The following is a 57,671-nucleotide window of genomic DNA, read 5'->3' on the forward strand; positions in this document are numbered from 1 at the left end:
ATTAGTTGAACCAATCGGGCTTTTATGGGCAGTTGATCCCCACCTAACTTCTTTGCTTTCGCTGAATTTTGAGGTGGGGGTCTTACTGCCTGGCAAATAGCGGGATAAAAGAGTAGAGGAGTGGTATTTTGTTTCAAACGATAAAAAATGACTGGTTCTTCAACGTGAAAGGAGATGTGCTATCAGGAATTGTCGTTGCTTTAGCGTTAATTCCTGAAGCGATCGCTTTCTCAGTTATTGCAGGTGTGGATCCGACTGTTGGACTATATGCAGCCTTTTGTATTGCAGTTACCATTTCATTTGTTGGCGGAAGAACTGGGATGATTTCAGCTGCAACAGGTGCGATGGCATTGTTAATGGTGACGCTCGTGAAGGATCATGGTTTGCAATATTTATTTGCTACAACAATATTAACCGGTATTGTCCAAATCATTTTTGGCGTGTTCAAACTGAGCTCATTTATGAAGTTTATACCTAAATCTGTTATGAGTGGTTTTTTAAATTCACTTGGAATTTTAGTTTTTACAGCGCAACTGCCGCATTTTAAAAATGCAACTTGGCAAATGTATGCACTTGTCGCATTAGGACTTGTAATTATATATGTATTTCCACGTATTACGACTGCTGTACCGTCTACACTGATTTCCATTATTATTGTGACAGGCATTGCAACTATGAGCGGATTACAGTTAAAAACAGTAGGGGATATGGGAAGCTTGCCGAAAGAATTACCGTTCTTTAGCATGCCTGACGTGCCTTTTACACTTGAGACATTAGGGATTATTTTACCGTACGCAGTTATGCTTGCAATTATCGGTTTACTAGAGTCTTTATTAACAGCTTCAGTTTTAGATGATATGACGCATACGGAAAGTAATAAACATAAAGAAGCACGTGGGCAAGGTATTGCAAACATTGTTGCTGGTTTCTTCGGAGGAATGGCAGGATGTGCAATGATTGGACAATCTGTTATTAATATTAAATCAGGTGGACGCGGTCGTTTATCAACATTTGTAGCGGGCGGATTTTTAATCGTATTACTATTCGTTTTAGGTGACTATGTCGTGCATATTCCGATGGCAGCTTTAGTTGCAGTTATGATTATGGTTTCAATCGGAACATTTGATTGGAAATCTGTAACAACGATTCATAAAGTACCAAAAGGGAATGCATTTGTTATGGTCGTAACAGTTGTGATTGTCTTAATTACACATAATTTAGCATTAGGTGTAATTATCGGAACAGTAATTAGTGCGGTTTTATTTGCATTCAATATGGCAAAGATTCACGTGAAACATTTATATATTGAAAATAAGAAAATATACGAAATTCATGGTCAACTTTTCTTTGCATCTACAGCGGACTTTATAAATCACTTTTCATTTGAGGAAGATGTAAAAGAAATTGAGTTGAATTTTACTCACGCACACGTATGGGATGATTCAGCGGTAGCAGCAATTGATAAAGTTATCATGAAGTATGAACAAAGTGGCGTGAAAGTAAGTATAACGGGATTAAATGAACGAAGCTCGAAGATTATTTCAAATTTAGCTACTTATAATAAAAGAATTGCTAGTTAGAAGCCTCCTTTTTAGGGGGCTTTATTATATAATACGAGTAGGATAACGAAAAGGGGATTCAGCATATGTACAAACAAATTATATTAGCATGTGACGGCTCTGAACATGCACTTCGAGCAGCGGAACATGCAACATATATTGCGAAATGTAGTGAAGAAACAAATGTTGAAGTTGTGTACGTAGTAGATAATAGAACAGCAAAATCAGATATTATACAAGGCCAAACAGATTTAGAAACAATATCGGCTAGCCGAAAAGATAAATTAAAAGAGATTGAAGGTTTATTAAAGAAAGAGAACATTCCTTATACAATTACGATATTACATGGTGATCCTGGAGATACAATCGTTCAATATGTAAATACAGGGGATATAGATCTTGTTATAGCTGGAAGTAGAGGTTTAAATACACTGCAAGAGATGGTGCTTGGTAGTGTCAGTCATAAAATAGCAAAACGAGTAAAATGCCCGGTGATGATTATTAAATAAATTGAGTGAGATATTCTGTAGTATAAGCAAGACCTTGATATAATGCGAGGTCTTTTTTGACGTATAAAGGAGGAGGGGATGGACATACTAGATATATAAGTTTAAAGAGAAATTGTTAACTTACAAATTTGTAAGTTTGTTGTTAGTGAAATCGATGTTATGAAAATTATTCCATTGGTAAAATAAACATATCGAAGGGGAGAGAGGGAGGATGAAAAGGATGAAAGTATTTCAAAATTTATCATATAGCCAAGGTGTCGGTCTTATTTGTTTAGGGGGATTTGCTGCATCCGTTACGTTAGCTGTTGTAATAAAGATGATTCATCAAATCTTTTAATATTAGAGTCGGGAAGGAATTGGTTGTTATAATTAGTAAGAGAAGGATTGTAAATAAAAAATAGCTCTTAGCAGTAGTAAGTAAATGCTAAGAGCTATTTTTATGATTATTTTTCTACTTCTGGCTTCTCACTTGTTACAGTAACGTCTTTCCAATGTGAAGTAATTTGGTTCACTTCAGTGTTGACATTGAAACCTTTTACGCGCTTATTAACACCTGTTAAATCGAATGTGTAATGAATTGGAATCATCGGTGCCTCGTCATGAATTAATTTTTGCCATTTATCGTATACTTCTTTACGATATTTTTCATCAGTAGCTTTTTCTGATAAGCCAGCGTCTAATAATTTAGTATTTTCATCATTTACCCAGCGTTGATAGTTGAATCCAGCATTTTTACCCCATAGACCAGAAAGGTCCGGATCAGAACCAGTGTTCCAAGCACCAGAGAAAATATCAACCTTTGGCTCATCTTTTTTAATCATGTCACGCATAGCATTAAATTCATGTAATCGTCCGTCAACAAGTTCTACTTTTAAGCCGATATCTTTCCAAGATTGAATATAGAATTTAGCCAGTGGTTCACTTGTTTCGCTACCGTTACTAGCTAGGAAGTTAATTTTAAATTCATTACCTTTTGGATCTTCACGGAATCCGTCACCATTTTTATCTTTATAGCCAGCTTCATCTAATAGTTTTTTCGCTTTATCTACATCTAAGTTATATGCCCCAACATCGTTATTATGATACTTTGGCATAGATGGTGGAATTGGAGAGTTAGCTGGAACGCGAAGTCCGTGATATACTTTCTCTGCTAATTTTTCTCTATCAATTGCATGTGCCATCGCTTGACGTAAACGAACGTCTTTGAATTTATCTTTATCCATTACAGCTTCGTTCTTTGCTTTGTCCATATGTCCGAACTTAAAGCCGATATAAGTGTAAGCAAGGTCAGTTTTACCAATTAGTTGTGTGTTTTTTAATTTATTTACGTTCGGATATTGATCAGCAGTAATTGCTGCAATATCAATATCACCTTTTTTCAGAGATGCACTAACAATAGATGGATTTACAACTTTTAATGTTACATTTTTTAACTTTGGTTTACCAGCCCAATAGTCATCGAAGCGCTCATACTCAACTGATTCACCAGGAACGATTTTCTTCACTTTAAATGGTCCGAATCCAATTGGATTTTGACGAATCTTATCAGATTCAGCTAGTTTTTCAATTGGTACGTCGCCTAAATATTTTTTAGGTGTAGGATATGTCCAAATACCAGTTTTCAGTGAAGGGTTTACTTCTTTATAAGTAATAGAAATTGTTTTTGGATCGACTACTTTAATACCAGAAATTTTGTCAGCTTTTCCAGTATGATATTCTTCCATCCCTTCAATCATTTGCATTTGTGTATCGTAACGGATACCTGTATATTTACTATTACCAATAATTAAGTAAGAGTATTCCAAATCCTCAGCTGTTACAGGATTACCGTCGTGCCATTTTACATTATCTTTAATCTTAATTGTAATTGTTTTTTTATCTTCAGAAATTGTATACGTTGCAGCACCGTCATTTGTAATTTCCCAGTTTTTATCTGTAGCTAATAATTGTTCATCAAAGAAATCCATAATTTCTGAATCTGGAGCAACTTCATATAGTACTCTACTTAAAACACCAGCAAAAGGTGAATTTGAAACGAGTCCATATGTTAATGATCCGTCTTTAATCTCTTTGCCATCATTTTTTACAGCAGCACTAAATTTATTTGTTTCTACTTTTTTCGTGTTTGCCTTTTTGCTACCGCTATCAGCACCCCCACATGCAGATAGTAATAATGTTGAAGCAGCAAGTGTACTTAATACTTTGTACAGTTTTGGTTTGTTCATAACTTCTCCACCCCTTATCCTTTTCTTTGTCTCGCATCAGCCGCACGCTTTAACGCTTGACCAATAAAATTTATACACAGCATCAACACTAAAATCATGATTGATGCGGGTAACCAAATCCACCATTTTTCTTGCAATACATCTGGGTTTGTTGCATAACTTACAAGTGTACCAAGACTCGGTGTACTTTCTGGTAGACCGAATCCTAAGTAAGTCAAACTAGATTCAATCCCGATGTTACCAGCAAGATTTAATGTAATATTTACGATAATAATAGAACTTAAATTAGGTAATATTTGCTGAAAGATAATCTTCCAATTTGGTGTTCCTAACGTTTTGGATGCAGATACGTAATCAAGTTCTTTCTCAGTTAATACTTTAGAGCGTATAAGCCTTGCTTTTCCGACCCATAAGAAAGCGGTCATTATGAGAATAAATGTAGTAATATTGAAAGTTGGAACGAGTGAGATAAATACGATAACAATCATTAAGAATGGTAAAATCATCATAAAGTCGATAAAACGCATGATGATGTTATCAACAACTCCTCCAAAATAGCCAGCAATTAGTCCCATCGTAAGACCGATAAGAGTTGATAAAAGAGTGATGGCTAAACCAACTGTAAAGGAATTACGTGTACCAATAATTAATTGTCCGAAAATATCACGGCCACCATAATCAGTTCCTAGCCAATGTTCAGCTGAAGGAGGATCATAAATGGCGAACAAATCGACTCGAACGATATCTTCTTGTTTCATAATAAATGAAGTTGTATAAACGGCTATTAATATTAAAGCTAAAAAGAATAGGGAAAACATTGCTAGTTTATCTTTACGAAATTCTCGCCACATAATGGAGAAACCAGAAGGGCTCTTTTCGTAATGAATGACTTCAGTTTGTTTTTCAGGATTTGCTAACATAACGTTTCTTCACCTCCATTAATCAATACGAATACGTGGATCAACGATGCTTAGAATAATATCGGAAAGAAGAGTCCCGAGTAGCGTTGCGAATCCAGTAAATAATACAAGAGCAGTTACGACACTGAAATCACGTTGAGTGATAGATTGGAAAAATAGTTGTCCAATTCCTGGGTAGCCGAAAATATTTTCTAGAATAATAGAGCCACCAACTAAACCTGTAATTTCATATCCTAAAAATGCTGCAATTGGTAAAAATGAATTTCGTAAAATATGTCTGGAATATACTTTAGATTCTGGTACACCTTTTGCTTTTACTGTGCGTACAAAATCTTTATGTTTCGTATCAATAATTTCACTTCGTAAATATTGTACAGTTCCTACTGTGCCAATTAATGCTCCAGATAAAGCTGGTAAAATCATATGATTTAATTTACTTAAATAGTAATCAAATGATCCAGCTGCCACTTGTGGATCAACGCTACCACTTGTAGGGAAGATTGGGTATAAAAAGCCGAATAAGAATAACATTACTAATCCAAAAATAAATAGGGGTGTACCAAATCCTAAAAAGTTATAGAGTGTAATGAATCGATCAGCCCACGTATCATTCCAACGTCCACTTATAACGCCAAGTGGAATGGCGATTAAATAAGTAAGAATAAGAATTAAAAGAGCTAACAACACTGTATTACCAAGGCGTTCCCCAATAATATCTGTTACTTGTATTTTATGTGCGTAAGAAATACCGAAATCCCCTTGTATGGCATTTGAAATCCACCTTACATATTGTGTGGGAATAGGATCATTTAACCCAAGTTTCTCACGTTGTTCTTCAATTACTTTTGGATCGGCTTTTGGGTTTGCTAGTTCAGCGCCACTTAATGCATCACCTGGCATTGCTTTAGCAAGTGTAAAGACGAGTACGCTTAATATGAATAATTGTGGTATCATAACTAAAATCCGGCGTAATATAAATTTCCACATGTTTTATCACTCCCTTATGGTAATGCCACCCGGTGAGTTGGCGAGATTGGTTTTAAATCGTAAGCACGTCCATTTTCATTGAAATAATTTTCATATGATTTTTCGTACTCAGCGCTTACTTCACGACGCAATTTACGTTGTTGTTCACGGTGTTCTGGACGAATATCAGGAATAGCTGATATTAGGCGCTTCGTATAGATGTGCTGTGGATTGTTATAAATTTCAGCACTAGTTGCTTCTTCCACAATGCGTCCGCGATACATAACACCAATACGGTCACACATATGGCGAATTACACCTAAATCATGACTGATAAATAAGTATGTTAGTCCGAGTTCAGATTGTAAATCTTGTAAGAAGTTTAAAACTTGGGCTTGTACAGAAACATCCAGTGCTGATACAGGTTCATCAGCGATAATAAGTTTTGGCTTTAATGTAAGAGCGCGTGCAATACCAATCCGCTGTCTTTGCCCACCGGAAAATTCATGTGGATATTTATAAATAGACTCCGGATTTAAGCCGACTTTATCAAGATAATCTTGAACAGCTCTACGTTCTTCGTCGGGTGAGAGTTTCTCAAAATTCCGAAGTGGTTCCGCGATAATATCCATAACACGTTTCTTTGGGTTTAAGGATGAATAAGGATCTTGGAAAATCATTTGAATATCTTTTCGTTGTTCTCTTAGTTCTGAGCGACTTAACTTTGTTAAATCTCTATTATTAAAATGAATACTACCGCCCGTCGCTTTCGTTAAGTGCATAATTGCTTTTCCAGTTGTTGATTTGCCGCTTCCAGATTCTCCAACGATGCCATATGTTTCGCCAGCTTGTAATTCGAAGCTTACGCCATCAACAGCACGAACGTAGTCTAATGTACGACCGAAAATACCGCCTTTAATTGGAAAATGTACTTTTAAATCTTCTACTTTAAGCAGTGCCATGAGTTACGTCATCTCCTTTCTTATCTTGGAAGTTGAAATGCTTGTAGCAAGTACAACGCACCCAATGGTTTGGTTTTACTTCATGTAAAACTGGATTTTCCTCGTGTTGATCAGGTCTAATCCATGGAATTCGTGCTTGGAAACGGCAACCTGTGCGAGGAAGTTTAGCTAATGTTGGTACAACCCCTTGAATTACATGCAATTTTTCTTTTTCAGCATATGCAGATGGGATTGAGTTTAATAGGGAACGAGTATATGGATGAAGAGGATTATTAAATATCTCTTCAACAGTTCCTGTTTCCACAATTTGTCCTGCATACATAACGATGATGCGATCAGCTGTTTCAGCAACAACACTTAAATCATGAGTAATTAAGATGATGCCCATTTTCGTTTGTTCTTGAATGGAACGTAATAAATCTAAAATTTGCGCTTGAATTGTTACATCTAGAGCGGTTGTCGGCTCATCTGCAATGATGAGTCCAGGCTTGCAAGCAATTGCAATTGCGATAACAATTCTTTGTCTCATTCCGCCAGATAATTCGTGTGGGTATTGTTTATATGTAAGTTCTGGTTTTGGAATACCAACTTGATGAAGTAGTTCTAAGGTGCGTTCTTTCTTTTCTAATTTCGAAAGATTTGTGTGGTAGTCTAAGTTTTCTTCTATTTGTTTTCCAACTGTCATAAGAGGATCTAAAGCTGTAAGAGGCTCTTGGAAAATCATTCCGATATTTGAACCGCGTACTTTGTTTATTTCAGCGGTTGACATGCTGAGCAAGTCCTTATCTCTATAGTAAAGCTGCCCTTGTAATTTTGTATTTGCTTCATTGTGCAGTCGCATAATGGAAAGGGCAAGTGCACTTTTTCCGCAACCTGATTCACCGACTATCGCGACAATTTCATTTTCATGGACAGTTAACGAAACATCATCAACTGCGGCATGATATTGATCTTGTATACGAAAGGAAGTCTGTAAGTTTTCAATGCGAAGAAGTGGATTCTTCATGGCTATCCCTCCATCTTTTCTGAAAAGACTAAATATTTTGTATGTTGTTGTTATTTTAATATAAATTGACAATGTTTGACAAGAAAAAGTTGAGAAAATATTCAAAAATCTTTTTATATAAAAATTAAATACAGTTGTAGTAGTAGTTGAAGTGTTTTGGGAACGCTAACATATATGTGAGAGGGAAATAAATCTTTTGTAAGAAAAGAGTATTATATGTAGAAAAAAGAGAGGTGTTCTGGAAAGAACAGTCTCTCTTTTTTTGATAAGAATAATATTAGTACTTAAGCTTGTTTTTGTTTTACAGATCCTGTCTTTAAAGTAAGAGCAAGGAAAAACATTGCAAGTACACAAGATGCAAGTAATAAGATGAATCCGCCATCCCATCCAAATGCATCGACGATAAAGCCCATAGCGGCACTAGCGAAAGCAGCTCCGCCTAAGTAACCGAAGAAGCCAGTTAAGCCCGCTGCAGTTCCAGCAGCTTTCTTTGGCGCTAGGTCAAGGGCATGTAGACCAATTAACATAACAGGTCCGTAAATTAAAAATCCAATCGCGACAAGTGCGATACTATCAACCATTGGATTCCCAGGAGGGTTTAGCCAATAAACAAGAACGGCGATAAATACACCAACCATAAATAAAATACCGGCAGGTGCGCGGCGTCCTTTAAATAGTTTATCACTCATCCAGCCACAAAGAAGTGTACCTGGAATACCAGCCCATTCATATAGAGCGTAAGCTGTACGTGAGCTACTATGAGTAAAGCTTTTTTCTTCTACTAAATAAGTAGGAGCCCAGTCTACAACACCGTAACGTACGAAATAAACAAAAACGTTCGCAATAGCGATGTACCATAAAAATTTATTGTTTAATACGTATTTAAATAAAATTTCTTTTACCGAAAGTTCGCGTTCGCGATCTTGTACTTTCTCATCTGGTGGATATTCTCCAGTATGTTCTTCAATAGAAGGTAATCCGCAAGATTGAGGTGTATCTCTCATTGTAATTAATACATAAATACCAACTAAAATTGAAAGAATACCTGGGAAGTAAAAAATACTCTTCCAGTCATTTGCAAAGAAATATAGGCCTAATGTTACAAGAGAAGGCATAAGTGCGCCGCCGACATTATGAGCGACGTTCCAAATAGACATTTTTGTACCACGTTCACTAATAGAGAACCAGTGAACCATTGTACGCCCACAAGGAGGCCATCCCATACCTTGTACCCATCCGTTTAAAAACTGAAGTACAAACATAAGTATAATGCTCGTTGTAATGAAAGAAAATGAGCCGAAAATAATATTAATGATACCTGATAAAAATAGCCCAGCTGCTAAAAAGTAGCGAGGATTACAACGATCGGATACGATACCCATAAGAAATTTACTTAATCCGTAAGCGATAGAAACTGCTGAAAGGATAACCCCAAGTTCCCCTTTACTAAATCCTTGTTCGATCAAGTATGGCATTGCAAGTGAAAAGTTTTTTCGAACAAAGTAATAACCCGCATAACCGATGAAGATACCTAAGAATACTTGTAAACGTAATTTACGGTATTCGCTATCGACGCGATCAGCTGGTAAGCGTTCCGCGTGGGGCGCAGGTTTAAAGAATTGTGTGAAAAACATAAAATGAAAATCCTCCCCTAATTAATTCGAAGTGTTGTAAGGCAAAGAGAATATAAAAAGGCCATGAAATATAAAAAAGTTTCCTTTTTTATGATTCATAGCCGTGTACTCCGATTCTCCGTGACTGTCAATATTAACTTCGTCGAAAATTATACAACTTTGTGACAAAATTGTAAACGTTTTTATAAATAAAAAGTGTTGACGGATTTTGTTCGTGGGATTAATATTTAAATACGTTAAATATTTTATTGTTTAAATAAGAGGTGGATAACATGCCAAATGATATGACGCATATCGATAAAATTCAAGCTCTTGCCTTTTCGATTGGAAAGAAAATGCAGACGGAGTTATTAGAACAAATGCAAGCAACAGGACTTACACCACCACAGTTTTATATTTTAAAGATTTTAGATCATTATGGAGCTTCAAGAGCGACAAAATTAGCAAAAAAGATGTATGTAAAGCCTAGTGCAATTACAGTGATGATTGATCGCTTAATTGATCAAGAGCTTGTCGAGCGCTATCACGACAAAGATGACCGTCGTGTTGTCGTCATTGAGTTAACAAAAAAGGGTAAAGCTAGGGTAGAAGAGGCAATGACTGCCCGTAATGAGCACATTGCAAAATATTTCTCACATTTAGAGTTACAAGAAAGAGAAGATTTGTTACGCCTCTTTGAGAAACTAGAAACAATTATTTGCGGGACACAAGAGAAAAAAGAGAATAACTAAGAGGAATTGAGGAGATTACATGGAGCAACAAGAAAATATAAATAGAAAGTTGTTGTTAATCGGTTTAATAATTGCGATGCTATTTGCTGCATTAGATGGAACAATCGTTGGTACAGCAATGCCGCGTATCGTCGGTGAACTAGGCGGATTAAGCTTGATGACGTGGTTAACAACAGCTTATATGTTAACATCAACAACAGTTGTACCAATTGCAGGTAAATTAGCGGATTTACTTGGTCGTCGTAACGTATATATAACAGGGCTAGTTATCTTTATGGTTGGTTCGGCGTTATGCGGTATGGCAAATGGTATGACAGAATTAATTATTTTCCGTGGTATTCAAGGTCTTGGTGGCGGTATTATGATGCCAATGGCTATGATTATTATCGGAGATATGTTCACGGGAAAAGAACGTGCAAAATGGCAAGGTATTTTTGGTGCGTTATACGGTCTTGCTTCTGTAATTGGTCCACAAGTTGGTGGTTGGATTGTAGATGCAGTGAACTGGAGATGGGTATTCTACATTAACTTACCAGTTGGTATTTTAGCAACAATCTTTATTGCAATGGGATTAAAATCACATAAACAAACAGGACCAATTAAAATTGATATCGCTGGAATTTTCACGATGATTCTCGGTGTTGTAAGTTTATTACTTGCCTTAACATTTGGCGGAAAAGATTACCCATGGGATTCATGGCAAATTATCGGGTTATTTGCATTAGCTTTAATTGGTATCGTTAGCTTTGTTATCGTTGAAACGAAAGCAGAAGAACCGATTTTACCGATGCATTTCTTTAAAAATCGTACATTTACATTATTAAATGCGATTGGATTCTTTATGAGTATTGGAATGTTCGGTGCGATTATGTTCGTACCATTCTTTATGCAAGGAATTGTAGGAGTAAGTGCTGCTGAGTCAGGAACAATTATGACGCCGATGATGATTACAATGATTGTGATGAGTATTATCGGTGGGCAACTTGTATTAAAAGTTGGTGTAAAACCACAAATTATTACAGGAATGCTTATAATGGCTGGAGGCTTCTGGTTATTAACAACGATGGATATGCATACAACTAAATTAACTGCAACGTCTTATATGATGGTTATCGGTTTAGGCATGGGTCTTGTAATGCCAACATTAACATTAGCGTTACAAGAAAGCTTCCCGAAAAAAGACCTTGGTGTCGTAACATCATCAAGTCAGTTCTTCCGTCAAATTGGTGGAACATTTGGTATTACAATTTTAGGATCAATTATGAATAACACTTCAGGTACAACATTAACAAAGAATTTAGTACCTGTATTAGATACGTTCCCGAAAGAAGCGGGACAAATGGTAACGAAATTTAAAGATATGATTCATACAGATCCACAAGGTTTATATTCGATGCTATTTAGTCCAGAGGCATTAAAACAAATGCCAGAAGCGTTTGCTAACAGCATTGTACCAATTTTGAAAAACTCTTTAGTAGACTCACTTCATACTGTATTCTTAACAGGATTAGTATTTATCGTAGTAGGCGCTATCTTTACGATTTTCTTACAGAAGATTAAACTGTCAGATCGTAAAAAAGACGCTGAAGAGCCAGCTACAGAGGAAAAAGAACAAACTGTATCCTATTCGTAATGAAAAAGCATCGCCTTATGGCGGTGCTTTTTTTGAGTATAACCTTAAAAGCTTTTTCGTGAGAAATGATTGACGTATTTCTAGAAATACGTTATATTATTTTCTGTAAACGGTTACATGAAATGGAGAGGGAAAAGAATGAGTACGATTAAAGACGTTGCAAAATTAGCGGGAGTATCTGTTGCGACCGTTTCCAGAGTGTTAAATAAAAATGGATATGTTCATAAAGATACATTAAAGAAAGTAGAACGAGCGATTGAGATGTTAGATTATAAACCTAGTACAGTAGCACGTTCACTATATAATAAGAAATCTCGTTTAATTGGCTTGGTTGTTCCAAATATCGTGAATCCATTCTTTCCAGAAGTTGCACGTGCCGTAGAAGATGTAGCTCATAAGCAGGGATATACAGTTGTACTTTGTAACTCTGATGAAAATTTAGAGAAAGAAAAGCAATATATTGATGTACTTAGGCAAAATAATGTGGACGGATTTATTGTAGCAACAAATCCACAAAATAGTGTTAATTACATGAATTTGTCAGTACCAGTCGTTGCAATTGACCGTATGTTTAATGAGCGTATACCTGCTGTGTATGCAGATAACTATGCGGGAAGTCAGGCAGCGACAAAGTTATTAATAGATAAAGGCTGTAAACATATTGCGCATATCCGCGGACCGCGTGACGTAAGCACCGCTAATGAACGTTTTGAAGGCTTTGTAGACGTTATTACGCAAAATAATCTTTCTTATATGATTGCAGAGAGTACATTTGATCCAGCTAATAGTGAGCGTGTAGCGGTGGAATTATTAGAAGAGTATCCACATATAGATGGAATTGTTGCTGGAAATGATTTAATTGCAATAGGTATTGTAAAGGCTGCACTTCAAAAGGGAATTTCTATTCCGAATGATTTACAAATTATTGGATTCGATGGAATTTCTTTAACAGAGATGATGTATCCATCTATTACAACTGTTGCACAGCCAATTTATGAGATGGGGAAAATTGCAACAGAACTGCTGTTAGAGCAGATGGAGGGAAACATATTAGAAGAGAAACACTATCGTTTACCGATTGAAATTATAGAACGAAATACAACGAAGTAAGGAGATAAAACAGATGCCAAATATTGCAGTAGTAGGTAGTATTTCAATGGACTTAGTAGCCGTTTCAAAAAAACGTCCGAAAGCAGGAGAAACAGTAATTGGTGAAGCATTTCATACAATTCCAGGAGGAAAAGGAGCTAACCAAGCGGTTGCTGCAGCGAGATTAGGTGCAAATGTAGCGATGGTGGGAGCGGTAGGAAATGATAATTATGGAACTGTAGTGAGAAAAAATTTAGAGAACGAACGCGTTTTTATCGACTATGTGGTACCGGTTACAGATGCGGCGACAGGAATTGCTCATATCGTTTTAGCAGAAGAGGATAACAGTATTGTTGTCGTGCAAGGGGCAAATGCACTTGTAAACGAGCCGGTTGTAGATCAATCAAAAGATCTTCTTATAAAAGCAGATATGGTTGTTCTTCAACTAGAGATTCCGCTTGAAACAGTAAAATATGTATTGGCTATTTGTGAGGAGCATAATATTCCAGTTATGTTAAATCCAGCGCCAGCACAAGTGTTATCAGAAGATATTTTAGAAAAGGCAACTTATATTACACCAAATGAACATGAGTGCCGCATCGTATTAGATGATTTCACATCACCAATTGAAGAGCTACTGGCTAAATATCCAAACAAACTATTGATGACAGAAGGTTCTAGCGGTGTACGTTTCCATAATGGTACGGAGATTGTACATGTTCCTAGCATCGCTGTTGATGTAGTAGATACGACTGGAGCTGGTGATACATTTAATGGTGCATTAGCAGTTGCTCTTTCTGAAGGAGAAACACTTCAAAAAGCAATTCGGTTTGCAAATATTGCTGGTGGTCTTTCTGTAACGAAGCTTGGGGCGCAAGGCGGTATGCCAACGAGAGATAAAGTGCGTGAAGTGCAGGTGATTGTTGGATGAAAAAGCACGGTGTATTAAATAGTGAGATCGCATCAGTCCTTGCTTCACTTGGGCATACAGATACGATTGTAATCGCAGACTGCGGGTTACCGATTCCTGACGGAGTAAAACGAATTGATTTAGCTGTTGAGATTGGAAAACCTAGCTTTTTAGATGTATTGCAAGTGGTAGCTGATGATATGGCAATTGAAAAAGTGACGTTAGCAGAAGAGGTCATTAATAATAATGCGGAAGTAAATAAAGAGATTGAGTTGAAATTAATAGAGCCAGTGTTTGAATATGTATCTCATGAACAATTTAAAGAGCATACGAAGAAAGCGAAGGCGATTATTCGTACAGGAGAGGCTACTCCTTATGCCAATGTAATTTTACATGCAGGCGTAATTTTTTAATAAAAGGGAAGTGATGGGAATGCGTATTGAAATGAAAAATATTTCAAAGGCGTTCAATGGCAATCCTGTTTTGAAGAATGCACAGTTTATGATTGAAACAGGAGAAGTTCATGCATTGATGGGGGAAAATGGAGCGGGTAAATCAACGCTCATGAAAATTTTAACAGGTGTATATAAGAGAGATGGTGGAACAATCACGATTGATGGTCAAGAACGAACTTTTAAAAATGCGAAAGAAGCAGAAGAGTACGGTATTGCATTTATACATCAAGAATTGAACATATTATCGAACTTAACAGTGGCTGAAAATATGTTTCTCGGTAAAGAGTTAATGTATGGGAAGACAGGTATTTTGCGTACGCGTCAAATGAACGCGATTGCGCAGCAGCAACTAGCGGAGTTAGGCTTACATGTAAAAGGCGCTATGCTGGCAGGAGAGTTATCGGTTGGACAACAGCAAATTATCGAAATTGCGAAAGCGTTAATGACAAACGCGAGCGTTATTATTATGGATGAACCTACAGCTGCATTAACAGATCGTGAAATTGAAACGTTGTTTACTGTTATTAATAAATTACGTAAAGAAGGCGTTTCGTTCGTTTATATCTCACATCGAATGGAAGAGATTTTTTCAATATGTGATACCATTACGATTTTACGTGATGGGGAATACGTTGGAAAGAGATCCATTCCGGAAACATCGTTTGATGAAGTAGTGAGTATGATGGTGGGGCGCAGTATTGGTGAACGTTACCCAGAACGAGATAGTCAAATTGGGGATGTTATTTTTGAGATGCGTAATGGAACGAAAAAAGGGAAGTTTGAAAATGTATCGTTTCAGGTGAGAAAAGGTGAAATCCTTGGTGTTGCTGGTTTGATGGGAGCTGGACGTACAGATATTATGAAAGCGATATTTGGATACGAACCTTTAGATTCTGGCCAAATTTTCATAAATGGACAAGAAGTAAAGATTGATAGTCCGATAGATGCGATTAGACAAAGAATAGCTTTCATTACAGAGGATAGAAAATCTGAAGGATTAGTGTTAGATTTCTCAATTCGAGAAAATTTAGCTTTACCGAATTTAGAAAGTCTATCAAAGGGAAGTGTCGTTAGTAACGAACTAGAACAACAGTTTACAGCGGATATGATGAAGCTACTTAATGTGAAAGCATCTAGTGGAGAGCAAGCAGTGAAATCTCTTTCTGGTGGGAATCAGCAAAAGGTTGTTATTGCAAAATGGTTAGGTATCCACCCGCAGCTACTCATTTTAGATGAGCCAACAAGGGGTGTAGATGTTGGAGCGAAAAAAGAAATTTACTCTATTATGAATAAGCTTACCGAGCAAGGAGATGCCGTTATTATGGTATCATCTGAGCTTCCAGAAGTTTTAGGAATGAGTGATCGCGTTCTTGTCATTCATGAAGGAAAAGTCGGCGGCATTTTAGAGAAAGATGCGGCATCACAAGAATCTATTATGGCACTAGCTACAGGGGGAGAGTAAGGATGGCTAAGAAGGGGAATGTATTACAACAACTCGGTTCTTTAATCGGTTTAGCACTAATTATCGTCGTAATTACAGCTTTAAATCCAGCATTTATTGAAATTCCAAATTTATTTAATATACTGCGCCAAGTATCGATTAATGCGCTTATTGCATTCGGAATGACCTTTGTAATTTTAACAGGGGGTATTGACTTATCGGTAGGTTCTATTTTAGCATTAGCAAGTGCACTTGTTGCTGGAATGATGGCAAGTGGCATGGACCCGTTCCTTGCGATGGCAGTTGGATTATTAGCTGGTCTTGTAATGGGAATTGTAAACGGTATCATCATAGCGAAGGGAAAAGTAGCTCCATTTATTGCGACGTTAGCAACAATGACTATTTTTCGTGGGTTGACGCTTGTTTATATGGACGGACGTCCGATCACTGGTCTTGGTGATCATTTAACGTTCCAAATGTTTGGCCGCGGTTATTTTCTCGGTATTCCGGTACCAGCTGTTACAATGATGATCGCTTTCGCAGTACTGTACTTTATTTTGAAGAAAACGACATTTGGCCGCCGTACATTTGCAATTGGTGGAAATGAAGAAGCAGCAGCACTATCAGGTATTAATGTTACGAGAATTAAAGTTATGATTTACGGTCTTTCCGGAATTTTGGCAGCGCTTGCAGGTATTGTCTTAACATCAAGACTAGATTCTGCACAGCCAACTGCAGGTACTTCTTACGAATTAGATGCAATTGCAGCAGTTGTATTAGGGGGAACAAGTCTTTCAGGGGGAAGAGGATGGATTGTTGGTACATTCATTGGTGTATTAATTATCGGTGTACTAAATAACGGTTTAAATTTATTAGGCGTATCTTCTTTCTTCCAACAAGTTATAAAAGGACTTGTAATCTTACTAGCTGTATTAATTGATCGCCGAAAAGAAGCGTAATGGAGGGACAGTTCATGAAGAAATGGTTACTTATACTCGTTGCATGTATTATGGTCATTGCTGCTGGTTGTTCAATGGAACCACCGGAATGGGCAAAGGATTCTAGCGATAAAGGTCGAAATAAAACTATTAAAGTTGGATTCTCTGTTTCAACTTTAAACAATCCATTTTTTGTGACTTTGAAAAAAGGGGCAGAAAAGAAAGCGAAAGAGAGCGGCATTGAATTGATTGCTGTTGATGCTCAAAATGATGCAGCAAAGCAAACAAATGATGTTGAAGATTTAATTCAAAAAGGTGTCGATGTAGTTGTTATTAATCCAACCGATTCAGATGCTGTTGCTTCAGCAGTAAGTGCGGCAAATGCAGCGAATGTTCCTGTTATTACAGTAGACCGCGTTGCCAATTCAGGTAAAGTTGTTTCTCACATTGCCTCTAATAACATTGAAGGTGGTCAAATGGCTAGTGATTACATTCGTGAATTAGTTGGCGAGGGAGCAAATGTTGCTGAATTAGAAGGAATTCCTGGATCTTCTGCTGCCCGTGAGCGTGGGAAAGGATTCCATAACGTAGCGGATAAGTCTTTAAAAGTAGTTGCTAAACAAGCGGCTGATTTTGATAGAGCAAAAGGATTGTCTGTTATGGAAAACATTTTGCAAGCAAATGGTGATATTAAAGCCGTGTTTGCGCATAACGACGAAATGGCATTAGGGGCACTTGAAGCATTGAAATCTGCTGGAAAAACGGATGTAGTCGTTGTTGGATTTGATGCAACAGAAGATGCTGTAAAAGCGGTTAAAGATGGGCGTATGGCTGCAACAGTTGCTCAAAAACCGGAATTAATCGGGGAGAAGGCGATGCAAACAGCAAAAGAGATCACACAAGGTAAAAAAGTGGACAAATCTATTCCGATTGAATTAGAGCTTATTAAGAAAAACAAATAAATATAAAATGAAAATTAGGAAGGAAGAATAACAAATGAAATTCTTTATTGATACAGCAAACATTAACGAAATTAAAGAGGCAAATGCATTAGGCGTATTAGCTGGAGTAACGACAAATCCATCACTTGTAGCAAAAGAAGGAGTAGATTTCCACGAGCGTATTCGTGAAATTTGCAGCGTTGTAGAAGGCCCTGTAAGTGCAGAAGTAATTAGCTTAGAAGCTGATAAAATGATCGAAGAAGGAAAAGAATTAGCGAAAATTGCTCCAAACGTTGTTGTAAAGGTTCCGATGACAACAGAAGGTTTAAAAGCAGTAAAAGCATTCTCTGACTTAGGAATTCGCACAAACGTTACATTAGTATTCTCAGCAGTTCAAGCGTTACTTGCAGCTCGTGCTGGTGCAACATACGTTTCACCATTCTTAGGTCGTTTAGACGATATCGGTCATAACGGTATGGACTTAATTCGCCAAATCGCAGAAATCTTTGCCATTCACGGTATCGAAACAGAAATCATCGCAGCATCTGTACGTCACAGTGTTCACGTAACTGACGCAGCATTAAACGGTGCACATATTGCAACAATCCCAGCAAACGTAATTGCTTCATTAGTGAAGCATCCATTAACAGATCAAGGAATTGAGAAATTCTTAGCTGATTGGGAAAAAACACAAGAGAAATAATAGAAATCAAGAATCCTAGTTTAATTGACTAGGATTCTTTTTTATTTAAAAGAATTTTCATGCAATTTTGCATATTGTCTTTTAAATTTGTTATATAAGATATTTAATATATATCAAATCACTTTTTATTTTTCATATTTCGACATAAAACGGTAGAAGTTCTGACCAGAAAACTGGAGGGCATGATTCTATAACAGAAAGCTTAACGTTTATAGAATTATGCCTTTTTATATAGGGAGGGCAGTAAACGGGGATTTCGACAAAAATGCACTTATTTATCTGAATTTTAAGTTTTATAAAAGGAGAGAAATAGAATGAGAAGAAAAGCGCCATTTAAAGTGTTATCGTCATTAGCAATTGCGGCAATTATCGGATGTACATCTGTAATGAGTGCTCCATTAGCGTACGCAGAAACGCCAGTAAAAGAGAAAGAAAATGTGTCTACAACACCAATTGATTACAATTTAATTCAAGAAGATCGTCTAGCGGAAGCGCTGAAAGAAAGAGGAACAATTAATCCAGCATCTTCTAAAGAAGAGACGAAAAAGGCTGTAGAGAAATATATTGAAAAGAAACAAGGAGATCAGGCAAATAAAGAAATTCTTCCAGCTGATACTGCTAAAGAGGCATCTGATTTCGTGAAAAAAGTAAAAGAGAAAAAAATGGAAGAAAAGGAGAAAGTAAAGAAACCTGAAAAAAATGTTAGCCCTGAGCAAAAGCCTGAACCAAATAAAGAACAATTGAATGGACAAGTTCCAACATCTAAAGCAAAGCAAGCGCCATATAAGGGGGCTGTTCGAACAGATAAAGTATTAGTATTACTCGTTGAATTTAGTGATTATAAACATAATAATATCGATCAAACACCAGGGTATATGTATTCGAATGACTTTAGTAGAGAGCATTATCAAAAGATGTTATTTGGTAATGAACCATACACGTTATTTGATGGTTCGAAAGTAAAAACATTTAAACAATATTACGAAGAGCAGTCTGGTGGTAGTTATACGACAGACGGATATGTAACGGAGTGGCTAACTGTTCCAGGAAAAGCGGCTGACTATGGTGCTGATGGTAGTAGTGGGCACGATAATAAAGGACCAAAAGGTGCACGTGATTTAGTGAAAGAAGCTTTACATGCAGCTGCTGAGAAAGGATTAGATTTATCTCAGTTTGATCAATTTGATAGATATGACACAAATGGTGATGGGAATCAAAATGAACCTGACGGTGTAATTGATCATCTAATGGTAATCCATGCTGGTGTTGGGCAAGAAGCTGGTGGTGGTAAATTAGGCGATGATGCCATTTGGTCACATCGTTCAAAATTAGCAATAGATCCAGTAGCGGTTGAAGGTACAAAATCAAAGGTAGATTACTTTGGTGGAAAAGTAGCGGCGCATGATTACACAATTGAACCAGAAGATGGAGCAGTAGGTGTATTTGCACATGAATTTGGACATGATCTTGGCTTACCCGATGAATATGACACGAAATATACGGGAACTGGTTCACCTGTCGAAGCTTGGTCATTAATGAGTGGAGGTAGTTGGACAGGGAAAATTGCAGGAACAGAGCCAACTAGTTTCTCACCACAAAATAAAGACTTCTTACAAAAGAATATGGGTGGCAACTGGGCAAAAATTTTAGAAGTAGATTACGATAAAATTAAGCGTGGTGTAGGAGTACCTACATATATCGATCAAAGTGTTACGAAATCAAATCGTCCAGGTGTTGTACGTGTTAACTTACCAGGTAAGAGTGTTGAAACGATTAAGCCGGAGTTTGGAAAGCATGCATATTATAGTACAAGAGGCGATGATATGCATACAACATTAGAAACACCATTCTTTGATTTAACAAAAGGAACAAATGCAAAATTCGATTATAAAGCAAATTATGAGTTAGAAGCAGAGTGCGATTTTGTCGAAGTACATGCAGTAACAGAAGATGGAACGAAAACATTAATTGATAAACTTGGAGAAAAAGTAGTCCAAGGAGATAAAGATACAACAGATGGGAAATGGATTGATAAATCATATGATTTAAGTCAATTTAAAGGAAAAAAGGTGAAACTACAATTCGATTATATTACAGATCCGGCTGTAACATATAAAGGTTTCGCGATGGATAATGTAAATGTAACTGTTGATGGACAAGTTGTATTTTCCGATGATGCAGAAGGACAGTCTAAAATGAATGTAAAGGGTTTTGTTGTTTCTGATGGAACAGAGAAGAAAGCTCATTATTACTACTTAGAGTGGAGAAACTATGCGGGATCAGATAATGGATTAAAAGCAGGAAAAGGTCCAGTGTATAATACAGGTCTTGTCGTTTGGTATGCAGATGATAGCTTTAAAGATAACTGGGTTGGGGTGCATCCAGGTGAAGGATTCCTTGGTGTTGTAGATTCTCATCCAGAAGCCCTTGTTGGTAATTTAAACGGGAAACCAACATACGGTAATACAGGTATGCAAATTGCAGACGCTGCATTTTCATTTGATCAAACACCAGCATGGAGTGTAAATTCATTAACACGTGGACAGTTTAACTATTCTGGATTACAAGGTGTTACAACTTTTGACGATTCAAAAGTCTATAGTAACAAACAAATTGCAGACGCAGGAAGAAAAGTTCCAAACCTTGGACTTAAATTCCAAGTTGTTGGACAAGCAGATGATAAATCGGCAGGCGCTGTTTGGATTAAACGTTAATAACAGAAAAGCACATTCTTCATATGAAGAATGTGCTTTTTAATTGTACAGTAAGTTATTATTTTAGCTTATGTAATATAAGTGTCTGTTCATGTGTAGTGTATCAAATTATGTAGGGAAAGGAAATATTTCCGAGGAAATTGTCGAAGTATCGTCGGTATTTATACACCTTTTTTGTAAAAGAAGAAATGTAGTATTGCCTTTACAGTTTAATTTATTTACATTGTTACTTGGTTACACACAAAAATAATATATTCGGCAGTAAAAGAGCGCTATTGGATAGTGCTCTTTTTATAGATAGAAAGGAGTTGAGTTAAATGAAAGAAATAATTGAATGTCCACAGTGTGAAGGAGATATTACTGCGCAACATATTATTGATCTCCCGCATCCTTTTTCATTCAGGTGTCCACACTGTAAAGTGAGGCTAAAAGAAATGAGGATTACACCGTGCTTAATATTAGCAGCAATTTGTATAATCCCACTGTTTATTATAATTGGAGAGAGTATTAAGGAATTACTAGTAAAATATTTTTCTATTATAGATGATGTACCAACTGTACTTATTTTCTTCTTATTTTGTTATCCATTGTATTATCTCTATGAAAAATATAATGCCACATTGTTTATTAAATACGGCTTATTGAAAGTAAAAAGTTGAATAGAAGTTTATCATTAAAAAAAGACAATGATGGAATTATCCTATCATTGTCTTTTTTACTTTGTCTCTGCCTTTTACTTTGCTTCTTACGTAAATCATTCCGGCAAATGTTAATAAGAATGCAGTTCCAATAACGAAGCTAATGCTAGGGGATGCCCCGATTGCACCAACTGTAAAGGATCCAGCAACAACTCCTAATGAGAAGAAAGCATAAAACAATCCGAATGCTTTTCCGCGCTTATCATCTGTCGTATTTTCAACAAGTAATGCATTTATTGATGGGAAAAGGATAGCGAATCCAATGCCATAAACCATCATAACGATAAAGAGCATACCTTTTGTTGCGAATAATCCAAGTAAAGATAATGCTAATGCCATTACTGCAATACCGATTAGCATTAGTTTTGAACGATTAAATCGATCGTAAATACGATTTGTTGGTAGTAAGAAGAAGAGGATAGCGGTAATACCGAATACACTTAACATCATGCCTGTTGTAGATGCTTTAAGTGCTAATGCCTCAACTTTCACTGGTAACATATAAGTGACAATTCCTTGTGAAAACATGAGTGTGAAAGCACCAATGTATGCTTGTAATAACGGTTCCGACTTCAATAGTTCAATCATATCTTCTTTGTTCATCATTTGTGTTCTTGAAGTATCTTTTCTCGATACGTTATTTGGTAAGAAGAATAGAGATACGATTGTACCAAGAACCATTAAAATAGAAATGGTAATGAACACCCACTCTATACCAGCAGTTGCTTTCATAATCCCGCTGAAAGCAGGTCCTACAATTGCCGCTGTTCCAACAGCAGCACCAGATAGAGCCATTGCCTTACCTTGTCTTGCTGCATTTGTTTGTTTTGATAAAAACGTAAAGGCAGCAGGAATTAAAAATCCATCACTAAAGCCGTGCATAAAGCGCACAACTAATAGTTGTTCACCATTTTGAACAACTGTGTATAACAATACTATGAAACTCGTAAGTCCCATGCTTATATAAAGTATTTTTTTTGCACCAAATTTATCGACAGCAGCGCCAGCAATAATATTACCGATCATATTAGCGAATGAGTACATGCCGACAACTAGCCCAATAATAAGAGGGGATCCTCCAAGACTTTGAGCGAACGTACTCATAATAGGTAATTGTGAAAATGTATCTAGAAACGCTACGATAACAATAAAGTAAATAAAATATTTCAAGCGATATTCACCTCTCCTATGCTATTATGGCATAATGCTAATTTCAACCGCAATGAAATTCGCATTAACAGATGTGGAAAAAAGTACAAAGTGACAAAATATTGAACGTTATTTGTTAAAATTTAGTGGAAATGAGATTGTTTTTTTGAAATATATGGATAGAAGTATTATAATAGATTTGTAAACTTCACCAGGTTAAGTATATACATAGAGAGGGATGTATAAAATGAAAGCATTACTTTGGCATAATCAACGTGATGTAAGAGTAGAAGAAGTACCAGAACCAACTGTAAAACCAGGAGCAGTTAAGATTAAAGTGAAATGGTGTGGTATCTGCGGGACAGACTTGCATGAATATTTAGCAGGACCTATTTTTATTCCAACAGAAGAGCATCCATTAACACACGTAAAAGCACCGGTTATTTTAGGTCATGAGTTTAGCGGTGAGGTAGTTGAAATCGGTGAAGGCGTTACATCTCATAAAGTGGGAGACCGCGTCGTTGTAGAACCAATTTATTCTTGTGGTAAATGTGAAGCTTGTAAACATGGACATTACAATGTTTGTGAACAACTTGTTTTCCACGGTCTTGGCGGAGAAGGCGGCGGTTTCTCTGAATATACAGTAGTACCAGAAGATATGGTTCACCATATTCCAGATCAAATGACGTATGAACAAGGTGCGCTTGTAGAACCAGCAGCTGTAGCAGTTCATGCAGTACGTCAAAGTAAATTAAAAGAAGGCGAAGCTGTAGCAGTATTTGGTTGTGGTCCAATTGGACTTCTTGTTATCCAAGCAGCTAAAGCAGCAGGAGCAACTCCTGTTATTGCAGTTGAACTTTCTAAAGAGCGTCAAGAGTTAGCAAAATTAGCAGGTGCGGATTACGTATTAAATCCAGCTACTCAAGATGTATTAGCAGAAATTCGTAACTTAACAAATGGTTTAGGTGTAAATGTGAGCTTTGAAGTAACAGGTGTTGAAGTAGTACTTCGTCAAGCAATTGAAAGTACAAGTTTCGAAGGACAAACTGTAATTGTTAGTGTATGGGAAAAAGACGCAACAATTACTCCAAACAATCTTGTACTAAAAGAAAAAGAAGTGGTGGGTATTTTAGGATACCGTCATATCTTCCCAGCTGTTATTAAATTAATTAGCTCTGGCCAAATTCAAGCAGAGAAATTAATTACGAAAAAAATCACAGTAGATCAAGTTGTTGAAGAAGGATTTGAAGCACTTGTAAAAGATAAAACACAAGTGAAAATTCTTGTTTCACCTAAATAATAGAGAATAGTAAAAAGTAGCTCTTTTCTAGAAATAGAAGAGGGCTACTTTTTTTCTATACAGAAAGGTGATAGACTTTCCTGTAACTACAGGTATTTTGTTTGGAAGGGGAAGTCGAATGCTTTCATTTATGTTGACATTGAAACGGATGCTAAAAGCTTGTTTACGAGCGTGGAAAGATAAAGAATTTCAAGTATTATTCGTATTAACATTTTTAACATTAACATCTGGTACGATTTTTTATAGTACAGTTGAAGGATTACGTCCTCTTGACGCTTTATATTTTAGTGTGGTCACGTTGACGACTGTCGGTGATGCGAATTTTAGTCCGCAAACTGATTTCGGAAAGATATTTACAATCTTATACATATTTATTGGAATTGGATTAGTATTTGGATTCATTCATAAGTTGGCAGTTAATGTACAACTACCAAGTATATTATCGAATAGAAAAAAAGAGTAAAGCATGTGTATGCTTTACTCTTTTTTTACATTAGTTTAGACAAGCCTTAATAATAGTTTATTAAAATGAAAGTGCATTCATTCATTATATTCACTATGTATAAAGTTATAATGATATGAACATTTACATATTTTAATTTAGTGATAGAATTTTTATGAAAGGTGGGATATTCTAGTCATAGGTTAACCGGACGACATCATAGGATCCTAACAAAAAAGTTTACAATAATTCAATTATAAAATGGAGGATTTCAGATGAAAAAGAAAGTACTTGCTTTAGCAGCAGCTATTACATTAGTAGCTCCGTTACAAAGTGTTGCATTTGCTCATGAAAATGATGGGGGAAGTAAAATAAAAATAGTTCATCGCTGGTCTGCTGAAGATAAACATAAAGAAGGCGTAAACTCTCATTTATGGATTGTAAACCGTGCGATTGATATTATGTCTCGCAATACAACACTTGTAAAACAAGATCGAGTTGCACAATTAAATGAATGGCGTACGGAGTTAGAGAACGGTATTTATGCTGCTGACTATGAAAATCCTTATTATGATAATAGCACATTTGCTTCACATTTCTATGATCCAGACAATGGAAAAACATATATTCCATTTGCAAAGCAGGCAAAAGAAACTGGAGCTAAATATTTTAAATTAGCTGGTGAATCATATAAAAATAAAGATATGAAACAAGCATTCTTCTATTTAGGATTATCTCTTCATTATTTAGGAGATGTAAACCAACCGATGCATGCGGCAAACTTTACAAATCTTTCGTACCCACAAGGATTCCATTCTAAATATGAAAACTTTGTAGATACGATAAAAGATAATTATAAAGTAACGGATGGAAATGGATATTGGAACTGGAAAGGTACAAATCCAGAAGATTGGATTCATGGAGCGGCAGTAGTGGCGAAACAAGATTACTCTGGAATTGTAAATGATAATACGAAAGATTGGTTCGTAAAAGCAGCTGTATCACAAGAATATGCAGATAAATGGCGCGCTGAAGTTACACCAATGACAGGTAAGCGATTAATGGATGCACAACGTGTTACTGCTGGATACATTCAGCTTTGGTTTGATACGTACGGAGATCGTTAAGTATTTAAAAAAGGTCAAATCTCACAATAGAGTATTTGGCCTTTTTATCACTATACAAATGGAGGTATGAAACGTGAAAGGTGAATTACTAAAAAGTATACTTAGCGTTGGAATCGGTCTAGCGGCTTTATATAGTGGATCGTCAGCTCAAGCGGAAGTGTCTACAAATAAAAATGATACATTAAAAGTGATGACACATAATGTGTACATGTTATCAACAAACTTATATCCGAACTGGGGACAAAGTGAGCGTGCTGATTTAATTGGAGCAGCAGATTATATAAAGAATCAAGACGTTATTATATTAAATGAAGTGTTTGATAATAGCGCATCAGATCGTTTGTTAGGAAATTTGAAGAAAGAATATCCAAATCAAACAGCGGTATTAGGTCGTAGTAACGGAAATGAATGGGATAAAACGTTAGGTAACTATTCATCTGCAACGCCTGAAGATGGAGGCGTTGCAATCGTGAGTAAATGGCCGATCGTTGAAAAGGTTCAATATATATTTTCAAAAGGATGCGGACCAGATAATTTATCAAATAAAGGGTTTGTATACACGAAAATTAAGAAAAATGATCGTTTCGTTCATGTGATTGGGACACACTTGCAGGCTGAAGATAGTATGTGTGGAAAAACTTCACCTGCATCTGTACGTACAAACCAGCTAAAAGAAATTCAAGATTTTATTAAAAATAAAAATATACCAAATGACGAGTACGTTCTATTTGGTGGTGATATGAACGTGAATAAAATAAATGCAGAGAACAATAGTGACTCAGAGTACGCATCCATGTTTAAAACATTACACGCTTCTATTCCATCTTATACGGGACATACAGCAACTTGGGATGCGACGACAAACAGTATTGCGAAATATAATTTCCCTGATAGCCCTGCCGAGTATTTAGATTATATTATGGCAAGTAAAGACCATGCGAATCCGTCATTTATAGAGAATAAAGTGTTACAACCGAAATCTCCACAGTGGACTGTTACATCATGGCTCAAAAAATATACGTATGATGATTATTCTGATCATTATCCAGTAGCAGCAACTATTTCTATGAAGTAGTCCTAAAAAAGTTTCTTCTTAAATAGGAAGAAACTTTTTTATTTTGTAGAGGAGATTCCAACTTTCTTTCCAATATGTATAAGACATATAGAGAAGAGGAGAGAAAAAATGTGGATCGAGGAATTTTTAAAGAAGTTCCATTACCGTGTGCATTTTTGGATGAAGTAGCTTTAGATAGAAACATTCAATCGATTATAGAATTAAGTGGAAATAAGAAGATTCGTATAGCGAGTAAATCGTTACGTTCTGTTCCGGTTATGCAAAAGATTTTATCTGCAAATGATCGTTTTCAAGGTATTATGTGTTTTTCACCTAGGGAAGTTTTGTTTTTAATTGAACAAGGATTCAATGATTTATTGCTCGGATATCCTGCTTATGATGATAGAGCGTTACATGAAATAAGTTTGCTAACAAAGCAAGGGCTCATTATAACTTGTATGGTGGATTGTGAAGATCATATTGTTTATTTAGAAAAAATTGCTGAGAAGTCTAAAGGATGTTTTCGTGTTTGCTTAGATATTGATATGAGTAGTCGTTTTTTTAAGCTTCATTTTGGGGTCAAAAGATCACCGGTAAAAGATGTGCAGGGTGCTTTGAAAATAGTAAAAAGATTGAAGGAATCATCATTTTTAATACTAGACGGTGTCATGGGATATGAAGCACAAATTGCTGGGGTAGGAGATCACATACCAAATCAACGAGTGAAAAGTAAAGTGATTTCGTACTTAAAGAAGAAATCGGTGTTAGAAGTTAAAGGAAGAAGAGGACATATCGTAAAAGAAATCCAAAAACTAGGTATTGAATTAAGGTTTGTAAATGGGGGAGGCACAGGAAGCATAAAAACAACTGAGAAAGATAATGCAGTTTCGGAGATTACAATAGGCTCTGCTTTTTATGCTCCGAAGCTATTTGATTATTATAAAGAGGTGCAATTTCATCCAGCTGTCGGATTTGCTTTACCAGTTGTGCGTAAACCAGCCCCGTTTATTTACACTTGTCTAGGTGGTGGATATATTGCCTCAGGCGCAATCGGGAAAGATAAAGAACCTGAGATTTGGAGGCCAAATGATGCCAAACTATTAGCTTTAGAAGGCGCTGGTGAAGTACAAACACCAATTTTTTATAACGGTGAGGAACGAGTAGAGATAGGAGATGCTATCTTGTTTCGTCATAGTAAAGCTGGAGAGTTATGTGAGCGGTTTCCGTTTTTATATCGTGTGAAAGAAGGAGAGATTGTTGGGGAGTATTCAACATATCGGGGGGATGGCCAATGCTTTCTATAAAGGGACAAAAATGGAGAAATTGGACAGGGAATGTAGAAGGAACACCGCATTATACGATGTATCCGGAAAGTATACAAGATGTAGTAGAAGTTGTAGAGCTTGCACGAAAAGAAGGGAAGAAAATTCGCGTTGTCGGTTCAGGACACTCGTTTACCCCTCTTGTGCAGACGGAAGAAATTTTAATTTCTTTGGATGAATTGAAAGGTATTGTGAATATTGATGAAGAGAAGATGGTTGCCGAAGTATGGGCAGGAACAAAGCTACATGACTTAGGGAAGTTACTTGCAGAAAAAGGTTATGCGCAAGAAAATTTAGGGGATATTGATTCACAATCGATTGCAGGAGCGATTAGTACAGGGACTCATGGAACGGGTATTACCTTTGGAAGTTTATCAACACAAGTGATAGAGATTACTGCAGTTTTATCTACAGGTGAGAGTATAGTTTGTTCGGAAACTGAGAATGTGGAATATTGGAGAGCCTTTCAGTTATCGCTTGGAATGTTAGGTATCATTGTAAAAATAAAATTGAAGGTTATTCCAGCCTATTCACTTGTTTATAAAAGTGAAAAACAGTCATTATCTACTGTAATGAACAAGCTAGAAGAATATAAAAAAAATCGCCATTTTGAATTTTTCGTTTTTCCTTATTCAGATGAAGTACAAGTGAAATTTACAAATGAAACGACGGGTAAAAAAAGTGATTTGAAATGGCATAAACTCAAGGTAGAGTTGCTTGAAAATAAGATGTTCTCTTTGTTATCTAAAGGATGTAAATGGTTTCCTTCTATAAGTAAAGGAGTAAGTCGATTATCAGCTAAAGCTGTACCGAATACAAAAATAATTGGTCCGAGTTATGAAGTATTTGCTACATCTCGTGCAGTTCCATTTTATGAAATGGAGTATAGTGTTCCGTCAAAGTATATGCAGGTCGTTGTAGAAGAAATATCAAATCTTATTGAAAAGAAAAAGTATAAAGTACACTTTCCGATTGAATGTCGTTATGTGAAAAGTGATGATATATGGCTCAGTCCAGCATACGGAAGGGATTCAGCGTACATTGCTGTTCATATGTATAAAGGTATGAAGTATGCTGCTTATTTTGGTGAGGTGGAGAAAATTTTTCTAAAGTATGAAGGGCGCCCGCATTGGGGGAAAATGCATACGTTAACGTACGAAAAATTACAAAATATATATCCGGAAATGCATTCGTTTCTAAAGGTGAGAAAGTTACTAGATGAAGCAGAAGTGTTTTCAAATCCTTACACAGAAAAATTATTTACGATTATGAAAAAAAGCTGACAAAGTATTACTTGTCAGCTTTTTTTAGTATGATCGCATTTCTTGTTTGACTAATGTGCTCGTAAAATAGTAACTTATCACGACTAAATACATGTAATAAAACATGAATAATAAATAGACCGTTAATTACGAGTTGGAATAATAATATAACTACTAATACTAAAGGTTCTTTAAGATTTAAGATAGAGCTACTCGAAAGAATATAATTGATTCCACCTAAAATGAAATAGAATATACCGTAGCGGATGAATAATTCTTTTAGTGTAATACGCTCTGCCTGGCCTTTAATGTAAATCCGAAGCAATGCTTTTCCTATTGTTCTTCCATTTGTAAAGTATGGAATGATAATAAAGTAAATGAAAACTGAACATGTAATGAAAAGGAGTTCGTATACATTTGTATAAGATTGGATGTTAGCGATAAATAGTGAATTCCCTTTGTTTTTAATGAACGGTACAACGATAGATAAGAAAATCCAATCAATTTGCATAGCAATGAGACGACGAATAAATCCGACTGGTTTTGTTTCTAAATCAATATGAATATCTAATTCGCTTGTTTTCGGAAGGAAGTACGTAAATATTGGTGCAATGATAAAACCAATTAAGCCGCCTAGTGTGTTTAAAAACAAATCGTCAATATCAAATAAGCGATAGGCACAATTATAAATACCATATAATCCAGTTACTTGTGTTAACTCAAAGAACAGCGAAAGGCAAAAAGAAATGCACGCTGTTTGTAAGAAACTACGTCGGAAATAATAACGTAAGTAAATACCGAATGGAACGGTTAATAGAACGTTAAAAGCAACTTGTAAAAACGCAGACTCCTTTAATAAATAGAAGTACGTAGCTGGTTTCGTTAAAATCGCTGAGGTATGATTACCAATCTCTTGTATGAAATAAAATGGTGAGAGCTGCATATGTTGTGTATTAGCCGGTTGTAGGCTACACGTGTCATATGTTTGGGGTAAAGGTAAAATGACAAGAAAATAGGCATTTAATACATAAAGTAATAATGAGTATAAAATAAATGAACGCCATTTATTTAAATAACCGTACTTGCGATAATTAAATATTAAAAAAGGGATTAATAGAAACATTGCTAAAATAGGAAATAAAATAAATGCTGTTTTTATTGGAAATAAATATGCAGTCAAAATGAAACTCCTTTCAATGAAAATTCGTTTATCATTATAACGTTAAAAGAACTTGAAAACAAAATTAAAATATTTCGAAATAGAAAAAATTACAAATTTAAACGAAATTAAGTTATACTAACTTTAATATAAGGATATTATGATTATTATAAGTTGAGAGAGGGTACAAGATATGCGATATGAGCTTTTTTCTGTAAGTGGGGATCATATTACAACTTTTGAAAGTGCATGGCGTTTTCAGGAGGGAGAACAGATTTTTGTTCATGATGATCAAACAAAACGAAATTTTATTATTATCCGCCTAACGCATGATGTATTTCAACAAAATAAACATGTTATTCGTTTGTATTGTCAAGAAAAGAAAGTATACGCATAAAAGGGCCCCTCTTACTGTACAAAAAAAGTAAGAGGGGCTTTACATGTCTTTTAGGAATGGCAAGCGAGAGGATCGTGCATATAGGTAGCATTTGATTTTGAAGAAAGGATATAGTTACGTTTCCAAGTTTCAATTTCTTCTCTTTGAGAAAGCCATGTATGATAATTTTGTTGTGTTTTCCATAACATACGAATCATATATTGTGCATCATCACTTGTACGATGCATATGTAAAAATTCTATATTAATACAACCATTTGTTCCAGGGGATGGATAACATTTTTCAAGCGAATTAAGTAGTTCATTTTCATAACTATATTTAATGCGAATGAGTTTAGTAACAATAAACATATGAACACCTCTTTTGCGATAATGGTAGAAAAGATTTATTATAATAAATATTATACTATTCAGAAAATTTAAAGTAAATGATAGGTTTAACTTCATAGAGTTATAAAAAAACGAGTCGCTTTTTGATTTGTAAGTTTCACCTTATAAGAAAATAAGAGTAAGTACACCTACGATAATGCAATAGAAAGAGAAATATTTTAAATTTCCTTTTGCCATAATGTTCATAAACCATTTTAACGAAATATATGTCATGATAAATGTTGCGATAAAAGCAACGACATATGGTACGAATAGTGTATCTAGATTTGGATCTTTTGCAATGTCTGTAATACTTAGTAATAAGCCACCTAAGCTAACAGGGATATATAGTAGGAATGAGAAACGAAGTGCTGTTTCTTGCTTCATACCAAGTAACATCGCCACTACAATTGTTGCACCTGAGCGGCTTATTCCAGGAATTAGTGCGCAAGCTTGTGCTAATCCGACGATGATTGCATCTTTCATAGAAAGATCGCCATCATTTTTACGTCCACGCAAATTTCTAATAATCCAGAGACCGACAGCGGTAATAAGAAGGGAAATCCCAACCATCTTCACACCTTTTAAGTACTGGTCGATGTAATCCTTAAATAAAACACCAATAACACCTGCTGGAATCGTCGCAACAACAAGATAAATAATAAAGAAGAAATCTGATTTTGCGTCCTCTGCTCTTGTAAAGATATAAGATAGACCATTCTTCGTTAGACGAATTAAGTCCTTTCTATAAATAAGTAACACAGCTAATAATGAAGCTGAATTAACAAGTAGTTCGAAGCTAAACCCTTCTATTTTTAGTCCTAGCAAGTGCTGTGCTAAAACGAGATGCCCGCTTGAAGAAATCGGAATGGGTTCTGTTAGTCCTTGGAACAGACCAAGAATTAAATATTTTAAAATGTAGTGAAATTGTTCCATAATAACCTCCTTGTTTAATAGTCTAAAGAAATAACTTGTCCATTATAACAAAGATACAGATGAATATTGAGAAGAAATAAATATTCGAAATATAATAAAAATCCCTTATAAAAGTATAAGGGATTTTTATTATTAATGAGAAACTACTGTTTCTTCAAGACTTTTTGTTAATTGAACATCGACTTTCTCAGCATCATGAATGTGATTCATAATAGTAGTATTTAACTTTTGGAACATTTGTTGTGTATTAGCAAATTCGCGTAATATATCATCATTACAAGATTTTTGGTTTTCGATAGCTTTAATAACATTGGTAGCACCGTTTTGTAACGTTTGAATCATAATTAAAATATTTTCGATTCTAGCATTTGTATCGGCACTCATTTCTACACCTTCATCGACTAAATGTAAATTATCTTTTGTATTATCGTATGCTTTTTCAATTTCTTCTTGAATTTTTTTCGTTAAGTTGCCGATGTTTTTTGTACTTTCCGCTGTACTTTCTGCTAGTTTTCTTACTTCATTAGCAACGACAGCGAATCCTTTACCGTGCTCTCCAGCACGCGCAGCTTCAATACTCGCATTTAAAGCAAGTAAATTTGTTTGTGCTGCAATGTTTTGAATGACTTCTACAATTTGCTCGATTTCTTTTGAACGTTCACTTAAATGATTCATACTGTTAGACGTACGCTGAGATTGTTCACCTAATTTGTTAATTACAATAAGTAAACGGTGAACAGATTCTTTACCTTCATTAGAACAGTCAATAATTTCTTCAATAGATTGAATTAAACTTTGTTCTTTTTGTAACATTTCGTTGTTCAATTCATTGGAATGTGTCGTGCGCATTGAAACATTTTCGAAACATGAGTTTAATTGTTGAACTAAATTTTGAAGTGTATGGTGCTGGCTATTTACAAGTTTATGCTCTTGAACAACGCTTTGTACACGATCGTGGATAGAAGAAATAGTCTCTTGTTGTTCGATATCCTTTTGTTTTAATTCTGCTTCTAGTTCTTGTATACGACTTTCTAATTGATCAATTTTATGTTGGAGTGATTTCTTTTGAGTAAACATATATTTATTTCAACCGCCTTTAGAAGTTATATTTTCTCTATATTTGGATTTTAGCATCTTTTATAATTTTTAAATATAGGAATTGTTAAATATTTAAGAATCTATTACATTTTATGCATAATTCCCTTTTTTTCGTCATGAAAAATAAACTGTATTTAATGGTATTGTAAACAAACTGTAAAATAAATCATGTATAACTGTATAAGAAGGGAGTCGGATTATGAACTATTTTAAGCGAATCAGTAGTCTAGTATTAGCAGGAATTATAGGTCTTTCTAGTACAGTCGCTGTTAAAGCAGAGTCAAACGACGAGAAACTTAACAACATGCAACAGCAATTGCAGCAAAACGATGCAGAAATGCAAAAGAAAGAGCAAGAGAAGCAAGCTGTTAGTAAAGAAATTCAAGGTATCGAAAACGAACTACATAATTTAAATAATACAATTGCAAAAAATAAAGAGGATCAAGCTGCTATTCAACGTAAAATCGATGAAACACATAAGCAGATTGAGCAAAAAAAGAACGAAATTGTCGTTTTAGAGGATAAAGTCCTTGCTCGTAAAGATATTATGAGAAAACGTATGGTTTCTGTTCAAAACAGTTCAAATACGAGTTTAGTAGTAGAAGTTGTAGTAGAGTCAAAGAACTTTGCAGACTTCTTACAACGTATGAACGCAGTTTCTACTATTTTAGAAGCTGATAAAGAAATTTTACGTCTACAAGAACAAGATCTTCGTCAAATTGAAGAAGATAAGAAAACAATTGATGAAAAAGAAGCATCTTTAGTAGTAGACAAACAAAAATTAGCAAAAGCACAAGCTGAGTTGCAAGATAACTTGAAAAAACGTCAAGCTAACTTACAAACAGTTCAAGATAAATATAATCAGGTTGCAAGCCAACTTAATTTAGCTGCAGAAGAAAAAGCTAAAATCGAATCAAACATGAAGGCAGTACAAGAAACGATTGCTCGTGAGCAAGAAGCAGCAAGAATTGCAGCGGAAGAGCGTGCAAAAGCAGAAGCGGCTGCAAAAGCAGAGCAAGAAGCTTTAGCGAAAGCACAAGCAGAAATTGCTGAAAAGCAAAAGCAAGCAAAAGCTAGTAAACCAGCTGAACCAGTTGCTAATAATAATTCGAAGGTAGAACCTGCACAACCTGAACCACCTTCTAAGCCAACTGCTGGTGGGAAAGAAATTTATGTAGAAGCTACAGCTTATACAGCGGATCCAGCGGAAAATGGTTATGCACCAGGTCAACAAGTATTTTCTGCATGGGGACACTATAACTTAACTGCAAACCCAGGAATGAAATTAATTGCTGTAGATCCAAATGTTATCCCATTAGGTAAGACTGTAAATGTTGAAGGTTATGGAGTAGCAATTGCAGCCGATACTGGTGGAGCTATTAAGGGGCATAGAATTGATGTTTTAATGCCAGATAAAGGTTCATCAAGTAGCTGGGGCAGAAGAACAGTTAAAGTTACAATTTTAAACTAACATGTAATCCAACTTTACAATACGTAAAGTTGGATTTTTTTATGAAACTAATGTTAAGTAGAGTTTACATTTTGTTAAGGTTAGCATACAATATAAATGAGAGGTGGTAAATTTGACCATTTTAAATAGAGTGAAGGAATTAAGAGCTCGGTTTAATTTTTCGCAAAGTGTATTAGCAGAAAAGGTTGGAGTGACGAGACAAACGATTGCTGCAATTGAAAAAGGGGATTATGTTCCTTCATTATTATTAGCGCTTATGATTTGCGATGTATTTCAGTTAAAGATGGAAGATGTGTTTGTTTTAAATAAGGAGGGGGAGAATGATGAATAAAATTGCTGTTTCTTATATTGTAAATGTGCTGAGATTTGTGATTGTTTGTTGGGCATTTATTGAACTCTATTATGCTTGGATAGAGCTGGCAAATATTATTGAAACTGAGAAATTTCCATTTGAAGTAACAATCAATATGATACCATTAGGATTGTTAACAATTGTAGCTATTATAACGACGATTTTTTATAAAGTTCAAAAGAAGAAACATAAAGCACTTTCTTATTGGATGTACCCATTACTCTTTCCACAAGAAGATGAGCGGGAAAAAGAAATCACACAAAAGGCATGCCGAACAACATTTATTTCATTTTGGTACGGAGTAGTTATTGCTATTGGATTTTTAACACTTTCTCCTGTAGCCAATATATATATTCCTGGATATCCGTTATATATTTTATTTTTCATGCTTTTTGTTCAAATGACAGTCTTTTATGTATCATTGTACAGAAATAAATTAGTCTAAAAAGAAACCTTCTTGCATCGGCAAGAAGGTTTCTTTTTAGCTTATACTTGTACATATAGCAATATTATCTTATCATTTTATATAGAGTAAGATTTTGTATGGGAAAGGAATTGTATATGAATAAGCAAAGAATTTATAGTATAGTAGCAATCCTTCTATTTGTTGTAGGTGGTGTGTTAATCGGAAAGCCATTTTATGATGGATATCAGGCTGAAAAGAAACAGACTGAAAATGTGCAGGCTGTTCAAAAGATGGATTATGAAAAACATGAGACGGAATTTGTAGATGCTTCGAAAATTAATCAGCCAGACTTGGCAGAAGTGGCGAATGCATCATTAGATAAGAAACAAGTAATTGGGCGTATTTCGATCCCGAGTGTTTCATTAGAACTTCCTGTTTTAAAATCTTCTACTGAGAAAAATCTATTATCTGGTGCAGCGACAGTAAAAGAAAATCAAGTAATGGGAAAAGGGAACTATGCATTAGCAGGACATAACATGTCTAAAAAAGGTGTTTTATTTAGTGATGTAGCCTCTTTAAAAAAAGGCGACAAAATTTATTTGTATGATAATGAAAACGAATATGAATATGCGGTTACTGGTGTATCTGAAGTAACTCCTGATAAGTGGGAAGTTGTTGAGGATCATGGGAAAGATGAAATAACGCTTATTACATGTGTATCTGTGAAGGATAATTCTAAGCGTTACGTTGTTGCTGGTGATTTAGTAGGAACGAAGGCGAAGAAATAAAAAAGAAGGTCAACTCTCTAAGAGTTGACCTTCTTTTTTACTAATGTTGAGAAATAATAGAATATTTTAGTTGGTATTTATGTATTTTTCTATTTATGTATAATAAAGTTAGAATTCAAGATTTTGGGAGGAACAAGAGTGAAACAACAGGTGAAGAAACTTCTTTTAACAACAAGTGTAGCGTTATTGATAGCTCCAATTTCAGCCTATGCGCATCCAGGACGTACAGATGCTAATGGGGGACATACGTGTCGTACAAATTGTGAAAAATGGGGATTGCAGTACGGGGAATATCATTATCACAATAAACCAGCTTCTAGTAGTGGTGCAACGAGTCCAGCTCCTAGTCAAAATAATAATGGTGCTGTAGAAGCTGAAAGACAAGCGGAAGCGCAGCGCAATGCTGAGGCTGAAAAACAACGTGCCGCAGAGGCGCAGCGTAAAGCTGAAGAAGAGAGACAGCGTGTAGCGGAGGAACAAAGAAAGGCAGAGGAAGAGAGACAACGTGTAGCTGAAGAGCAAAGAAAAGCAGAAGAGGCACGTAAGCGAGAGGAAGCACAGCATCAAGCTGATATGGAAAAAGGGCAGCTTGAGGGACAAAAAAGTGGAGAGACTGATTTTAAAGCAGGGAAAAATGATGCGGAATCACATTTAGCTGGAAAATCAGATACATATAAAGAAGCATTTAAAACAGCTTATACTGCATCTTGGTCTTTAGAAGAGCAAAAGAAAATGCATTTTGAAAAAGGAAAAGAGCAAGGTTTAGCGCAAGAGACGATGGAAGATAGTCAAATTGCTCCAGAGTTTAAGCAGAACTTTGCAGAAGGTTTCCAAGTAGGGAATAAAGAAAGAACAGAAAAAATTGAAAAAGAGCAAGCTGAACTAGGGGAAAAGGCAGGTAAGGAACTAGCTGGAAAGAACCCTGGAAATAGAGAGCAAGATGTGTACGTAAAGGCGTATGAAACAGCTTATGAAAAGGGTTATAAGTCTACAAAAAAAGCAGTAGAAAAGGCTGGCTATAAGTATGCATTTGAAAACTATGATTTGAAAGTTCCTGCTAAGTATGAAAAAAATGAATCGTTAAAGAAATGGTTTATTGAAGGATTTAAATCAAATAAAAAAGCAGCAGAAATTAGAGAAGAAGGATATAAAAAAGGAGACAGTTGGCTTGCATTCTTCTATAAGAATTTTGTGCCAAGTGAATATAAAGAACATAAAGAGCTGTACGAACAAGCGATAGAAAAAGGTAAGAATGCATAAAAAAGATGAGGGAAATCCCTCATCTTTTTTTAATCCATCCATTTCACTAATTTTTTAGAAATTAATAATAAAACACAACCTAATACAATTGCTACAGCTCCTATTACGGTAAATACTTCAGCATATCCAAGTGAAGTTGTGAAGCTTGCAAGTTGTCCGCCTAAAATGTTGGCGATTCCTGAGCTTGCTAACCATACTCCCATTAATAAAGAAGCAAGTTTTACCGGAGCAAGTGCACTAACCATTGAAAGTCCAACAGGTGATAGGAATAGCTCACCTAACGTGTGGAAAAGATACGTAAAGACGATAAATAGTAGGTTTGCTTTTTCTGTAATGTTATGTTCATCACTACCAGTTTTTAATGTAGCGATAACGAGAATGATATAACCGATACCGAGCAAGATCATACCAAGTCCCATTTTAGTTGGGATTTTTAAATCCCCGCGCTTGCGAGTTGCAAGTTTTGCCCATAATGCTGAAATGACTGGAGCGAGTAAAATAATAAATAATGGATTGACCGATTGGAACCAAGATGTTGGAACTTCCCATCCGAACACAGAGCGGTCTACAAATTTGTTTGTATATAATGTTAATGAGCTACCAGCTTGTTCGAAGCCAGCCCAGAAGAAGACAACGAAGCATGTTAAAATGACGATAACTGCAGTACGTTGTTTTTCTTTTTTTGTTAACGGTGTATCTCCTACTGATGGTTGTCCATCTGTTGTTTGTAAATCGCGAGTTGGTTTTTTACCGATATCACCAAGGAAGCGATTTGATAATGTTGTAAATAAAATTTGTCCAATGATCATTCCGATTGAAGCGGCTAAGAAACCGTAACGGAATCCGTAATGTACAACGCCATCAACCGTTGTTTTGAATAAATTTTCTGATAAAAATCCGCAAACGAGTGGAGCTAAAAATGATCCGACGTTAATACCCATATAGAAAATGGTAAATGCACTATCACGTTTTGGATCGTTCTCTTCGTATAATTCCCCAACCAGTGTAGAGATGTTCGGTTTGAAGAATCCGTTACCGATAATAATAAGCGCTAATCCGAGGTATAGGCCGACTTGGTTTTGCAAGGCAAATAGTGTAAGGTTACCGATTGCCATTGTTATACCACCAATTGTGATCGCTTTTCGTCTACCTAGGAACCGGTCTGTTAAGTATCCACCAATCATTGGTGTGAAATAACAGGCTCCAGTATAAAATCCGTAAATGGAGAGTGCCCATGCAGGACTAAACCCAAGACCACCGCTTACTAAAGCTGTCGTTAAATATAATGTTAATAATCCTCGTAATCCATAGTAACTAAATCTTTCCCACATTTCTGTAAAGAAGAGTAAGTATAAACCTGGAGGATGTTTCTTTTTTCTTTGTTGTTCTCTTTCTAGTTGTATCGCTGATTCCATGTTATTTTCCTCCTGACACAAACAAAAACAAAGTTAATAATTTTGTACATTTAATATTTTACCTTATTAACTATTATAAGTCAATAAAGGTTGATTTTTCAGAAGAAATTGGAAAAGGGATATAGCTATAGAATGAGTGTTTCTTTTATGTTAGACTATGGACTATGTTTTCTTTGTAAAGAAGCGGTTTATTGCACTTTTTTATATGTGAAATTGATTTCATGAAAGATGAAATTAAAGAAGGAGAAAGAAATGAAATTGTTACAGAAAAAAGAAATTTTACTTATTAGTCTTATGTTATTCTCGATGTTCTTTGGAGCGGGGAATCTTATATTTCCACCTTTCCTTGGTTATGAAGCAGGAGAACATGTGTGGATTTCATTAGTAGGGTTTATTATATCAGCAACAGGTCTTCCGATATTGGGAGTTATTGCGATTGCAAAAGCAGGAAGTTTTCAAGCGCTAGCGGGTAGGGTTCATTCCTCATTCGCCATTATTTTTCCGTGTATCGTGTATGTATTCATTGGACCAGGACTTGGTATACCACGTGCAGGAAGCTTAGCTTTTGAAATGGGGCCAGGTCAGTTCCTCCCGGAAGCGGGAAGCGTAGTGTTATTATGTTATACGGTTCTTTTCTTTAGTATTGTGTACTGGTTAAGTTTATCGCCATCTAAATTAATGGGATTGTTCGGAAAGGTTTTAACACCGTTATTATTAGGTATGATTGCCCTTATCTTTATAAAGAGCATGTTTACATCGGTAGGCAATGTAAAAGAGGCTGCTGGAAACTATGGACAAGCTCCTATGTTCCAAGGGTTTTTAGATGGGTATTTAACCATGGATGCATTAGCAGCTTTAATTTTTGGGATTGTTATTGCAAATGCTCTTCGTGCAAAAGGTATTGAAGATGATAAAGGGTTAGCGAAATATATGAGTATTGCTGGAATTGGAGCAGGACTATTATTATCTATTATTTATGTCATACTTGGATATGTTGGTTCAATGAGTGGATCATTAGGGACATTTGATAATGGAGCGAAAGTGTTAGCACAAGTGATGACTACATTATTTGGACAAGGCGGAGTCGTTTTATTAGGACTTATTTTTACAATCGCGTGTTTATGTGTTTCAATCGGACTTGTTACATCTTGTAGCCAATTTTTCGCAAGTGTATTTCCGAAAGTGGCGTATAAAGTTTGGGCATGTATATTAAGTTTTATTAGTATGATTTTAGCTAATTTAGGATTAACACAAATTTTAAAAGTATCAGTACCGATTCTTGGATTTATTTATCCAGTTGCATTAACGCTTATTATTTTAGGGCTATTCCATAAGTATATTGGGAAGTATGCATATGTATATGCAGTAACTGTTGGGATTGTAGCAGCATTTAGTGCGATCGATATTTTCAATAAAAATGTGATGATGAATCAGTGGACATCAGTATTGAAATACATTCCGTTTTATACAGAAGGTGTTGGATGGATTGTTCCAGCTATTATAGGTGTTTGTATTGGTGTTATCGTGAGTAGTGTGTTCCATAAGAAGAAATAAGTAAGAGGTGTTTTCCTATTCTGGAGAACACCTTTCTTTTTTGGAAAAATGGTATTGAAAATGAATAGACTAAGAGTATGATAAAGATAATTGGTAATATATAGATTTCGAATGAATGGTGAGGGGGGAGTGTATGAAGGAAGATTTAAATAAGAAAATAGAAGCACTCGAGACAGCAATTGAAACGATGCAAGAAGCACTTTTTGAATTGAAAGCAAAACAAAAAGAAATAGAAGTGAAAAATGTTCAGCAACGTGTTAGTAAGGAAAAGAAAGAATATATTGAAACGGTAACGGAAGAAAAACGAAAAGAAGAAGTAGCTACAATAAAAGAGCTTGTGCAAGAACGTGAGGTAAAACAAGTGGATATATCTGCTTTTAAGCCGGAACCATTTAATATTATTAAGTTTTGCCAAACGTGGTTACCACGCATATTTGTCGGTATTATGTTGCTTGGAGTAATCTGGTTATTTAAAGCAGGGGTAGATGCTGGATTATTAACACCAGCAATACGAATTGTGTTCGGTATTGTCCTATCAATCGGTTTTTATTATATAGGGGATATTCAAATTAAACGAGAGCGGCAAGTGTTAGGATTAGTATTAGCAGGAGGAAGTATAACGGGTATAGTTTTAACGACATTTGCGGCACATTATTTATATGGCTTTATTCCAGCAAGTGTTGCATTTGTGTGTAATATTGCATGGGTCATTTTAGGGATTTATGTAGCGAAGAGGTATCAATCAGAGTATCTTACTATCTTCGTAGCGGTAGGAGCCTTCTTCGTGCCATTCTTATTAAATAGTACGACTCCTAATCCGTATATTTTCTTTGGATATGAGACGATATTAACGCTTAGCTTATTATGGTATGCGCTGAAAAATCGTTATCAGTATTTATATATGATTTCTTATGCTGTTGCTGCGATTGTCCTTTTTGTCTTCTTTGCTATTATGTCAATGTTAGTAAAGGATTTACAAGTACAGCTAACAGTTGTGTATGGTTTAATTCACTTACTATTATTTTGGCATATGTTTACGGAGAGAAGTTTTATAGTAGAGCCACGCTTGGCGATATTTAGTGCGAATGCAGTCTTCTTTATATTAGCCATTTCAAAAATACCTGAATTTACAACATGGGGATTAATGATAAGTGCACTCGTGCACGCTATTATGTTCGTGTTTGAATATAGAAAGAATAGACATTCTGCATTTACAAATCTTTTATTTGGTTTCGCAATGGGGGCATTTAGTTTAGCAATTTTATATGAGTATAGTTTAGTGAATGCAGCGATTGTATTATTATTACAAGGTTTCCTCGGTATGTTTACTTCTATTAAAGGAAAACAACAAATAAAATTGTATGTTAGTGCGACGATTTATGCGATTGGAATGATACAGACTATTTTTAGTCCATTTGATTATTTCCTTTCAGCTGGGTGTGTTGCTCATATTATTTTAATAGGTACATTTTATTACTGCATGAAACAAGCGAAAGATGTGTTAAAGAGTTTTGGAAAATACGTTTATTCTATAGCGCTCTATTGGTTTATGGTTATCGTATTTATTGCAATTACTAGAGTTGGTGAAGTGCTCTCTACAGATGGAAGTATAATAAGCGTATCAGTATCCTTATTATGGATGGTATATGCATTATTTGCAGTTTGGCTTGGACGGAATAAACATATGAATGAAATCTTGTATGCTGGATTAGTCGTGTTAGTCGTAACGATAGGGAAGTTATTCCTTCTAGACTTACCAGAAGTATCGATGATGATTAGGGCAGTGTTATTCTTAATCGTAGGAAGTATAGGTATCGTTATTTCAAGAATGTTTTTCTCAAAAGAAGAGAAGTGAGAAGAAGGCAATCCATATCCGGATTGCCTTTTTCATTACTTCTTATTAATCGTTACAGTTTCATTATATTTCGCTGTTGTATTTTGGCGTAGACGAAGTGTTGCTTGTCCAGTCGTATTTGGATCGATTTGTACGTTCACAATTTTCTCAGCAGAACCTAAGCTGTTTGTTGTGAAAGAGAATGTACTACTATATCCGAAAGTAGATGGCCAAGTACCATTTGTATTTTGAACTTTTGCTACTTGTGTACCGCCAGTAGTGAATATACCTAAAGAGTAATTATCGTATGTTGTGTTCGGTAATAAGTTATTTACTTGAATTTTCATTTGGAACACTTCATTGTTTGGTAGAGTGCTAGGGTGTGTAACTACGTAGTCGTTTGCTGTTACAGCACCGTTATAACCGTATGAACCTGGTTTGAAAGTGTTTGTATTAAACCATTGATAACCTGCATTTGGCGCACTCCAAGGTTCAGGTTGTGGCTCAGTTGATAAGCTTGGTTGTTCAAATGTTTGTAAAGTAGTAGGTAAATCAAGTTGTAAACCATTTACTTGATCTAAACTTGTAAATGTTTCTTTATTCGATAGCCAATTTACGATGTTTTCTAGTAAGATAGCATCGTTTTCTTCTTTATATCCATCGTAAGTTTTCTTTGTTTGACCAGAATCTTCACGAACGTATTTTGGCGATGCATCTTCAACAGGAGAAGAATCCCCGATAAAGGCAGCTTTTCCAAGTCCTACTTTAGCAATAGCAGCATAAGGACCCTCTGCAACACCACCGCCGTTATAAACACCGCTATCAACAGCGTTATTCCATTTTGACGGGTTTTCTGGAAGGTAAACAAGTCCTTTTGCTAGTTTTGGATTTGTAATTGCTAGAGTTGAACCAGCGTGCATTGCTACAGATGAAACACCTTTTGTAATTCCAAACGATTGTTCAGGTGACACAATATTTTTAGCGGAAACATCACCGATTGCATTGTAACGGAAGCGAATACCGAAGTTGTCAGATAGCCAATCAGAGCTTTCTACTCCTTGCATAGCTTGTGAGTTTACTTCCTCAGTAGACATTCCTTTTGCAGGATTATCCCAAGCGCCGCGTCTATATCCATTAAATACTTCAGAAGAGTCCCAGCGATTTTTATTGCGATCTGCATTATAATGATCGGCAATGAAGAAGATACTGCCGCCATTTTTCACGTATTGTAACATAGCATCTTGTTCAGATTTTTTGTAAGGAATATTTGCTTCTGGAACGATAAACACATTGTAGTCTTTTAAATCTTCGTATGTAATTGGTGTTGATTTACGTAGTTCTTTTACATGATAGCCGTTTTGGGCAATGCCGTTTCCGAAATCAGAAAAGCCACCATCAATAACCCAGTCAGCGGTCCCAGCAGTTTGACCGTGTGTATTATCGAATAATACTTTTTTCCCATTGTTTTGATTTACAACTTTTGCAGCAATTTCAGGAGCTGGGTCTACAGAGCTTTCTGCATAAGTAGACGGTATGAACGAAGTCCCTATACTTAGTGTAATTGCTGTTGCTAAAGAAAATGTAATCCATTTTTTATTCTTCATAGAAGAATCCCCCTAATAATAAATATATGTGCTTTAATAATGTAATTTATTTTTCTGTAAAAATAAAGACGGAAAACATAAAAAATATTAAAAATTTGTAAAAATAACGTGAATTTTGTTGAGAAATATTTATAGAGAGTTAAAAACATTCCTTCCAAGTAATAAGGAAGGGATGTTTTGTTTAACTAATTTTTGAATTAGGTGTTTCATCAATTTTATGAAAACCTTTCATGTAATACACGACAGCTAAACCAATAAGCCAAATTGGTCCTACAATTAATGCAATTCTTGTATCTTCTGAATACGCCATTATACTTAATACGAGTGCAAGGAAAGCGAGTGAGAAATATGAACTTAATGGGTATAAAGGCATTTTATACGATAATTTTTGTTTGTTTTGCGTAGGCAAACTTTTACGGAACTTAATTTGAGCGACTAATATAATACCCCAAGTCCAAATTGCCCCGAAAGTTGAAATACTAGTGAGCCATGTAAATACTTTTGCGGGCACAAGATAGTTTAATATAACACCGAAGAGTAAAACGATAGCTGTTGCTATAATTCCTTGACTTGGAATGCCATTTTTATTTAAACGACCGAATCTTTCAGGAGCTTTTTTCTGCTGAGCTAATGTATACAGCATACGGCCTGTACTAAATAAACCACCATTACAAGAAGAAAGAGCTGCTGTTAATACGACAAAGTTAATAATTCCTGCTGCTTTTGCAATACCGATTTGCTGGAATGTTAATACGAATGGACTGCCTTTCTCACCAAGTTCGTTCCATGGATAAATTGCCATCATAACAAATAGAGCCCCAACGTAGAACAGTAATATTCTCCAAAATACATTATCGATTGCTTTTGCGATTGTTTTTTTCGGGTTTTGCGCTTCACCCGCTGTAACGCCGATTAGTTCAACACCTAAATAAGCGAATAACACCATTTGCATAGAGAGTAGTAGTCCAGAAAAGCCATTTGGGAACCAGCCACCATGTGACCAAAGATTTGAAATACCGGTAGCAATACCGCCGTTTCCGAATCCGAATAAAATAATCCCAGCTCCAACTACTATCATACAGATAATTGTGACAATTTTAATAAGAGCAAACCAAAATTCAAGTTCTCCAAATACTTTTACAGATAAGAAGTTGAAAGCACTCATTAATAATAGAGCGAGTAAAGCCCAAGTCCAGCGCGGGATATCCGGGAACCAGTATTGCATGTAAATGCCAGCTGCTGTAATTTCAGCCATACAAGTAACAACCCATAAGAACCAGTAGTTCCAACCGGTAATGTAGCCAGCTAGTGGTCCAAGGTAATCATAAGCATATTTACTAAAAGAACCAGCAACAGGTTGTTCAATCGCCATTTCTCCGAGTGCTCGCATAATGAAAAAAATAACGAGTCCAGCAATCATATAACCTAGTAGAATAGAAGGACCAGCTAGTTTAATAGCAGAAGCAGATCCTAAAAATAGTCCAACGCCAATAGCTGAACCGAGTGACATTAAAGTAATATGTCGTTCTTTTAAACCACGATTTAAAGTTCCAGATTTGTTTGTGTGCTGCATAAGAAGAATCCCCCTTGTAGAGTGAACGATATTTGAATGCGTTTACTAAATATTTAACTATTTCAAATTATAAAACATTTCTATCTGTTATGCTACAAAAATAATCAGTATTAACTGTACTACATCTGTGCTTGTCAGACTTAAACTTAAAATTCGAACTATTATTGAATATATTGACTCTTCTTTTTAGTGATTGTTAAGATTAAGTATTATATTTTCTCACATACTAGTAAGAAAAGAATGTGTGATAATAATTCAGATGTAGGAAGGGTACATAACCATGTTTCAATTACAAAAATATAACACTTCTGTGAAGCAAGAGCTTTTAGCTGGCATCACAACTTTTTTTACATTTGCGTATATTCTTGTCATCAATCCGAAAATATTATCTGATGCAGGTGTACCATTTGATCAAGCTTTTACGGCAACTATTATTGCGACTGTTGTAGGGACGCTATGTATGGCGTTTTTAGCTAACTATCCAATTGTTATTGCTCCAGCTATGGGAATGAATGCGTATTTTGCTTATTCTGTTGTTCAACAGGCAGAGGGGATTACATATGTCATTGCGTTTTCAGCAGTATTTGTAACAGGTATCATTTTTCTTTTATTATCTTTCACTTCATTTAGGCAAAAGCTAATCGTCGCAATTCCTGACAGTTTAAAACATGCAATTGCAGGTGGGATTGGGTTATTTATTGCTTTTATTGGATTACGTCTATCTGGAATTATCGTTGATCATCCATCTAACTTAGTTACGATTGGTGACTTCCATTCTCCAGCCGTTATTTTAACTTTAATTGGTTTAATATTAGCGGCGGTATTAATGGCATTACGTGTGAGCGGTGCATTATTTATTAGTATGATTGTGACAGGAATTATAGCCTTCTTTACCGGGCAACTGAAGTTTACGGATAAAATTGTTGCGATGCCTCATTTACCAGAGGGAATTATCGTTTCAAATCCAATCAACGCCTTTTCAGATGTAATTGAATACGGATTATACGGTGTTGTATTTTCATTTTTACTTGTACTGTTATTTGATACAACAGGTGCATTACTCGGTTTAATTAAACAAGCAGGTTTAATTACAGATAATACAGAGAAGCGTTTTGGTAAAGCGTTTATTGCGGATGCAATTGGTGGGACTACAGGCTCTATCTTTGGAACAAGCCCAACAGCAGCGACGATTGAATCGTCAGCTGGTATTGCTGCGGGTGGTAAAACAGGATTAACAGGTATTGTAGTAGTCGGTCTAACGATTATAACGGCATTCTTCAGCCCTGTCATTGCTTCTTTATCAAGCGTAGCCGCTATTACAGCTCCTTCATTAATTATTGTAGGTAGTTTAATGGCGCAAAGTCTTCGTGATATTAATTGGAATGAATTTGATGATGCGTTACCAGCATTTTTAATTTTCGTTGGTATTCCGTTAACGTCTAGTATTGCGAATGGAATTGCAATTGGATTTCTAGTGTATCCAGTCTTAAAAATTGTGAAGGGGAAAGGGATGGAAGTACATCCGCTACTCTACTTATTTACAATTTTATTTGGATGTCATTTATTCTTATAATACAGATATAAGAGAGGGGGCTTCTTATGAGAGGCCCCTTTTTTGTGTATAATAAAGTGAAACTATAATCAGTGGGGGTTCTGTTCATCCACCACTGATTATCAGCCCTCACCAATCGGGCTTTTATGGGCAGTTTGACTCTCTCTGGATATCTGGTTATTAGCTTAATTATTAGGAGGGAGTCTTAATGCCCGTTAATGCGGGGTAAAGTGAAACTATAATCAATTACGCAAAATATAAATTACTTAATGGAATATATATGTTACAATATAAATAGAGGAGGAACATGAATGGCTGTAAGTAAAATAAAAGTCGCGCGTGTTCAGTTAGATTTAACACAGCAACAATTAGCAGAAAAAGTAGGCGTTACAAGGCAAACGATTAGTTTAATTGAGAAGGGGAAATACAACCCATCTTTAGATTTATGTTTGAAAATTTGTTATGCAGTAGATAAAACTTTGAATGATTTATTTTGGGAGGAAAAGGAGTGAGAGGATGAGAATCATGAAAGATGAACGCTTAATGATTGAGGGGCTAAAACATATTAGACTCGTTTTCATCTTACAAAATATTGTCATACTAGGTATTGTTTTTTATCGCTACGTTTTGCAAGGTGCAGGCTATGAAAGTGTTTCGGATTTGTTAATGGTATTTATGTGCGGGATAGTAGTTATAAACTTTTTAAACCTGAAAAATTCAGTGGAAGTGTATGAGCATACGGGCGGAGTATCACGTAGTTATTTTATGAAGTTATTATTTATTCCGGTAGGTATTATTATTGGGATTTTAGCCATTTGTATCGTTGTAACACCGGATATTTCGATGAAGGAAATTAGTATGACAGGCCTTATTATGTTTGCTTGTTTTTTAGTGCCTAGTTTGTTTATATACATATATATAAAGAGAATAAAAAGTGAAGATTGAAACATAAGAAAAGCTTTCCCGTATTGCGGAAAGCTTTTTTTATATTCTTTTATATAGTACTTTATGAAGACCAATCGGTTCAATTTCAAAGATCTCACCATGTTCCTGGAAGCCTAAGCGTTTGTAATAGTCAGCTACAGTAATTCGCCCATTACACCATAATATATTTGCTTGACGCTCTTGCAAGACTTGTATCGCCTTCTGAATTAAGGAGCTTCCAGCACGGTTGTTTCGAAATTCAGGTAATGTTGCCATTCCTCGTAGACGATAATGAATACCCGTTGGTAAGTCGGGATATATTTCTTTTGAGAAGGAAGCGATACTAATTAGTTCATCGTTTATAAATGCGCCTAAGTGGAAGGTGTCTGTTTCATAATCGGAAGGATATTTACAATCTGCTAATGTTTGACTCGGGCGCAAAATTTTTTGACGTAATACGTAAGTTTCAGATCCCTCAATATTTTTCACGGTAATCATATTAACATCCTTTCTTATAAGGCTTTTTCTGTTAATTGTATAAAGAAATAGGCAGGTGCGGCGAGAAGTCCGAGTATGCTAGCAGTTCCGAGAAGGAGTGAAAGTAGGAGGCAAGAATATTTTATTCCATTCGATTTTTTCCATCCGTAACTACAAATCTCAATACTAACACCGATGAGAATAATGGCAACGAGTATTTCTGCTAATAATAAAAGAGCTAAAGTTACAATAGACATAATGTGATCCACCCTCATAATATGTGATAGTTACATTTTACCATATGAGATGGAAAAAAATGCCCCTCAATTATGTGAGGGGCATTTTCTATTCTAATATGCTTTTTAGTGTATCGATATGTTCTTTTGAACCTGTTACAAGTAATGTATCACCGTGCTGTAGTCTCGTATCACCATGTGGAATCAATGCTTTATTCCCACGATAAATTTGAATGACTAGTACATCACCTAAAAAAGGAAGGCGGCGAAGTGCCACGCCGTTATATTTATTGCTTCGTAGTTCAACTTCGCGGACCGTTTCGTTAGCTGTTGTAATTAAGCGAACGAGACTCGGTTTATCAATAAGTGCACGTAATAGAATACGTGTAGAGTTAATTGTTGAGAATACAGCGATATGTTCTTGCGTTGCTTTTTCTTGTAGAAGAGGATCTTCTACACTTGCAATAACATGTTCAACACCTAGTTCTTTTGCGTGTTCTGCTAATAATAAGTTTTGCTCATCATCACTTGTTGCAACAACAACGCGGTCTGCGTTAAATGCTGTTTGTTCAGTTAATGATGCGATTGTGATGTCATCTAATTTTACGATAGGGAAGTCATGTGATTTTGCTTCCTCATCATTTATTTTATTTTGACGCATCATATAAAGCGTTACGTCATAATCTTCTCGTTTTAAATCAAGTGATAACGGAAGGGTAATTCTGCTCGCGCCAATAATAGAAACCTTTGGTTTTGGTGTTTCCACTTTTGGGAACATCTTTTTAAATAATATAGGTGCAAAAATACAAGTAATAACTGCGCTTAAAATAAGTGAAGCAGATAAACTTGGACTGATAATCCCTAGTTTTTCACCAATTTGTGCAGCTGCAATAACTAAAGAAAGTGTCGATGTTAATAAGATGGCACTTCCTAGTACGATATTCCGTGGATACCATTTGTGTAAAACAAGTGATGGTAACAGCTTTGAAATAAAGAGTCCTACAATTAAAATTGGGATCATTAGCATGCTAGAAGGTTCTTTGAAAATAGACCAAACCTCTAAATTTACACCAACCATTACGAAGAAAATAGGAATGAAGAAACCATATCCAATGGAATCCAGTTTTTCAACCATATCTTCATTTGGTGATAATAATGATACGAGTACTCCTGCTAAGAAGGCACCTAAAATATTTTCAGCTCCAACAGATTCAGATAACCCAACTAATATTAAGATGAGTGCAAAAACAGCTCGTGTATCAATTTGTACACTACCAGCTTTTAAGTTATCTAAGTATGGAATGTTTTTAAAGCGTTTTGCAACGAAGTAAATAACAATACCAGCGCCGAATAGAAGAAGAAGGAGCCACATGCTTTGACCGCTTTCGGAATTTAATCCGACGAATACAGCGAGTAAAATCATTGTAACTAAATCTGCAATAACAGCGACTAATAAAATGATTTGTCCAATCGCCGTTTTTCCTAAGTTATTCTCTTTTAATGTTGGTACGACAACACCTAAAGAAATAGTTGAAATAATTAAAGTCATGAACAGTGCATTATCTACAAATCCTAGCCATACGAATAGTAATGATAGGGCATAAGATAAGATGAAAATAAAGAAGAAGATAATACTTGCTGCTTGAAACGTGTTCGGTTCGTTTGTCGTATTCTTTTTCCCTTTTTGTTTAAAGATAGAAAAATCAATTTCTAAACCGCTTAAAAACATAAGGAAGATAAATCCTAGTGTTGATAAGACTTGAAGCCACATATCTGGCTCGATAATATTAAACCCACTTTTACCTACAAAGATTCCTGCGATGATTTCTGCAACCACGACAGGAAGTGCTTTTAATTTAAAGCGTTGTAACAAAAGGGGAACGAAAAACGCGATTGCAACGACAACCATAAGTGATAGAACAGAAGTGTGATGTTCCATTGCGTTCTCTCCCTTCAAATAAATATAGTACTTATTTAGCCATATAATAGGTAGAAAAGCAACGCATATGGATTCGATTTCATAAAGAAAGAGTTTTCTTAACATTTGTCATAATAAGTATATTTTTCATGATCCTGTTGTTAATTCCGTAATGTGGATGTAATAGGGGAAGTAATAAAAAAGACTGCTGAGATTTCTCAGCAGTCTTTTCATGTACATTACATTGAGAAGAAGATCCATACAGTTAAACCAACTGTTGCAGTTGCAACGAAGAAACTGTATATCATAGTAAGAATTTGAACTCTTCCTTCTCCTTCTTTTAAGTGCATGAACATGATTAATTGTAACAACGCTTGCGCAACAGCCATTATGATAATAGTTGTTAAGATCGTTGAAAGTGGCAGGTTTGTGTAAAGTGCCACGTATAGAGCTAGAAACGTTAGTGCAAGCGATAAAATAAATCCGAAAACGTGTGACCAAGGGAATCCGCTATGCGCGTGCCCGTTTGCTTGGTTGTTATTTTGACTCATTTACGCCACCATCCCGTTCAAGTAAACTAGTGTGTAAATAAATACCCAAACAAGATCAAGGAAATGCCAGTATAAGCTGATAATGAATACTTTACGAGCTGTAACTGGTGTTAAACCTCGTTTTAAAATTTGGATAATAACACAAATCGCCCAAATGATACCGCCTGTTACGTGGGCTCCGTGCGTTCCAAGAAGAACGAAGAATCCAGATAAGAAAGCACTTGTTTGAATTGTCGCGCCTTCACCAATATACATAATGAACTCTTCGATTTCGAAGAATAGGAAACCTGCACCTAAAAGTAATGTAAGGACGAACCATCCAAGCATTGCTTTTTGGTTGTGCTTACGCATTTCGTGAATTACGATACCACATGTGAAACTACTTGTTAAAAGTAGTAGTGTTTGAATTAAAAGCGTTTTAAGTTCAAACAGTTGTGCTGGTGTTGGGCCATCTGCCGTACGACCAGCAAGTACTAGATAAGAGGCGAAAAGTGTTGCGAACAGCATAATTTCAGCCCCAAGAAAAATCCAGAATCCTAGGATATTCAATCTGCTTTGCTCGGATTGATATTCCAAAGGTAAGCTTTTGTCTAAAGCCGCCATATCATTTCACCTCTCATGCTACATGTTCTGATTTTTTAATTTCATCAACACTAATATAGTAACCGTCATCGTAATCGAATGAACGATAGATTAAGCAAGCTAAAATACCAATGCCGCCGATTGCTGCAAGCCAGAACCAGCTAAATACTAATGCGAAACCTGCAAGACCGAAGAATCCAGACGCAATAATAGGCACACCAGAGTTACTTGGCATGTGAATTGGTTTGATATCTTCTGCTGCTGGTGTAACTGTTTCTCCGCGTTTTTTCATGTACCAGAAAGCATCCGCTTCTTTGATTTCAGGAAGTTTCGCGAAGTTGTAATGTTGTACAGGAGATTGAGTTGCCCATTCAAGTGTACGGCCGTCCCATGGATCTCCAGTTGTGTCACGTTCACCGTGACGAGCACTCCAAATTACATTGTAGCAAAGAAGTAGGAAGCCGATACCCATCATTACCGCACCAACAGATGCGATTTGGTTTAGCCATCCCCATCCAAGACTTTCAGAGTAAGTGTACATACGACGAGTCATACCGTCTAAACCTAAGAAGTACATTGGGAAGAAACAGATGTTGAATCCGCTCATGAAGATCCAGAATGTCCATTTACCTAGGCGTTCATTTAACATATGACCAGTCATTTTTGGATACCAGAATGTGAATCCAGCAAGCATAGCGAATACTGTACCTGCGATTAATACGTAGTGGAAGTGAGCGATTAGGAAGTAGCTGTTATGGTACTGATAATCAGCTGCTGCCATACCAAGCATAACCCCTGTAACCCCACCGACTACGAAGTTTGGAATAAATGCCAATGACCAAAGCATTGGAACTGTAAAACGAATACGTCCTTTATACAGTGTAAACAACCAGTTAAAGATCTTAACACCGGTTGGAATCGAAATCGCCATTGTCGAAATCGAGAAGAATGAGTTAACCGCTGGACCTGCACCCATCGTGAAGAAGTGGTGAAGCCATACGACGAAACTTAGTAAAGAAATTGCAACCATTGAGTATACCATCGCACTGTAACCGAATAGACGTTTACGTGAGAATGTACTAATGATTTCAGAGAAAATACCGAATGCCGGTAAAATAACGATATATACTTCAGGGTGACCCCATACCCAGAATAGGTTGGCCCATAACATTGGCATACCGCCGCTCGCCATCGTAAAGAAGTGAGCATCGAATAGACGGTCAAATGTCATTAATGCAAGAGCAACTGTTAATACTGGGAAAGCGAAAATAATGATAATCGTTGTAATTAAGATTGACCAAGTAAACATTGGCATTCTCATTAAAGTCATACCAGGTGTACGCATTTTTAAGATAGTAACAAGGAAGTTAATACCTGTCATTAACGTACCGAGACCTGAAATCTGTAATGCAATTGCGTAGTAGTTATTTCCTACACCAGAAGTAAACTCTGTACCTGCCATTGGGAAGTAAGAAGTCCACCCAGCGTCTGGAGAACCACCGATTACGAAAGCGATGTTGAATAACATTGCTCCGACAAAGAATAACCAGAAACTTAAAGCATTTAAGAACGGATATGCAACGTCACGAGCACCAATTTGTAATGGTACTACAAGGTTCATTAATCCCATAACGAATGGCATCGCCATGAAAAGAATCATAACTGTACCGTGTGTTGTGAAGATTCCGTTATAGTGTTCAGCGTTTAAATAAGTTGTTTCTGGGAATGTTAACTGTGCACGGATCATTAAACCGTCCATACCACCACGGAATAACATAATAACCGCAGAGATAATATACATGGCCCCAATCTTTTTATGGTCAACAGTTGTTAACCATTCGTCCCAAAGCCATTTCCATTTTTTATACTTTGTTAGTACGAAAATGATTGCTAATGTCACAAGAACGATAGAAGCGTCTGCACCGTAAATAATCGGGTCACCTGTGACAAAGAATTCATCAAGCTTCACTGTGTTCACTCCAATCTGTTGGAATTATAGCTATTATTTTTTGTTTTTGTAGTAGTTGTAATCACAATATTCAAGTGATTTTGGATCAACATAACTTAAGTGGTGACTAGAGAATGTCATACGACCAACTACACCAGGTTTAACAATTTCGTTGTACTTATCTTCTGTTAGTTTAGGAGCAGTTTGTTGTACTTCTTTAACCCACTTGTCATACTTCTCTTTAGTTTTTGCTTCAACTTCGAACTCCATGTGAGTGAATCCTTCACCAGAGAAGTTCGCGCTACGGCCTAGGTAAGAACCTGGCTTATCAGCTTGTAAATAAAGGTCCATAATCATGCCATCCATAGTGTACTTCATACCACCAAGTTCTGGTACCCAGAAAGCATTCATTGGGCCGACAGAAGTCAGTTTGAATTGAATTGGTACACCAGCTGGGATGTTTAAATAGTTAACGGTTTCAATTTTTTCCTCTGGGTAACTGAATAACCATTTCCAGTTTGCAGATGTAACATAAATCTCCACTGGTTTAATATGTTCGGACTCTTTCGGAACCTCTTCCGAAGCATAAGTTGCTTTTACTGTTGGAATCGATAATGCGATAACGATAATAACAGGAACAAGCGTCCAAATGATTTCTAATAATGTGTTACCGTGTTGTTCAGGTGGCTCATAGTCCATATTCTCTGGTTTTTCACGATAACGAATCAAGATGACTGTAAACAAGATGAATACAATTGCGATAATTAATGACATAAGCAAGAATGACCAAACAATTAAATCATACTGTGCTTTTGCAACAGGTCCTTGCGGATTTAATACTGCGAGTTTTTTATCACAGCCACCGAGGAACAGAAGTAATGATAACGGAAGAAGCGAAGCCAACTTCCAAAACGCTTTCTTTAGTTGCACGATTGAAAATCTCCTTTCTCCTTGGATTGAAACTATGCCAATAAAACAATATAAACCTATTAATTTATAGAAGGCAATAGTTTTTGAGATATTGTTAAAAAATAGACACAAATGCACACTTTTTAAGGTGAATATCATTTGTAACTTGATTACATTGTAAACTATTTTCCAGAGAAAAATGCGATTGTGAAAATTTTAAGATAAATAAAGTTATACCAGGATACCCAAGAAATAGAAAAAAGCTATCTTATTATAAGAAAGATAGCTGAATATTTTGTATATTTAGTTTACTTCTTCTTTTAGACTTATTTGTTGTTCAAATGTGACAACTTTTTTATATTTAACTCGGTATAAAATGTAACAAATGATCATAAATGGAATACCGCAATAAAGAGCAATTCTCTGATCTGGAATGAAAGCTAAACTTACAAATGTAATGAAATTGAGTGAGAATGCTACGATTGGAACTAATGGATAAAGTGGTGTGCGATATTTTAAATCATTAATGTCTCCGCCGTTTTTCAAGAAGTTTCTACGGAAGAAAAACTGTGAAGCTGCGATTGACATCCAAACTACGACAGCGGCCATAGCTGCAATAGATGTTAAAACTAAAAAGACAGTATCTGCTGCAAATATACTTGTTAATAGAGATAAGCTCGCGAAAATGAGACTGAAAATTAATGCGTTCAGTGGCACACCTTTTTTCGTTAACTTCGTAAAAGCTGGACTTGCCATTCCTTGTTTTGCCATCGCCCAAAGCATACGTGAATTTGCGTATAGACCAGAGTTGGCTACGGATAATACAGCTGTAATAATAACAAAGTTCATAATGTCTGCTGCATATGGAACACCAGCTACATCAAATACAAGTACAAATGGACTTTCGACTAGATTAGCCTCTTGCCACGGGAGTAAACCTACAACAACTGATATGGCTAGGACGAAGAAGAATAGCGTTCGCCAAATGGTATTTTTGATTGCTTTTGGAATAGTTTTTTCAGGATTTTCACTTTCTCCTGAAGCGATTCCGATTAATTCTGTTCCTTGGAAAGAATAATTCACTGTAATCATCGTAAGAAGAACAGCCAATGCACCGTTTGGAAATAATCCGCCATTTTCAGTGAAATTGTGAAGCATTGGAGCTGGTTTTCCGTTAAAGTCTAGTAGGCCAAACATAACTGCACCACCGAGTACGATGAAAATAACGATGGTTGCGACTTTTACACTAGCGAACCAAAATTCTGCTTCTGCATACGCTTTTGCTGATAGAGCGTTTACAAGAAAGAGTGCTGCCGCAAATGTAACACACCAAATCCACGAAGAAACATCTGGAAACCAGCGTTTCATTAAAATACTTACAGTTGTTAACTCTACTCCAACTGTAACAGCCCAATTCAACCAATACATCCAACCGACAACAAAACCAAAACCAGGTGAAATAAATTTGCTTGCATAGCTTTGGAATGAACCTGCTTCTGGCATAGCAACGGATAATTCACCAAGACATAACATCGTTAAATACATAACAAATCCACCGACTAAAAATGCAAGAATAGCACCACCAGGACCGGCGTTATGGACGATTTGACCTGATCCCATAAATAGGCCCGTTCCAATCACTCCACCAAGTGCGATCATAAATAGGTGTCTACTTTTCATTGTTCGTTTTAAATCTGTTTGTTCTACTTGTTGATTCATATGCCCCTCACCCCGTTATTTTTTGTATGTATGAACTAATTTTCATTCCGAGTTTTTAATCATTAGTGGGGGATGTGACACATACTCGGTTTATTTATTATGAAATGAATGGAGTATGTAAAAATGTGAACTATGACTAAATACTCTAAGAATGTTTTTGTTAATAAGGTGATATCTTCACCATGTTAATTATTTTGATTTTAGCAAAAATATTCAGAAAAGTATATTGTTTTTTCTTTTTATTAAAAATAATTAGAATTTTCTCGATAGTAAAAGTGTGAACAATGATTCACAGAATCTTGCTAGCAAACTAGTAAGAAGCAAGGTACAATGATAGGAGGTATATCTGTAAAATAATAATTAATGGAGTTTTGTTTAAAATGAAAAAGTTAAAATATCTTTTTGTTTTTGGAATTATATTTGCTGCCGCGTTCTTTATAGGGAAAGATAAGATTATACAAAAGGCACAAGTGCTACGCTTAGATTTTCTATCTGAAATGAAAGAAGCGGCTATGATTGAAAATGTTCCGTTTATAAAGCAGTTACCAGAATTACCTCGTGGATGTGAAGTGACAAGCTTAGCTATGTTGCTACAATATAAAGGTGTACAAGTAGATAAGATGCAACTTGCTAGTGAAATTCATCGAGTTCCATTTGAACAAGATGGTTTGCGTGGAAATCCTTATGAGGGATTTGTTGGAAATATTTATACGAAAGCTGAACAAGGATATGGTGTATACAATAAACCAATCTTTAATTTAGCAGAAAAATATGTTCCTGAAAAAGTAATTAATTTAACAGATAGAGACGTGAATAATCTATATAAGGTAATTAGTTCTGGTTCTCCAGTATGGGTTATTATTAATACAACGTTTAAGCCGCTAGCTGAAAGTAGTTTTGAAACATGGAAAACAAGTTCTGGTGAAGTGAAAATTACATATTTTGAGCAT

54 protein-coding genes (1 of these 54 running past the window's edge) are annotated in these 57,671 nt (G+C 35.8%); 32 read left to right on the top strand and 22 right to left on the bottom strand.

From position 1 onward, the window contains the following. Positions 1-128 precede the first annotated feature (128 nt). The 3 genes from COL05_RS14535 to COL05_RS14545 all read left to right on the top strand — a co-directional run bounded on the left by COL05_RS14535 (position 129) and on the right by COL05_RS14545 (position 2,405). Positions 129-1,580 (top strand): SulP family inorganic anion transporter, encoded by a 1,452-nt coding sequence (locus COL05_RS14535; protein WP_098669129.1) that lies wholly within the window; start codon positions 129-131, stop codon positions 1,578-1,580. 65 nt (positions 1,581-1,645) lie between these two features. Next, positions 1,646-2,068 (top strand): universal stress protein, encoded by a 423-nt coding sequence (locus tag COL05_RS14540; RefSeq protein WP_000277995.1) that lies wholly within the window; start codon positions 1,646-1,648, stop codon positions 2,066-2,068. A 211-nt stretch (positions 2,069-2,279) separates the two neighbouring features. Continuing rightward, positions 2,280-2,405 (top strand): DUF4027 family protein, encoded by a 126-nt coding sequence (locus COL05_RS14545; RefSeq protein WP_098669130.1) that lies wholly within the window; start codon positions 2,280-2,282, stop codon positions 2,403-2,405. 106 nt (positions 2,406-2,511) lie between these two features. On the opposite strand, the gene opp4A is transcribed toward COL05_RS14545, so the two are convergent. The 6 genes from opp4A to glpT all read right to left on the bottom strand — a co-directional run bounded on the left by opp4A (position 2,512) and on the right by glpT (position 9,781). Continuing rightward, entirely contained in the window at positions 2,512-4,293 is a 1,782-nt protein-coding gene (gene opp4A / locus COL05_RS14550; RefSeq protein WP_098669131.1) for an oligopeptide ABC transporter substrate-binding protein, read from the bottom strand. Between the two features lie 14 nt (positions 4,294-4,307). Next, positions 4,308-5,213, bottom strand: coding sequence for an ABC transporter permease (locus COL05_RS14555; RefSeq protein ID WP_000880733.1), 906 nt, complete (start codon positions 5,211-5,213; stop codon positions 4,308-4,310). An 18-nt stretch (positions 5,214-5,231) separates the two neighbouring features. Continuing rightward, a complete protein-coding gene (gene opp4B / locus COL05_RS14560; protein ID WP_098669132.1) occupies positions 5,232-6,200 on the bottom strand; it encodes an oligopeptide ABC transporter permease in 969 nt (322 codons plus the stop codon). 14 nt (positions 6,201-6,214) lie between these two features. Then, positions 6,215-7,141 (bottom strand): ABC transporter ATP-binding protein, encoded by a 927-nt coding sequence (locus tag COL05_RS14565; RefSeq protein WP_098669133.1) that lies wholly within the window; start codon positions 7,139-7,141, stop codon positions 6,215-6,217. Continuing rightward, a complete protein-coding gene (locus tag COL05_RS14570) occupies positions 7,128-8,147 on the bottom strand; it encodes an ABC transporter ATP-binding protein (protein WP_098669134.1) in 1,020 nt (339 codons plus the stop codon). The genes COL05_RS14565 and COL05_RS14570 overlap by 14 nt, the downstream gene beginning before the upstream one ends. 284 nt (positions 8,148-8,431) lie before the next feature. Next, entirely contained in the window at positions 8,432-9,781 is a 1,350-nt protein-coding gene (gene glpT / locus COL05_RS14575; RefSeq protein ID WP_000466369.1) for a glycerol-3-phosphate transporter, read from the bottom strand. Positions 9,782-10,053: 272 nt separating this feature from the next. On the opposite strand from glpT, the gene COL05_RS14580 reads away from it, so the two are divergent. The 11 genes from COL05_RS14580 (at position 10,054) to COL05_RS14630 (ending at position 21,995) form a co-directional block, all read left to right on the top strand. Then, positions 10,054-10,512 (top strand): MarR family winged helix-turn-helix transcriptional regulator, encoded by a 459-nt coding sequence (locus COL05_RS14580; RefSeq protein WP_016089296.1) that lies wholly within the window; start codon positions 10,054-10,056, stop codon positions 10,510-10,512. Between the two features lie 19 nt (positions 10,513-10,531). Then, on the top strand, positions 10,532-12,145 hold the full coding sequence (locus tag COL05_RS14585; RefSeq protein WP_098669135.1) for an MDR family MFS transporter: 1,614 nt from the start codon (positions 10,532-10,534) through the stop codon (positions 12,143-12,145). A gap of 138 nt (positions 12,146-12,283) precedes the next feature. Next, positions 12,284-13,255 carry a ribose operon transcriptional repressor RbsR gene (rbsR, locus tag COL05_RS14590; RefSeq protein WP_098669136.1) on the top strand — a complete coding sequence of 324 codons (972 nt, stop codon included), beginning with the start codon at positions 12,284-12,286 and terminating at the stop codon, positions 13,253-13,255. A 13-nt stretch (positions 13,256-13,268) separates the two neighbouring features. After that, the gene (gene rbsK / locus COL05_RS14595) at positions 13,269-14,165 is read left to right on the top strand and encodes a ribokinase (protein ID WP_098669137.1); all 897 of its coding nucleotides are present in this window, start codon (positions 13,269-13,271) and stop codon (positions 14,163-14,165) included. After that, a complete protein-coding gene (rbsD, locus tag COL05_RS14600) occupies positions 14,162-14,557 on the top strand; it encodes a D-ribose pyranase (protein ID WP_098669138.1) in 396 nt (131 codons plus the stop codon). The genes rbsK and rbsD overlap by 4 nt, the downstream gene beginning before the upstream one ends. Positions 14,558-14,576: 19 nt before the next feature. Continuing rightward, a complete protein-coding gene (gene rbsA / locus COL05_RS14605; RefSeq protein WP_098669179.1) occupies positions 14,577-16,061 on the top strand; it encodes a ribose ABC transporter ATP-binding protein RbsA in 1,485 nt (494 codons plus the stop codon). Positions 16,062-16,063: 2 nt separating this feature from the next. Next, positions 16,064-16,999: an ABC transporter permease subunit gene (locus tag COL05_RS14610; RefSeq protein ID WP_098669139.1), complete on the top strand. Its 936-nt coding sequence runs from the start codon at positions 16,064-16,066 to the stop codon at positions 16,997-16,999. A gap of 14 nt (positions 17,000-17,013) precedes the next feature. Further along, on the top strand, positions 17,014-17,940 hold the full coding sequence (rbsB, locus tag COL05_RS14615) for a ribose ABC transporter substrate-binding protein RbsB (RefSeq protein WP_098669140.1): 927 nt from the start codon (positions 17,014-17,016) through the stop codon (positions 17,938-17,940). 34 nt (positions 17,941-17,974) lie between these two features. After that, positions 17,975-18,622 carry a fructose-6-phosphate aldolase gene (gene fsa / locus COL05_RS14620; protein WP_000667664.1) on the top strand — a complete coding sequence of 216 codons (648 nt, stop codon included), beginning with the start codon at positions 17,975-17,977 and terminating at the stop codon, positions 18,620-18,622. Between the two features lie 314 nt (positions 18,623-18,936). Beyond that, positions 18,937-21,336: a M6 family metalloprotease immune inhibitor InhA2 gene (gene inhA2, locus COL05_RS14625; RefSeq protein WP_098669141.1), complete on the top strand. Its 2,400-nt coding sequence runs from the start codon at positions 18,937-18,939 to the stop codon at positions 21,334-21,336. Between the two features lie 317 nt (positions 21,337-21,653). Beyond that, entirely contained in the window at positions 21,654-21,995 is a 342-nt protein-coding gene (locus COL05_RS14630; RefSeq protein WP_098669142.1) for a hypothetical protein, read from the top strand. Between the two features lie 36 nt (positions 21,996-22,031). Here the strand turns inward: COL05_RS14630 and COL05_RS14635 are convergent, their stop codons facing one another. Next, positions 22,032-23,204, bottom strand: coding sequence for an MFS transporter (locus COL05_RS14635; RefSeq protein WP_098669143.1), 1,173 nt, complete (start codon positions 23,202-23,204; stop codon positions 22,032-22,034). A gap of 226 nt (positions 23,205-23,430) precedes the next feature. On the opposite strand from COL05_RS14635, the gene bdhA reads away from it, so the two are divergent. The 6 genes from bdhA to COL05_RS14665 all read left to right on the top strand — a co-directional run bounded on the left by bdhA (position 23,431) and on the right by COL05_RS14665 (position 29,711). Next, positions 23,431-24,483 carry a (R,R)-butanediol dehydrogenase gene (bdhA, locus tag COL05_RS14640; RefSeq protein ID WP_098669144.1) on the top strand — a complete coding sequence of 351 codons (1,053 nt, stop codon included), beginning with the start codon at positions 23,431-23,433 and terminating at the stop codon, positions 24,481-24,483. A gap of 118 nt (positions 24,484-24,601) precedes the next feature. Continuing rightward, positions 24,602-24,946 (top strand): potassium channel family protein, encoded by a 345-nt coding sequence (locus COL05_RS14645; RefSeq protein ID WP_000948234.1) that lies wholly within the window; start codon positions 24,602-24,604, stop codon positions 24,944-24,946. A 254-nt stretch (positions 24,947-25,200) separates the two neighbouring features. Beyond that, positions 25,201-26,052, top strand: coding sequence for a phospholipase CerA (gene cerA, locus COL05_RS14650; protein ID WP_000731007.1), 852 nt, complete (start codon positions 25,201-25,203; stop codon positions 26,050-26,052). A 73-nt stretch (positions 26,053-26,125) separates the two neighbouring features. Further along, positions 26,126-27,127, top strand: coding sequence for a sphingomyelinase C (gene sph / locus COL05_RS14655; protein WP_098669145.1), 1,002 nt, complete (start codon positions 26,126-26,128; stop codon positions 27,125-27,127). A 110-nt stretch (positions 27,128-27,237) separates the two neighbouring features. Further along, positions 27,238-28,410 carry an amino acid deaminase/aldolase gene (locus COL05_RS14660; protein ID WP_098669146.1) on the top strand — a complete coding sequence of 391 codons (1,173 nt, stop codon included), beginning with the start codon at positions 27,238-27,240 and terminating at the stop codon, positions 28,408-28,410. Further along, entirely contained in the window at positions 28,398-29,711 is a 1,314-nt protein-coding gene (locus COL05_RS14665; protein WP_098669147.1) for a D-arabinono-1,4-lactone oxidase, read from the top strand. The genes COL05_RS14660 and COL05_RS14665 overlap by 13 nt, the downstream gene beginning before the upstream one ends. A 7-nt stretch (positions 29,712-29,718) precedes the next feature. On the opposite strand, the gene COL05_RS14670 is transcribed toward COL05_RS14665, so the two are convergent. Next, positions 29,719-30,870, bottom strand: a complete 1,152-nt coding sequence (locus COL05_RS14670) for a VanZ family protein (protein ID WP_098669148.1) — start codon at positions 30,868-30,870, stop codon at positions 29,719-29,721. Positions 30,871-31,042: 172 nt separating this feature from the next. On the opposite strand from COL05_RS14670, the gene COL05_RS14675 reads away from it, so the two are divergent. Next, a complete protein-coding gene (locus COL05_RS14675) occupies positions 31,043-31,246 on the top strand; it encodes a hypothetical protein (protein ID WP_001268332.1) in 204 nt (67 codons plus the stop codon). Positions 31,247-31,296: 50 nt separating this feature from the next. On the opposite strand, the gene COL05_RS14680 is transcribed toward COL05_RS14675, so the two are convergent. From COL05_RS14680 to COL05_RS32445, 3 genes are all read right to left on the bottom strand, one after another. After that, a complete protein-coding gene (locus tag COL05_RS14680) occupies positions 31,297-31,596 on the bottom strand; it encodes a hypothetical protein (RefSeq protein WP_098669149.1) in 300 nt (99 codons plus the stop codon). A 141-nt stretch (positions 31,597-31,737) separates the two neighbouring features. Beyond that, positions 31,738-32,550, bottom strand: a complete 813-nt coding sequence (locus tag COL05_RS14685; protein WP_098669150.1) for an undecaprenyl-diphosphate phosphatase — start codon at positions 32,548-32,550, stop codon at positions 31,738-31,740. Between the two features lie 132 nt (positions 32,551-32,682). Beyond that, positions 32,683-33,627 (bottom strand): methyl-accepting chemotaxis protein, encoded by a 945-nt coding sequence (locus COL05_RS32445; protein ID WP_098669151.1) that lies wholly within the window; start codon positions 33,625-33,627, stop codon positions 32,683-32,685. Between the two features lie 220 nt (positions 33,628-33,847). Between COL05_RS32445 and COL05_RS14695 the strand changes: the two genes are divergently transcribed. The 5 genes from COL05_RS14695 (at position 33,848) to COL05_RS14715 (ending at position 37,925) form a co-directional block, all read left to right on the top strand. Then, on the top strand, positions 33,848-35,119 hold the full coding sequence (locus COL05_RS14695) for a 3D domain-containing protein (RefSeq protein ID WP_098669152.1): 1,272 nt from the start codon (positions 33,848-33,850) through the stop codon (positions 35,117-35,119). A gap of 112 nt (positions 35,120-35,231) precedes the next feature. Further along, positions 35,232-35,450, top strand: coding sequence for a helix-turn-helix transcriptional regulator (locus COL05_RS14700; RefSeq protein WP_061531504.1), 219 nt, complete (start codon positions 35,232-35,234; stop codon positions 35,448-35,450). Then, positions 35,443-35,916 carry a DUF2178 domain-containing protein gene (locus COL05_RS14705; RefSeq protein WP_098669180.1) on the top strand — a complete coding sequence of 158 codons (474 nt, stop codon included), beginning with the start codon at positions 35,443-35,445 and terminating at the stop codon, positions 35,914-35,916. The genes COL05_RS14700 and COL05_RS14705 overlap by 8 nt, the downstream gene beginning before the upstream one ends. A gap of 116 nt (positions 35,917-36,032) precedes the next feature. Continuing rightward, positions 36,033-36,665 (top strand): class A sortase, encoded by a 633-nt coding sequence (locus COL05_RS14710; protein ID WP_048527835.1) that lies wholly within the window; start codon positions 36,033-36,035, stop codon positions 36,663-36,665. Positions 36,666-36,803: 138 nt separating this feature from the next. After that, a complete protein-coding gene (locus tag COL05_RS14715) occupies positions 36,804-37,925 on the top strand; it encodes a YHYH domain-containing protein (protein WP_098669153.1) in 1,122 nt (373 codons plus the stop codon). Between the two features lie 29 nt (positions 37,926-37,954). On the opposite strand, the gene COL05_RS14720 is transcribed toward COL05_RS14715, so the two are convergent. Then, positions 37,955-39,340, bottom strand: coding sequence for a peptide MFS transporter (locus COL05_RS14720; RefSeq protein ID WP_000443147.1), 1,386 nt, complete (start codon positions 39,338-39,340; stop codon positions 37,955-37,957). Between the two features lie 252 nt (positions 39,341-39,592). Between COL05_RS14720 and brnQ1 the strand changes: the two genes are divergently transcribed. Both brnQ1 and COL05_RS14730 read left to right on the top strand, forming a co-directional pair. Beyond that, entirely contained in the window at positions 39,593-40,894 is a 1,302-nt protein-coding gene (brnQ1, locus tag COL05_RS14725; protein ID WP_098669154.1) for a branched-chain amino acid transport system II carrier protein BrnQ1, read from the top strand. Between the two features lie 133 nt (positions 40,895-41,027). Further along, complete coding sequence (locus COL05_RS14730; RefSeq protein WP_098669155.1) at positions 41,028-42,749, top strand: DUF2339 domain-containing protein; 1,722 nt, start codon at positions 41,028-41,030, stop codon at positions 42,747-42,749. A gap of 35 nt (positions 42,750-42,784) precedes the next feature. Here the strand turns inward: COL05_RS14730 and COL05_RS14735 are convergent, their stop codons facing one another. Together COL05_RS14735 and COL05_RS14740 are read right to left on the bottom strand one after the other, a co-directional pair. Further along, a complete protein-coding gene (locus tag COL05_RS14735) occupies positions 42,785-44,332 on the bottom strand; it encodes a DNA-binding protein (RefSeq protein ID WP_098669156.1) in 1,548 nt (515 codons plus the stop codon). A 181-nt stretch (positions 44,333-44,513) separates the two neighbouring features. After that, positions 44,514-45,905, bottom strand: coding sequence for an amino acid permease (locus tag COL05_RS14740; RefSeq protein ID WP_098669157.1), 1,392 nt, complete (start codon positions 45,903-45,905; stop codon positions 44,514-44,516). Between the two features lie 280 nt (positions 45,906-46,185). Between COL05_RS14740 and COL05_RS14745 the strand changes: the two genes are divergently transcribed. The 3 genes from COL05_RS14745 (at position 46,186) to COL05_RS14755 (ending at position 48,402) form a co-directional block, all read left to right on the top strand. Next, on the top strand, positions 46,186-47,478 hold the full coding sequence (locus tag COL05_RS14745; protein WP_098669158.1) for an NCS2 family permease: 1,293 nt from the start codon (positions 46,186-46,188) through the stop codon (positions 47,476-47,478). Positions 47,479-47,768: 290 nt separating this feature from the next. Then, complete coding sequence (locus COL05_RS14750; protein WP_000301182.1) at positions 47,769-47,969, top strand: helix-turn-helix transcriptional regulator; 201 nt, start codon at positions 47,769-47,771, stop codon at positions 47,967-47,969. A 4-nt stretch (positions 47,970-47,973) separates the two neighbouring features. Beyond that, on the top strand, positions 47,974-48,402 hold the full coding sequence (locus COL05_RS14755; protein ID WP_098669159.1) for a hypothetical protein: 429 nt from the start codon (positions 47,974-47,976) through the stop codon (positions 48,400-48,402). Positions 48,403-48,441: 39 nt separating this feature from the next. On the opposite strand, the gene COL05_RS14760 is transcribed toward COL05_RS14755, so the two are convergent. The 8 genes from COL05_RS14760 to COL05_RS14795 form a co-directional block, all read right to left on the bottom strand. Then, positions 48,442-48,879 carry a GNAT family N-acetyltransferase gene (locus COL05_RS14760; RefSeq protein WP_098669160.1) on the bottom strand — a complete coding sequence of 146 codons (438 nt, stop codon included), beginning with the start codon at positions 48,877-48,879 and terminating at the stop codon, positions 48,442-48,444. A 14-nt stretch (positions 48,880-48,893) separates the two neighbouring features. Then, the gene (locus COL05_RS14765) at positions 48,894-49,133 is read right to left on the bottom strand and encodes a DUF4022 family protein (protein ID WP_098669161.1); all 240 of its coding nucleotides are present in this window, start codon (positions 49,131-49,133) and stop codon (positions 48,894-48,896) included. A 70-nt stretch (positions 49,134-49,203) separates the two neighbouring features. Beyond that, positions 49,204-51,033, bottom strand: a complete 1,830-nt coding sequence (locus COL05_RS14770; RefSeq protein ID WP_098669162.1) for a monovalent cation:proton antiporter family protein — start codon at positions 51,031-51,033, stop codon at positions 49,204-49,206. Positions 51,034-51,251: 218 nt separating this feature from the next. Next, entirely contained in the window at positions 51,252-51,563 is a 312-nt protein-coding gene (gene qoxD / locus COL05_RS14775) for a cytochrome aa3 quinol oxidase subunit IV (RefSeq protein WP_000081349.1), read from the bottom strand. Further along, a complete protein-coding gene (gene qoxC / locus COL05_RS14780) occupies positions 51,564-52,166 on the bottom strand; it encodes a cytochrome aa3 quinol oxidase subunit III (protein ID WP_000729317.1) in 603 nt (200 codons plus the stop codon). Positions 52,167-52,179: 13 nt separating this feature from the next. Next, entirely contained in the window at positions 52,180-54,114 is a 1,935-nt protein-coding gene (qoxB, locus tag COL05_RS14785; protein WP_142337505.1) for a cytochrome aa3 quinol oxidase subunit I, read from the bottom strand. Positions 54,115-54,147: 33 nt separating this feature from the next. After that, positions 54,148-55,023, bottom strand: coding sequence for a cytochrome aa3 quinol oxidase subunit II (locus COL05_RS14790; RefSeq protein WP_098669164.1), 876 nt, complete (start codon positions 55,021-55,023; stop codon positions 54,148-54,150). A gap of 282 nt (positions 55,024-55,305) precedes the next feature. Then, positions 55,306-56,721, bottom strand: coding sequence for an amino acid permease (locus tag COL05_RS14795; RefSeq protein WP_098669165.1), 1,416 nt, complete (start codon positions 56,719-56,721; stop codon positions 55,306-55,308). 380 nt (positions 56,722-57,101) lie between these two features. Here COL05_RS14795 and COL05_RS14800 point away from each other — a divergent pair, with 380 nt between their 5' ends. Further along, on the top strand, positions 57,102-57,671 hold the 5' portion of the coding sequence (locus tag COL05_RS14800; RefSeq protein WP_098669166.1) for a C39 family peptidase. The gene runs 141 nt beyond the window's last position; 570 of the gene's 711 nt are visible here — the first part of the coding sequence; the start codon lies at positions 57,102-57,104; its stop codon lies off the right edge, out of view.

The organism is Bacillus sp. AFS059628 (genome assembly GCF_002571225.1).
Classification (GTDB): domain Bacteria; phylum Bacillota; class Bacilli; order Bacillales; family Bacillaceae_G; genus Bacillus_A.

Coding starts and splice junctions, on each gene's coding strand:
- COL05_RS14540 (WP_000277995.1), top strand. CDS start 1,646: ATGTACAAACAAATTATATTAGCATGTGACGGCTCTGAACATGCACTT.
- COL05_RS14545 (WP_098669130.1), top strand. CDS start 2,280: ATGAAAAGGATGAAAGTATTTCAAAATTTATCATATAGCCAAGGTGTC.
- opp4A (WP_098669131.1), bottom strand. CDS start 4,293: ATGAACAAACCAAAACTGTACAAAGTATTAAGTACACTTGCTGCTTCA.
- COL05_RS14555 (WP_000880733.1), bottom strand. CDS start 5,213: ATGTTAGCAAATCCTGAAAAACAAACTGAAGTCATTCATTACGAAAAG.
- opp4B (WP_098669132.1), bottom strand. CDS start 6,200: ATGTGGAAATTTATATTACGCCGGATTTTAGTTATGATACCACAATTA.
- COL05_RS14565 (WP_098669133.1), bottom strand. CDS start 7,141: ATGGCACTGCTTAAAGTAGAAGATTTAAAAGTACATTTTCCAATTAAA.
- COL05_RS14570 (WP_098669134.1), bottom strand. CDS start 8,147: ATGAAGAATCCACTTCTTCGCATTGAAAACTTACAGACTTCCTTTCGT.
- glpT (WP_000466369.1), bottom strand. CDS start 9,781: ATGTTTTTCACACAATTCTTTAAACCTGCGCCCCACGCGGAACGCTTA.
- COL05_RS14580 (WP_016089296.1), top strand. CDS start 10,054: ATGCCAAATGATATGACGCATATCGATAAAATTCAAGCTCTTGCCTTT.
- COL05_RS14585 (WP_098669135.1), top strand. CDS start 10,532: ATGGAGCAACAAGAAAATATAAATAGAAAGTTGTTGTTAATCGGTTTA.
- rbsR (WP_098669136.1), top strand. CDS start 12,284: ATGAGTACGATTAAAGACGTTGCAAAATTAGCGGGAGTATCTGTTGCG.
- rbsK (WP_098669137.1), top strand. CDS start 13,269: ATGCCAAATATTGCAGTAGTAGGTAGTATTTCAATGGACTTAGTAGCC.
- rbsD (WP_098669138.1), top strand. CDS start 14,162: ATGAAAAAGCACGGTGTATTAAATAGTGAGATCGCATCAGTCCTTGCT.
- rbsA (WP_098669179.1), top strand. CDS start 14,577: ATGCGTATTGAAATGAAAAATATTTCAAAGGCGTTCAATGGCAATCCT.
- COL05_RS14610 (WP_098669139.1), top strand. CDS start 16,064: ATGGCTAAGAAGGGGAATGTATTACAACAACTCGGTTCTTTAATCGGT.
- rbsB (WP_098669140.1), top strand. CDS start 17,014: ATGAAGAAATGGTTACTTATACTCGTTGCATGTATTATGGTCATTGCT.
- fsa (WP_000667664.1), top strand. CDS start 17,975: ATGAAATTCTTTATTGATACAGCAAACATTAACGAAATTAAAGAGGCA.
- inhA2 (WP_098669141.1), top strand. CDS start 18,937: ATGAGAAGAAAAGCGCCATTTAAAGTGTTATCGTCATTAGCAATTGCG.
- COL05_RS14630 (WP_098669142.1), top strand. CDS start 21,654: ATGAAAGAAATAATTGAATGTCCACAGTGTGAAGGAGATATTACTGCG.
- bdhA (WP_098669144.1), top strand. CDS start 23,431: ATGAAAGCATTACTTTGGCATAATCAACGTGATGTAAGAGTAGAAGAA.
- COL05_RS14645 (WP_000948234.1), top strand. CDS start 24,602: ATGCTTTCATTTATGTTGACATTGAAACGGATGCTAAAAGCTTGTTTA.
- cerA (WP_000731007.1), top strand. CDS start 25,201: ATGAAAAAGAAAGTACTTGCTTTAGCAGCAGCTATTACATTAGTAGCT.
- COL05_RS14665 (WP_098669147.1), top strand. CDS start 28,398: ATGCTTTCTATAAAGGGACAAAAATGGAGAAATTGGACAGGGAATGTA.
- COL05_RS14675 (WP_001268332.1), top strand. CDS start 31,043: ATGCGATATGAGCTTTTTTCTGTAAGTGGGGATCATATTACAACTTTT.
- COL05_RS14680 (WP_098669149.1), bottom strand. CDS start 31,596: ATGTTTATTGTTACTAAACTCATTCGCATTAAATATAGTTATGAAAAT.
- COL05_RS14685 (WP_098669150.1), bottom strand. CDS start 32,550: ATGGAACAATTTCACTACATTTTAAAATATTTAATTCTTGGTCTGTTC.
- COL05_RS32445 (WP_098669151.1), bottom strand. CDS start 33,627: ATGTTTACTCAAAAGAAATCACTCCAACATAAAATTGATCAATTAGAA.
- COL05_RS14695 (WP_098669152.1), top strand. CDS start 33,848: ATGAACTATTTTAAGCGAATCAGTAGTCTAGTATTAGCAGGAATTATA.
- COL05_RS14705 (WP_098669180.1), top strand. CDS start 35,443: ATGAATAAAATTGCTGTTTCTTATATTGTAAATGTGCTGAGATTTGTG.
- COL05_RS14710 (WP_048527835.1), top strand. CDS start 36,033: ATGAATAAGCAAAGAATTTATAGTATAGTAGCAATCCTTCTATTTGTT.
- COL05_RS14720 (WP_000443147.1), bottom strand. CDS start 39,340: ATGGAATCAGCGATACAACTAGAAAGAGAACAACAAAGAAAAAAGAAA.
- brnQ1 (WP_098669154.1), top strand. CDS start 39,593: ATGAAATTGTTACAGAAAAAAGAAATTTTACTTATTAGTCTTATGTTA.
- COL05_RS14730 (WP_098669155.1), top strand. CDS start 41,028: ATGAAGGAAGATTTAAATAAGAAAATAGAAGCACTCGAGACAGCAATT.
- COL05_RS14735 (WP_098669156.1), bottom strand. CDS start 44,332: ATGAAGAATAAAAAATGGATTACATTTTCTTTAGCAACAGCAATTACA.
- COL05_RS14740 (WP_098669157.1), bottom strand. CDS start 45,905: ATGCAGCACACAAACAAATCTGGAACTTTAAATCGTGGTTTAAAAGAA.
- COL05_RS14745 (WP_098669158.1), top strand. CDS start 46,186: ATGTTTCAATTACAAAAATATAACACTTCTGTGAAGCAAGAGCTTTTA.
- COL05_RS14750 (WP_000301182.1), top strand. CDS start 47,769: ATGGCTGTAAGTAAAATAAAAGTCGCGCGTGTTCAGTTAGATTTAACA.
- COL05_RS14755 (WP_098669159.1), top strand. CDS start 47,974: ATGAGAATCATGAAAGATGAACGCTTAATGATTGAGGGGCTAAAACAT.
- COL05_RS14760 (WP_098669160.1), bottom strand. CDS start 48,879: ATGATTACCGTGAAAAATATTGAGGGATCTGAAACTTACGTATTACGT.
- COL05_RS14765 (WP_098669161.1), bottom strand. CDS start 49,133: ATGAGGGTGGATCACATTATGTCTATTGTAACTTTAGCTCTTTTATTA.
- COL05_RS14770 (WP_098669162.1), bottom strand. CDS start 51,033: ATGGAACATCACACTTCTGTTCTATCACTTATGGTTGTCGTTGCAATC.
- qoxD (WP_000081349.1), bottom strand. CDS start 51,563: ATGAGTCAAAATAACAACCAAGCAAACGGGCACGCGCATAGCGGATTC.
- qoxC (WP_000729317.1), bottom strand. CDS start 52,166: ATGGCGGCTTTAGACAAAAGCTTACCTTTGGAATATCAATCCGAGCAA.
- COL05_RS14795 (WP_098669165.1), bottom strand. CDS start 56,721: ATGAATCAACAAGTAGAACAAACAGATTTAAAACGAACAATGAAAAGT.